We start from the raw sequence: 57671 nt of genomic DNA, 5'->3' as shown, positions 1-57671 counted from the left end.
CACCATCGATCCCATCGAGTGGCCCAGGACGACGGGCGCCTCGACATCGAGCGCGTCGCACACGTCGACGACCGCATCTGCGAGCCGGTCGACGGTGACGTGGTACCGCGAGAACGACGACCCGCCGAATCCCGGGAGGTCCACCGCCAGGATCCGATACCGCTGCGACAGGGCCGGAAAGAGGTGGACGAACCATTTCCAGCTCGCCGAGATGCCATGTAGGAGAACGATCGTCGGACCGTTCTCGTGGGGTACGTCGACACACCTCACCCGCGCCGTCCTGGTCGTGACGGTACGGACCGACGCGATCCAGTCGCCCGTCGACACGGCCCCGGTCAGGGTTTCGCCATAGCCGTCCCACACGTCGCCGGCCCGGGGTCCATCGCCGCGAATCATCCGATCACCGGCAACCGTTCTGCCGTGAGGGCTGTGAGTTCCACTGCCATCGCAGAGTGGACACGCTCTGCGTAGTCGGCGACCGACTCGCCGGGTTCGTGTCGCATCGGCGGGAGGATGGTCGTCGTCAACTTCGTCGGGAGCGGGAGGTAGGGCAGCAGCCCCACCAGGCCGGCGTTGATGCCCCACGGCAGTGACACCGTGAGGGCGAAGGTCTTCACCCGCAGAAGGCGGTCGAGTCGGGCGAGGCGGGCGAGTCGTCGGCCGGCGCCCAACACGAGGAGGGACTCGCCCGCACCGGCGGTGACGACCGGCACGATCGGTACGTCGGCGTCCATCGCGAGCCTCGCGAATCCCGTCCGGCCGACGAAGAGGACCTTGTTCCGATCGGTCCACGATTTGAACCCGTCGATGTCGCCGCCGGGGAACACCAGCGCGTGCTTGCCCGATCGCAGGGCGCGCAGTCCGGAGCCGTGGTTCGCGGGGACGGAACCGAGCCTCTCGAGGAGCGGCCCGACGCCGAGTGTCCACGCGATCTGATGGGTGAGGACCGCGACGTCGCGAGGATCGTCGAGCTGGTCGTAGGCCGACGCGAAGGCGAGCACGTTGAGGTCGAACACGCCGCCGAAGCCGTGGTTGGCGACGAACAGCACGGGTCCGTCGGGCATGGGCGCCCGCTGCTCGGCGGTGATCCGGTGGTAGAGCCGACCGACCGCGATCGTCGCGTCGAGCACCTTCCGCGCGCCCTCGTCCATCGCGAGCTGTCGTCTTCCTGCTCAGCTCAGGCCGTAGGAACGGGCCATGACCGACTCGATGACCCGGCGGGGGAGCAGGCGGCGCGCGGCGAAGACCAGAGGCGCTCGGCTGCCGACCGCGTAGAGGGGCTCCGGTCGCCGTGCGGTGGCGGCTCGCAGGATGGTCTGCGCGACGCGATCGGCGGAGATCCCCTGCGATTCCTTGGTGTCCAGGGCGGCCACGGTGGTCGTGAACGCCCGCCGGTACGGCGAGTCGTCGGCGATGTACTTGGTGCGACGATCGGACAGGCCCGTGTCGATCGAGCCGGGTTCGACGGTGGTGAGGTGAACCCCGAACGGCGCCAGCTCCAGTCGGGCGGCTGTCGCGAAACCCTTCAGGGCGGCCTTGCTCGCCACGTACGACGATCGGAACGCTAGCGGGAAGCTGGCGAGCATCGAGCCGACGAACACCACCCGCCCCTCCCCGCGCGCACGCATCGACGGGAGGAGCAGTTGGGTCAACTCGATGTGCCCGAGCACGTTCAGCCGGAAGAGCCGCTCGAGCGCGTCGGCGGGCAGCTCCTCCAGCGGGCCACACTGGCTCTCGCCGGCGTTGTTCACCAGGACGTCCACCTCGAGGTCGGACACTGCCGCCGCGAACGACCTGATCGATTCCGACGACGCGAGATCCAGGTCGCGGTACTCGACTCCGGGCAGAGGGTCCGCGACCGAACGGCTGTCGCGGCTGGTCCCGATGACCCTGAAGTCGGCGGCGGTCAGCGCTGCGGCTGTCGCCCTGCCGATCCCGGACGATGCGCCGGTGACAACTGCGGTTCGCACGGGGACCTCACTGATCGACGACATTGTCGGAGCGACCTCCCGCCCCTGGGCCATCACCTTAGCAGTCGTTGACTTCCGGTCAACCGAGTCGGGTCGGCTCAGCCGTGGAGGCGAACCGGATACGACGAGTACCCGTGCAACACACGGGTGTTGCGGCGGACCGGTTCTCCGGCTCGGACGATGTCGGGATACCGCTCGAAGAGGGTCTGCAGACCGACCTCGGTCTCGGCGCGCGCCAAGGCTGCCCCGAGGCAGAAGTGTCGACCCCCGGAGAAGGAGTGGTGCTTGTTCGCGTTCTCGCGCGTGACGTCGAAGCGGTCCGGGTCGGTGAACACGGCCGGGTCGCGGTTGGCTCCGGCCAGCACGAGCAGGATGAGCCGGTCGGCCGGTAGGGTCCTCCCGCCGACCTCGGTCGGTCGCACGGCCGACCGGGCCGTCATCTGTACCGGTGCTCGGAGGCGGAGCATCTCGTCGGCGGCATTGGCCCAGAGATCGCGCTGCGCGGTGAGGATCTCGAGCTGGTCCCGGTGTGTCGTCAACAGGTCGATGCCGCTGCCGAGGATGTTCACCGTGGTCTCGAACCCCGCGGCGAGGACGAGCCCGGCCGTCGCCAGCAGTTCTTCCTCGGTGAGTGCGACCCCCTCGTCGCGGGCGGCGATGAGCTGGCTCATGAGGTCGTCGCCGGGCGTGTCCCGCAGCCGCGCGAGGTGGTCGCGAAGCCATTCGACGAACTTGGTCAGCCCGTCCTCGACGCGGCGGTGTTCCGACCACGACAGGCCGAGATCCAGGCTGGGGGCGGCGAGTTCGCCGAAATGGAGGACCAGGTCGCGCTCGTCCTCCGGGACACCGAGGATGTCACCGATCACCGCCACCGGGAGTCGTGCGCAGTACCGGTCGATGATGTCGACGACGCCTGTCTCGCCGTCGAGGTCGTCGAGGAGCCGGTGCGCGGTCTGCTCGACGTTGTCCCGCATCGCGGTGACCGCCCGCGCGGTGAACACCGACGACACCAGCCTCCGATAGGTCGTGTGCGACGGGGGTTCCGTGGCCAGCAGCGACGGTGGCCGCAAAGGATGCAGGCCGTCCGACCGCGTCCGCCGCACGATGGCGTCGATGATCTTCGGCCCCTGCGGACCCGATCCGGTGGTACGGAAATCGTCGGAGCGCAACACGTCTCGCACCACGCCGTGATCGACGGTGACATCGGCCAACCTGCCCCGGGCAACCGGTCCGCGTGCGCGGATCTCGCGGTGTACCGGGCCCGGGTCGACACGGACCTGCGGGTCGCTGATCAGACGGGCCTGCAGGTCGCCCACCCGCGCACCGAGTGGCGCGACGGCTCGCACGAGACCGTGTGTGGCCATCCAGTGGGTACGTCTGCGAGCGGACTCCAGGGCAAACGACATCGGCTGCCTCCTCCGGGTGTGATCACCCTCTGACCCGGCTGTGGCTCCCCGCCGTCAGAGGCTGTCTGGTGGGCCACCGCGAGGGTAGCAGTATTTGACAGTGATTCAGTAGGGGTCGCGACGAGGACCGAGGGCGATGCGCGGGGAGGTCAGCGACGGGTGCCGTCCACGCGCCGCGCGACCTCCCGGCGAGCGAACTCGCGGTAGCTGGTCGGGGCACGATCGAGCAGCGCCGGGAGGTGCGTCAGGTCGCCGACGGGCAGGCCATGGGTGTCGTAGTACGTCATCATCTGCACGTAGTTCTCCCGCGCCTGCGGCGACCAGGACCGGATCCCGCGCGCGTTCGGGGCCTCCCTGATCCCCGTCAGCACGTGGATCGCGCGTCGCGGCGACAGCGTCGGGATCGCACGCGCCACCCCGCCGAGAACGGCGCCGGCGGCACCGACCTGGTTCACGACAGCGGTCGGAGGCAGGCGGAACGCGGTCACCGGGTGGCCGAGCGCGTCGGCGAACGCCGTCGCCATCTCGTCGCGGGTGATCGTCTCGGTCGACAGGTCGTAGGTCGTGCCGACGTGCTCGTCGGGTGCGGACAGCACGACCGCGGCGGCGTCGGCGACATCCTCGACGTCGACCACGCCCATGGGGCTGGTGGTCGAGACCGGGTAGGGCATCAGACCGCCCCGGATGAACTCCCAGAAGTCGAGATAGTTCTGCATGTAGTGCGACGGCCGCAGGATCGTCGTGGGGATGGACTGCGTCGCGAGCAGCTTCTCGACGGACTCCTTCTGCGTGTGGTGTGGCAGCTCGGTGATCTCCGGGTGGATGACCGAGTGGAAGACGAGGTGGGACAGTCCGTGTCGTGTGCCCAGCTCGATGATGTGCTCCGCGATCGGGCCCTCGTCGATGATCTGCGTCGGCGCCGCGTGATACATGCCGTCGGCGCCGCGGATGGCCTCGTCGAGGACCGCGATGTCGCGCATGTCGCCCACGCGGATCTCGGTCGCCCCGTCACGCCGTGCCAACGAGGCCTGCGCGTCGTTCTTGACGAGGGCGCGGACGGTGACACCACGGGCGCTGAGACCGCGGACGAGGGGGCGGCCGACTCCGCCGGCGGCGCTGGTGACGAGCACGGTGGTCATGAGAGATGCTCCTGGGAAGAGGTGGTTAGAGACGGGAGAACGGCGGCGGGTCAGGTGGACTCGCGCATCGACCGCGCGAGGATGGGCAGCAGCACCCGCTTGGGTGCGACACGGGCGCCGACGGTGGCCAGGGTGTTGCGTCGTCCCGAGACGACGTAGAGCGGAGGGAATCGCCGGTCGAGTGCCGACAGTGCCGTGTGCGCCACCTGGTCGGCGGTCTGCATGGCCCCGACGATGGCGGCGTTCTCGCCGATGACGTCGAAGAACTCGGTCTCGGTCGGTCCGGGTGCCAGGGCCATCACCCGCACGCCGTGTTCGCGGGCCTCGCACCACAGGGCCTGGGTGAAGCTGAGCACGAACGACTTCGCCGCCGCGTAGACCGCGAGGGTCGGCACCGGCTGGAACGCTGTGGTGCTCGACACGTTGAGGATGGTGCCGGAACGACGCGCGGCCATGTCCGGCAGGAACGCGTGACACACGTCGACCAGCGCGGCGATGTCGACCGCGATGACACGGTCGAGGTCGGCGGCGTCGGCGTCGAGGAACGACCCCTGGGTGGCGATCCCGGCGTTGTTGACCACCAGGTCGACGTCGCCCTCGACGCGTTCCCGCAACGTCGCGCCCGGGCGGTCGCCCGAGAGGTCCAGGGAGATGACCTCGCATGTGACCCCGTGTGCGGCCTCCAGCTCGGATGCCAACGCGCTCAACCGATCCTCGCGGCGGGCGACCAGCACCAGGTCGGAGCCGCGTTGGGCGAGTCGCCGCGCCAGGGCCGTGCCGATCCCGGCGCTCGCACCGGTGATGAGTGATCGCGACGGCGTGAAGGCCATGGGTCCTCCCTGTCCGGCGGTCGTGCGGGGTCGGTCGCCCTATAGTGCAAAACTCGCAGTCATTGTGCAAGCGATCGCGTATTACGGTGGCGCCGGTGCCGCCGGTCTCGTAGGTTGACGTCGTGGCTCGTCAGTCGAGGTTCACCGCCGCCCAACGGCACTCGGCGGTTCTCCGTGCCTTCGGCGGGGACGAGGACAGTGACGCGGTGGCAGCGGAACTGGGTGTCCACAGCGCGACGCTGTATCGCTGGGCCAGGGAGTCGCGTCACGACCCAGGCGGGTCGACGCGCGAGCGGTTGATCGGCGCTGCACAGGACATGTTGCGCGACAACATGTATGCGACGGTCACGGTCGAGGCGGTCGCCGCCCGCGCCGGCGTCGCGCAGCGCACCGCGTTCCACGCGTTCGCCGGTAAAGCGGAGTTGTTCCAGACGGCTGTCGACGACGCGGCCGCGCGACTGATCGACTCCATCGGCACCGCCGCGAACGACGTCGCGTGGCCTGCGACCCCGCTCGAGCAACTCGATGTGTTCCTCACGATCGCGGCCCGGAGCATCTACGAGACGCCCTCGTCGCACGTGCTGTTCCGCGATGTCGGTGTCCCGCGTGGCGAGGGGCCGGCGGAGAACTGGCACACCGCGTTCGTCGACGCCGTGGCCGCGCTCATCGCGGCCGGTGTCGAGGCCGGTCAGATCGTGGCCGGGGTCGATGTCCGTGCGTCGGCGCAGATCATCACCGGCGCGATGCGGGGCATCCACGCCGCGGTGTTCGACGGGTCTGACGCTGCTGTCGCTGTCGGGTCCGTCGGTCGACTCAGCGCGATGGTCGGCGATCGAACGCGCGCCTGAGTGGGACGGCTCCCCGCAATCGTTCTGCATGTACGCCGACCTGTGCCGCGGGCTCGCGATGTGGCGTGGGGCTCATCAGGTGGGCTCCGGGGAGGCGGACCACGTCGCGGGCGAGTCGTGAAGCGAGCCACTCTTGGTCCCGCAGAGTAGTGAGACTCGCACCGCTGGAACCGGTCTGGTGGCGTGCCTGACGCATACCGTTGTTGTCGACGTTCGAGCTGATACGCCCGTTGTCAGGTCGTCTCGCAGCGAAGGGGTGGAACCGATGGTCGCGATGTTCGTCGTGGGGTGCGGTGCGATCGCATTCATCCTGTTGTCCGGAGGCGGTGGACTGGACTTCGCGTCGCGATCCCGGCAGAACCGGTCGGTCTGAGTCACCTGCCGATCGGTTTCAGCTCACCAGCCAGAGCGCAGCGACGGCCGCGATGATCGACGGGGGACCGGCGACCAGTCCGAGGGCGGAGAACCCGACTGCGGAGACCTCGACGCCGTCGCGGCTCACGATGCGGCGCCACAGCAGGTTCGCCAGCGAACCGACGTAGGTCAGGTTCGAGCCGATGTTCACGCCGAGGAGCATCGCGAGCAGTGCGACGGTCGGTGCCCCCGACATGGCGGCGAGCAGCAACAGCGTCGCGGGGATGTTGTTGATGACGTTGGCGACGACCGCGCCGATGGCGGCGACGCCGAGCAGCGCCAGCAGGCCGCTGCCGGTCGGGATGATCCCGCCGAGCCACCGGCCGATCGAGCCGTCGGCGATCGCGGCGACGAGGACGCCGAGCGCGAACACGAACAGCAAGAACAGCGGGTTGATCGCGCGGACGACGCCGACGGGACCGGATGCCCTGCGCGCCACCGCGATGACGGTCAGGACGACCGCGCCCGCGGTCGCGAACCACACCGGCTCGACACCGACCTGAGACGACAGGACGAACCCGACGAGGGTGGCGCCGAGGACGCAGAGCGCGGCCACCGGCGTCGGACCGGGGTCCTGTGGGTCGTGGTCGGGGACGTCGGCGATCTCCGCGCGAAACCACCAGCGGTGCACCGCGTACTGCACCACGAGGGTCGCGAGCCAGGGCAGCGCCATGAGGACGGTGAACCGTCCGAAGCTCAGCCCGGTGGCCGAGAACGCCAGCAGGTTCGTGAGATTCGAGACCGGCATCAGTGACGACGCCGCGTTGGCGAGGCTGATCGTGGCGACCGACAGCGGGCGTGGACGAACACCCAGACCACGGGTGACGGCGATGAGGACCGGGGTCAGCAGGACGACGGTCGCGTCGAGGTTCAGGGCGGCGGTCGTGACCGCGGCGCCGACGAATCCGAGAGCGAACAGTCGTCGGCCGTTGCCGGCACCCGCCCTGCCGATCTGGCGGGACACCCAGTCGAAGACGCCCAGCACCTCACACGCATGCGAGAGGGCGAGCAGGGCGGCGAGCGTCGCGACCGTTGTCGCCAGCGTGCGGATCTCGTCGAACGCCTCGCCCAGGGTCACCGCGCCGACAGCGATGGCGACGGCTGCCGCGGGGACCGCGACGGTCGCCTCGGGAAGCCCCCGCGGTCGCCACACGGCGAACGCGAGCGCCAGCACCATGAGCGCCACCGCGCCCGCCTCGACCATCCCCGTCGTCCCCGGTGCCTCAGCCCAGGATCTTGCGCAGGGTGCGCAGGTTCCGGTTGGTCGTCGTCGCCTTGTACCCCGGCTTGCCGAGCTCCTTGCCGAACGCGCTGGTGAGCGTCTGCTTCTGCGGCACCGACCAGTAGACGACGCCGTCGCCCCGTTCGACGGACTCGATCTCGGCGTCGATCTCGACGGCGAGCAGGCCGTCGAGGACGTCGGGGTCGGCCACGAACACCACGTAGGCGTGGACGCCGTCGCGCTCGGTGAACGGGTAGGCGTCGGTCACCGCTGCGACGTGGTCGCGCCGGTGCACGAAGGCGAACGCGTCGTACCCGAACCGATCGGACAGGGCCGACTCGAGCTGCGACCGCAGTGCGGCGACGTCGTCGGAATCGCTGGTGAACCGGACGTTCCCGCTCGCGAGCACCGTGGAGACGTCAGCGTGTCCGAGTTCGGTCACCAGCGCGCGCAGGTCCGCCATCGGGATGCGGATCCCGCCCACGTTGATGCCGCGCAGGAGGGCGACGTACTCGGCCACCGGGCAAGGGTAGAGGGTGCGCCGTCGCACATGTCTACGATGACGGGGCGAACGAGTCGGCCGGGTGATCGCGGCGTCGGGGACGGCCGCCGGAGTGGCGGCGCGCCCGATGTCGAGGAAAGTCCGGACTCCACAGAGCAGGGCGGTTGCCAACAGCAACCCGGGGCGACCCGCGGGACAGTGCCACAGAGAACAGACCGCCGACCCGCGAGGGCCGGTGACGGTGAAACGGTGCGGTAAGAGCGCACCAGCGCCGTGGGTGACCACGGCGGCTCGGTAAACCCCGCCCGGAGCAAGGTCGAAGGTCGCACCCTCACCGGTGCGGCTGCGCAGGCGCATGGGGTTGCTCGCCCCGGCCTGCGGGTGGACCGCACGAGGCACCCGGCGACGGTGTGTCCAGATGGATGGTCACCCCCGACGCACGCGTCGGGACAGGATCCGGCTTACAGGCCGGCTCGTTCGCCCCTACAGGTCGTCGGCGTGACGTGCGTACTGGCGCAGCGCCTCGTCGTGGGCCGCCTGCTCCCGCGCGTCGAGCCGACCGAGGACGAACGCATCCGCGGGGTCGGTGACCGTGCGGGCCACCTCGGCGATCAGGTCGCGGCTCAGCGCCGCGTCGTTGGAGTCGCCGAGGGCCGACTGGATCTTCTTCGCCGCCGACGCCGTCTGCGCGTACTTCTTCGTCCCGAGTGCCGAGCCCGACTCCGCGACGTACCGCAGGCGCTTCGCCCGCTTGCGGACGGTGTGCATCTGCTCGACCCACTCCGGCGAGTCCGTGTCCATCCGGTCGGCCTTTCTCTGGGCTTTCCGGACCTTCCGTGCGCTGCCGCGCACGGCGTCCCGCAGTGCCTTCTTCGCGCCGACCTCGGCGTCCTCGCCGGCGGGCGGGCGCACCAGCAGGTCGTCGAGTGCGTCGAGCAGTGAGAAGTACCGCGCGCTGTTCAGCGCGGCGACCGCCGACCGCTGCCCGCGTGCCCGGCGCCGCATCTGCTCGCCGACGAGCCTGTCGTTCACGGCATCGGAGGCGTCCTCGTCGACGAGCAACTCCCGGTAGCGGTCGGCGGTGACCTCGGCGTCGCGCACGACACCGAGGATCGCGGCCAGCTCCTTCAGTTCGGCGTCGAGGCGGTCGACCTTCGGCCCGTCGATCACCCCGCGGAACGCGCGCAGCACACTGCGCAGACGGCGCGTCGCCACGCGCATCTGGTGGACGGCGTCCTCCTCGTCGGCGCGGACGCGCGGGTCGAACTCGACGAGCTGTTCGCGATGCCGGGCGAGTTCGGCGACGACGAGTTCGAGTGCGGTCCCCGTCGAACGGACGGTCGGCGCACCGCCGTGACCGGGGGTCGCGCCGATCGCGCGGGCGAGCTTGGAGGCGGCCGACGCGGTCCGGGCGCCGGCCTCACGGAGCAGGGCGTCGGCCTCGTCGAGGAGGTCGGTGTCGCCGTCGACGAGTTCGAACTCCCACTCCGCCCACGTGTGGCAGCTCCCGCCGGGCAGCAGCGACCGCGCCGTCACGACGTCGGCGCACAGCAGCGCGAGGACACGGTCGTCGGCGTCGCGCGCCTCGTGGATCGTCCGACGGGTCCCGATCGCCGCGACCGGGTCGAGCCGTCGCGCACGCACGTGCACCCGCACCGGGTCGAGCAGATCGCTCGGCACGGTGGTGTCGTGGTCGGCGCCCTCGGCCGGGGGAGCGAGCGGGGCGTGCAGTTCCCGACGTCCGCCGGCGTCACCCGGACGTTTGAGGTGCCACCCCTCGTCGTGCCCGCCCTCCCTGCGACGCAACGTGATCCGGTGGTCGGTGAGGTCGAGGTTCTCGGTGTCGTAGTAGGTCGCGTCGAGGTTCTCCTCGATCGGACCGGTCACGGTCTCGACCCCGGGCAGGCGGGTGAGGTCGGGGACGGGTCGGCCGGGGTCGACGTCGAACTTGAGCTCGATCTCGAGGTGCTCGGTGGCGCTCACGCCGAAGTCCCTTCCCGGGTGCCGGTGTCGCGGAGGCCGTCGGTGGCCTCGACGAGGTGGTGGACGATGCCCTTCTCGAACGAGGAATGCCCCGCGTCGTCGACGATGTGCAGCTGCGCCGACGGCCACGCGCGATGGAGATCCCACGCGCTGCGCACCGGGCAGACGACGTCGTAGCGGCCCTGGACGATCACCCCGGGGATGTGTGCGATGCGGTCGATGTCGCGGAGCAACTGGCCGTCGTCGAGGAAACCGCCGTGGGTGAAGTAGTGGTTCTCGATCCGCGCGAACGCGAGGTCGAAGCGCACGTCGATCTCGCCGTCGTCGGGGCGGGGGAGGAGATGCGACGTCGACTGTTCCCAGTTCGTCCACGCGGTCGCCGCGCCCTCCCTCGTCGCCTGGTCGTCGGAGGCGAGCAGACGCGCATAGGCGGCGACGAGGTCGCCGTCGCGCTCCGACTCCGGGATCGGCGCGAGGTACTGCTCCCACAGATCGGGGTAGAGGTTCGCCGCGCCGCCGTTGTAGTACCAGTCGATCTCGCTGCGCCGCAGCAGGAAGATGCCGCGCAACACCAGCTCCGTGACGCGCTCGGGGTGGGTCTGTGCGTAGGTCAGGCCGAGCGTCGACCCCCACGAGCCGCCGAAGACCTGCCATCGCTCGATGCCGAGGTGCGTGCGGATCCGCTCCATGTCCGCGACGAGACGGTCGGTGGTGTTGACCGACAGGTCGGCGCCGTCGGCGATGTGCGGCGTCGACCGGCCGCACCCCCGCTGGTCGAACAGCACGATGCGATAGGCGTCGGGGTCGAAGAAGCGACGCTGCTCCGGCGAGGTGCCGCCACCGGGACCGCCGTGCACGAACACCACGGGCTTGCCGTCGGGGGAGCCACTGCACTCGACGTGGATCCGTTGTCCCTCACCGACGTCGAGCATCTCGGTCGAGTAGGGCTCGATCGGGGGATAGAGCTCGCGCATGGGCACCATCATGCCAAGTGCCGCGCGCCGATCCCGACAGAACGCCCGCGGGCGCCCCGGCTGTCAGTAGCTGTGCTCGGGTCCCGGGAACGTGCCGCGACGGACCTCGTCGGCGTACTGCTCGGCGGCGCGGCGCAACTCGCTGCCGACGTCACCGAACCGCTTGACGAACTTGGCGGTCTTGCCGTGGGTCATGCCCGCCATGTCCTGCCACACCAGCACCTGCGCGTCGGTCTCGTTGCCAGCGCCGATGCCGACCGTCGGGATGGTCAGCTTGCGGGTGATCTGACCGGCCAGGTCGGCCGGGACCATCTCCATGACGACCGCGAACGCACCGGCCTCGGCGACGGCGATCGCGTCGGCGACGAGCTGCTCGGCCGCGTCGCCCCGGCCCTGCACGCGGAACCCGCCGAGGCCGTTGACGCTCTGCGGGGTGAACCCGATGTGGGCCATCACGGGGATGCCCGCGGCCGTCAGCGTCGCGATCTGGTCGGCGACGCGCTCACCGCCCTCGAGCTTCACCGCGTGGGCGCCCGCCTCCTTCAAGAAGCGGGTGGCCGACGCGAGCGCCATGGCCGGGCCGCCCTCGTAGCTGCCGAAGGTGAGGTCGGCGACGACGAGTGCGTGCGGGGCGCCGCGGACGACGCCTCGGACCAGCGGGATCATCTCGTCGGTGGTCACCGGCACCGTGGTGTCGTAGCCGTAGACCACGTTCGCGGCGGAGTCGCCGACGAGCAGCACCGGGATGCCGGCCTCGTCGAAGATGCGCGCGCTGGAGTAGTCGTAGGCGGTGAGCATCGACCAGCGCTCACCGTCGGCCTTCATCTGGGCCAGGTGGTGGATGCGGGTGATGCGGCGCTTCGGGGTGTCGGCGGAGGAGGAGCCGTACACGGGCGCGTCGGAGCTGTCGGACATCGTCGTCCCTTTCGTGCCTCGGGTCTCGCGTCGCGAGTACCCGGGTGGAAGCTGACCCGACAAGTGTGGCACCACGCCGATCGCACCCCTAGACCTGCGCATTGTGGACTGCCTCACACTGCGGGCCCGGCGTGGTCGCTCGCCGCGACGGACCGGTACCGCACACATGTCACGATGGCGGGGTGACGACCCGCTCGCGTGCCCGCGTCCCGCTCGTCCTCGCCGTCGTGGTCGTCGTGGGTGCCGGTCTCCTCGCGGCATGCAGCAGTTCTCACGTGGCGCGCCTCGGTCCCGACGCGGTCGGTTCCTCGACGACGTCGTCGGTGAGCGCGACGCGCCCATCCCCGACGTCCGGCCCGCTGGCGCGGTTCTACACGCAGCGCATCGCGTGGGGGAGTTGCGCCGAGATGGCCCCCGACGGCGACTACCCGCCCGACCGGAGCGACTGCGGCCGCGTGACCGTGCCGATCGACTACAACCGCCCCGATGGCGCGACGGCGTCGCTTGCCGTGTTCCGACTGCGCGCGGCAAAGCAGTCGACCGGGGTGCTCGTCACCAACCCGGGGGGACCGGGCGTGTCGGGCGTCGACTACATGGCCGGTACCGCAGCGCAGTTCGCCCGCGAACCGGTCGGGGACTCCCTCGACGTCGTCGGGTTCGACCCGCGCGGTGTCGGGCGGTCGACGCCGGCGGTGCGCTGCCGCACCGACGCGCAGCGTGACGAGGTCCGCGCCAAGGACTGGGTCGACACCTCGCCCGCCGGGATCGCCGCGACCGAGCAGCGCAACGCCGCCGTCGGGCAGGAGTGCCTGGCCGCGATGGGCCGTGACTTCCTCGCACACCTCGGCACCAGCGACGTCGTCGACGACATCGACGTGCTGCGCGGCGCGCTCGGTCAGCAGCAGGTCAACTATCTCGGCTACTCCTACGGCACCCTCATCGGCGCGCGCTACGCCGAGCGCCACCCGACGCGGGTGCGGGCGATGATCAACGATGGCGCGGTCGACCCGTCGACGGATCCCGTCGACGACATCGTCGCCCAGAACACCGGGTTCCAGCGGGCCTTCGACGACTTCGCCGCCGACTGCGTGACCCAGCGGGGCTGCGCGCTCGGTACCGATCCCGCGCGGGCGACGGAGCGCTACGTCACGCTGGTGCGCTCGCTGATCGGTCGCCCTGCGAGCACCCGCGACCCCCGCGGCCTCTCCTACGGCGACGCGATCACCGCGACCGGTCAGGCGCTGTACGCCCCGAGTCTGTGGAAGTACCTGCGGGACGGCCTCGCGGAGCTGACCGACGGACGCGGGGACACGATGCTCCGGCTCGCCGACCTGTACGAGGGTCGGGACCGCTCGGGCAGGTACGACACGACCGCCGACGCCTTCACCGCGATCCGGTGCGTCGACGGACCGGCCATCACCGACCGCGCCACCCTCGACCGCCTCGACACCGAGTTGCGCCGGACGGCCCCGTTCCGCGACGACGGCCGGGGGTCGGGCCGGGGCGCGGCCGACGAGTGCGCCTTCTGGCCCGTGCCGCCCACCTCGCAGCCGCACCGCATCAGCGCACCGGGTCTGGCGACCACCGTCGTCGTGTCGACGACCGACGACCCGGCCACGCCGTACGCGGCGGGGGTGTCGCTGGCGAGGCAGCTGAACGCCCGTCTCGTGACGTTCCGCGGGACGCAGCACACCGCGTCGTTCGAGGGCGACCAGTGCCTCGACGGGCCCCTCACCCGCTACCTTCTCGACCTCACCCCACCCGCCGAGGGACTGACCTGTTGATCGGATGACGGGATGGGTTCGCGATGCCGCCGGGGCTTCGGGATCTCACAACGGCGGATCCGACATCGGCGTGGCGTCGTAACACGGATTTAACAGCGCGCTCCTAGCCTCTGACGGTATGGATCGCCAAAAGGAGTTCGTCCTCCGCACGCTGGAGGAACGGGACATCCGCTTCGTCCGGCTCTGGTTCACCGACGTGCTCGGATACCTCAAGTCGGTGGCGATCGCGCCGGCCGAGCTCGAGGGTGCGTTCGCCGAGGGGATCGGCTTCGACGGCTCGTCGATCGAGGGGTTCTCGCGGGTGTCGGAGGCCGACACCATCGCCAAGCCCGACCCGTCCACGTTCCAGGTCCTGCCGTGGACGACGAGCCAGGGCAAGCACCACTCGGCCCGCATGTTCTGCGACATCGCCATGCCCGACGGCACACCGTCCTGGGCCGACTCCCGCCACGTGTTGCGCCGCCAGCTGAACAAGGCCGCCGACCAGGGCTTCACCTGCTACGTGCACCCCGAGATCGAGTTCTTCCTGATGAAGGACGCCCCGACGGACGGGACGCCGCCCACGCCGGCCGACGGTGGCGGCTACTTCGACCAGGTGGTCCACGGCAGCGCGCCGAACTTCCGTCGGCACGCCATCGACGCCCTGGAGTCCATGGGCATCTCCGTCGAGTTCTCCCACCACGAGGGCGCGCCCGGCCAGCAGGAGATCGACCTCCGCTACGCCGACGCGCTGTCGATGGCCGACAACGTCATGACCTTCCGGTACCTCGTCAAGGAGGTCGCGATCGGTGAGGGCGTGTGGGCGACGTTCATGCCCAAGCCCTTCTCGGATCACCCCGGCTCGGCCATGCACACCCACATGAGCTTGTTCGAGGGCGACACCAACGCGTTCCACAACCCCGACGACCCGATGCAGCTGTCGGACACCGGCAAGCAGTTCATCGCCGGCATCCTGACGCACGCCCCCGAGATCAGCGCGGTCACCAACCAGTGGGTCAACAGCTACAAGCGACTCATCCACGGCGGCGAGGCCCCGACGGCCGCGACGTGGGGCGGTGCGAACCGGTCGGCGCTCATCCGGCTGCCGCTCTACACGCCGAACAAGGCGTCGTCGCGTCGCATCGAGGTCCGCAGCCCCGACTCGGCCTGCAACCCGTACCTCACGTTCGCGGTGCTCCTCGCGGCCGGACTCAAGGGCATCGCCGAGAAGTACGAGCTGCCCGACGAGGCCGAGGACGACGTCTGGGCCCTCACGTCGGCCGAGCGCCGCACGATGGGCTACACCGAGCTGCCCGGCAGCCTCGCGGAGGCCCTGCACGCGATGGAGTCCTCCGAGTTGGTCGCCGAGGCCCTCGGCGAGCACGTCTTCGACTACTTCCTCCGCAACAAGTGGACGGAGTGGAGCGACTACCGCAGCCGGGTCACCCCGTTCGAGCTCGGTCGCTACCTGTCGCTGTAGCCCCGTCGGCGCTCCCGCTACCGTCTGTGGCGTGAGTTCTCCTGTGTCGCGGGCGGTCGTGCCGGGACCGGCGCGCCTCGGTCTGCTCGACGAGTCGGCGCCCGGTGCGCTCGCCGAGCTCGGATGGTCGACGACGGCCGACCTCGCGCTCCTGTGGTCGCTGTCGCGTGCGCCCGACCCCGACCTCGCGCTGCGCACGCTGATGCGGTTGCGCGACGCCGTCGACGACTGGCCGGACCTCGAGAAGGCCCTGCGCGAGGACACCACCGTGCGCGGACGGTTGTTCGCGGTGCTCGGTGCGTCCGAGGCGCTGGGCGACCATCTCGTCGCCGAGCCGTCCACCTGGCACCTGCTGCAGGGCTCCGGGCTGCCGGACGCCGAGGAGATGACGCGGTCGATGCTCGCCGCCGTCGACGCCGTGCCCGCCACCGGTGAGCACGTCGGCTCCGACAGTCGCGTGTTCCGTGCGCGGGTCACCGGTCCGCAGGCCGTCGTCGCGCTGCGGACCGCCTACCGCGACCTGCTCCTGCAGATGGCTGCGCGCGACGTGGCGCCCGCCGTCGAGGACGAGCCGGTCGTGTGGTTCCCCGAGGTCGGTCGCTACCTCGCCGATCTCGCCGACGCCGCACTCACCGCTGCCCTGGCCGTCGCCGTCGGCACCGTCTGCGGCGAGGACGACGTGTCCGTCCGGTTGGCCGTCATCGCGATGGGGAAATGCGGTGCCCGCGAACTGAACTACGTCAGCGACGTCGACGTGGTGTTCGTCGCCGAACCCGCCGACGGGACGTCGGCACGGATCGCCGGCGAGATGATGCGCGTCGGGTCGCTGGCCTTCTTCGAGGTCGACGCGGCCCTGCGGCCCGAGGGCAAGGCGGGTGCGCTCACCCGCACCCTCGCCTCGCACCTCGCCTACTACCAGCGGTGGGCGAAGACGTGGGAGTTCCAGGCTCTGCTCAAGGCGCGGCCGATGACCGGCGACATGGAACTCGGCTGGGAGTACCTGCACGCGGTCGCCCCGATGGTCTGGGAGGCCTGTGAGCGGGAGGACTTCGTGCACGAGGTCCAGGCGATGCGTCGCCGCGTCGAGAGCAACGTGCCGCCCGAACTGCGTTCGCGCGAACTGAAACTGGGTCGCGGCAGCATCCGCGACGTCGAGTTCGCGGTGCAGCTGCTGCAGCTCGTCCACGGACGCACGGACGAGTCGCTGCGCGTGGCCTCGACCGTCGACGCGCTCGCCGCCCTGAACGCCGGCGGTTACGTCGGCCGGGACGACGCCGCGAACCTGACGGCGTCGTACGAGTTCCTGCGGTTGCTCGAGCACCGACTGCAGCTGACGAAACTCAAACGTACACACCTGCTCCCGGAGTTCGACGACACCGAGGCGCTGCGTTTCCTCGCGCGCTCGGCCCACATCCGACCCGACGGGGACCTGGACGCCGCCGACTCGTTGCGGGCCGAGATCCGTCGTCAGTCGCAACGTGTGCGGCGCCTGCACGAGAAGTTGTTCTACCGCCCGCTGCTCGAGTCGGTCAGTCGCCTCGACGTCGACGGTCTGCGCCTGTCCGACGAGGCCGCCACCCGTCGTCTGGCCGCTCTGGGGTACGCGAAACCCGAGCACGCACTGAGCCATCTGCGCGCGCTGACCGGTGTCCGGGGCCGACGCGGCCGCATCCAGGAACTGTTGCTGCCGACGTTGCTGGAGTGGATCAGCAACACCCCCGACCCCGACGCCGGTCTGCTCAACTACCGGCGACTGTGCGACGAACTGGTCGACCAGGACTGGTTCCTGCGACTCCTCCGGGACGACGGCGTCGTCGCGGAACGTCTCATGCGGGTGCTCGGGACGTCGGCCTACATCTCCGACCTCGTCATCCGCTCGCCGGAGGTCATCCGGCTCTACGCCGACTCGGCGACCGGCCCGAAGCTCGTCGAGGTGGCGCTGCGTGACGTCGCGAACGGTCTCGTCGCCTCCGCGCGTCGACACAAGGACCCCAAACGGGCGATCGCCGCGGCGCGGTCGCTGCGGCGCGCCGAACTGGTGCGCGTGGCGTCCGCCGACATCCTCGGGATGCTCGACGTCCCCGCGGTCTGCGAGGCCCTGTCGAGCGTGTGGGCGGCAGTGCTCAACGCCGCACTGCAGGTGGTCATCGCCGACTCGCTGCCGGGGGACGAGGAGGCGCCCGCCCGGATCGCGGTGATCGGGATGGGCCGTCTCGGTGGCGGCGAGCTCGGGTACAGCTCCGACGCCGACGTCCTGTTCGTCTGCGACCCCGTCGAGGGCGTCGAGGAGTCCCGCGCCGTGCGGTGGGCGAACACGATCGCCGAGCGTGTGCGGACCGTCCTGAGCACTCCGAGCGCCGATCCGCCGTTGGAGATCGACACCGGCCTGCGGCCGGAGGGGCGCAACGGCCCGGTCGTCCGGACCCTGGCCGCGTACGCCGCCTACTACCGACAGTGGGCGCAGCCGTGGGAGATCCAGGCCCTGCTGCGGGCGCATCCGGTCGCCGGGGACCCGGACCTGGGCACCGCGTTCCTGCACATGGCCGACAAGACGCGCTATCCCGAGGGCGGGGTGTCACCGGACGCGGTCCGCGAGATCCGGCGCATCAAGGCGCGGATCGACGCCGAACGTCTGCCCCGCGGCGCCGACCCGCACACCCACACCAAGCTCGGACGCGGTGGCCTCGCCGACGTCGAGTGGACCGTGCAGCTCCTGCAGCTGCGCCACGGCCATCGGCTGCAGTCACTGCACAACACCTCGACGCTCCAGACGCTCGACGCGATCGGCTCCGCCGAGATCCTCAGCGAGACCGACGTGACCCTGCTCAAGGAGGCCTGGCTGACGGCGACCGCGGCGCGCAACGCGATCGTGCTCGTCCGCGGCAAGGCGATCGACCAGCTCCCGGCACCGGGTCAGCAGCTCCGCGCCGTCGCGTACGCGGCGGGCTGGCCGGAGGACCAGGCCGCGGAGTTCCTGGACAACTACCTGCGGGTGACGCGGCGCGCGAAGGCCGTCGTGCTCAAGGTATTCGGCGGATGAGAGCGCGGCCGGCGCGACGCGACCGGATGCCGACCGTCCTGCGAGTGCTGGCCGTCCTCCTGTGCTCGCTGCTTCTCGCCGCCGCGGTCACCGGGCTCTGGCTGCACTGGTATCCCGGCCGCGGCCGCTTCTCGACGGCTTTGACCGCGGGCGTCCCGATCACGGTGGTGGGGTCCGCGGTGGCGCTGGTCGTCGCGCTCGCAGCGCGTCGATGGATCCTCGCCGGCATCGGTGTGGTCGTCGTCGCGGCCGGGGTCTGGACACAGCTGCCGCTCTGGGTCGCCGACACCGCGCCGTCCGGGACACGGATCACGCTGGTGCAGAGCAACATCAAGCTCGGCGCGGGCGACGTCGACGCCGTCGCCGACATCGTGCGGGAGTCCGACGCCGACCTGGTGACGCTAAACGAGGTCACCCCGGCCGCGGCCGAGCGGATCGAGCGGTCGGCGCTGGCGACACTGATGCCCCACCGCTACGTCGAACCGGGGACGGGCGGCGTGGGAGCGGCGATCCTCAGCCGCTTCCCGCTGTCGGACACAGCCCTTCTCGACGGGTACGCGCTGAACTCGCTGCGGGCCACCGTCGCGCTGCCCGGTGTCGGTGACACCGTCGTCTACGGACTGCATCCCATCCCGCCCTACCCGTACGACTCGTCACGGTGGGTACGCGAGATGGGCATGGTCCGCGCCGAGTTGCACGGACAGCGCGGCGCGCGCGTGCTGGCCGGCGGCGACTTCAACGCGACGTGGGACCACCGGCAGTTCCGCGACCTCCTCCGCGACGGCTTCTCCGACGCGACCGAGACCGCCGGTGGCCGGTGGTTGCCGACCTATCCCGCCGACGAGTGGTTCGGTCCGCTCATCGGGATCGACCACGTGATCGCCCGCGGCCTGCGTGCCACCGACGTGCACACCGTGGACGTCGCCGGCTCCGACCATCGGGCGCTGGTCGCGACCCTCGCCGTCTCGTGAAGCATCGTCGCTGCTCATCGGCCGACGTCGTGCTGGCGGCCGCGGTGGGTGCCTCTACCGCGGCGGCCGGGCTGCGCCGCTACCGCGGAGCGGCGCAGCTGCCGGTCGCGGCAGCGAGTTTCGCGTCGTGGCTGGCGCTGGGCGGACCGCTCGCGGTCATGGCGGCGGGCCTCCGACGCCGGCGGGGTGCCGCTGCGGTCGGGGTCGCGGTCTCGGCCCTGGCCGGGTGGGATCGTCGGCATCTCGTCCCGGCGAGGGGTCGTGCGACCGCCGACGTCGGAAACCTCACGGTCATGCAGGCCAACCTCTGGCTCGGTCGGGCCGACGCCGCGACGGTCGTCGAGACCGCCCGTGTGCACGCAGTGGATCTCCTGTGCGTGCAGGAGATCACCGAGACCTGTCGAGACGCGTTGACGCGCGCAGGGATCGACGAACTGCTCCCGCACCGGGTCGTCGTCGCCGCCCCCGAGGGTGCGGGGACGGGGGTGTGGTCGCGCCACCCGCTCTCCGACGGTCGCGAGCTGTCGGGGTTCACGCTGGCTGCGGTCGCGGCCCGGATGGAGCTGCCGACGGGCGGATCGGTCACGGTGCTGTCGGTGCATCCGATGCCGCCCTACCCATACGCGCCCGAGCTGTGGCTCGGCGAGCTCCGTCGCATCAGAGACGAGGTCGACGGCGTGGACGGGCCGGTCGTCGTCGGTGGTGACCTGAACGCGACCCACGACCACGCCGCGTTCCGCGACCTGCTGGGCGACGACCTCGTCGACGCCGGTGCGGCGTCACGGTCGGGGCCGCTCCCGACCTATCCGGCGCACAAGACGTGGATTCCACCGCTCATCGGCATCGACCACGTGCTGCTGCGCGGCGTCCGTGCCGAGCGCGTGCGGACGATCCCGCTGCCGGGATCCGACCACCGCGGCCTGCTGGCCGCGGTGCGCCTGGACTGAGGTCAGTCCTCCTGCGCGCGAGCGAGTTCGGCGATCGCGTGGGACAGCGTCTCCACCGCCTCGGCGAGCAGCTTGTGGCCCCGATCGTCCTCGAGGTGCGTCTTCGCGATGCTCGCGAGGCCCGCGGCCTCGTCGGCCTTCTCCGCTGCCTGCTCGAAACCCACGGTCGTCCACCCTTCGTCGTCGCGCGCCAAACCTCGCATCCGACCGTATCCGCCCCGGCGGTCAGGTGACGAGAAAGCGCTCGATCCGGATGTCACCGATCGGGTACCCCGCATCCAGGAGCCAGTCGCCGAGCACCTCGACGTACTCGTTCCCACCGCACAGATAGAACAGCGGATGGTCCTCGACAGGCAGCACCGCGGTGAGGAACTCGTCCCGGGTGATCCGTCCGGCCCGACGCCCGGAGTCGGCCGGCGCCGAACGGCTGAAGAACCAGTCGACGCGGAGTCGGCCCGACGAGGTGAGGAGCGCGAACTCGTCGCGGTAGAAGGCGTGCTCGGGGGAGCGGGTCGAGTACAGCAGCCGCATCTCGACGTCGGGTCGCGTCGTCTCGCGAGCACGGATCATCGACATCAGCGGGGCGATGCCCGAACCGCCGGCGACGAGTTGCACCGGTCGGTCGGCGTCGGCCTCCGAGGGCGGCCAGACGAACTGCATGCCGACAGGACCGGCGACCTCGACCTGTTCGCCGATCTCCAGATCGTGCACGAGGAACGGCGAGACCTCACCGTCGTCGAGCTCCTCGACGCTGACCGCGACGGTCTCGCCCTCCCGGACGTCGGACAGCGAGTACGACCGCGACGTCGAGTACCCGTCGGGTGCGGTGAGCCGGATGTCGATGTGCTGACCGGGCCGCGGCGTCGGCAGACCGGGGATCTCCAGCCAGATCGACCGCGCGGTCGGGGATTCCATGACCGCACCCACCACGGTCCCCACGCGCCAGGTCGTCATCGGGCCACCGCGTCATCCATAGCGCTGCTCGAGCCAGGGGTCGCCGTACATGTGATAGCCGTTGCGTTCCCAGAACCCGGGCTCGTCGGCGTCCATCAGGTGGATCTCGCTGATCCACTTGGCGCTCTTCCAGAAGTACAGGTGCGGCACCACGAGTCGTGCCGGGCCCCCGTGTTCCGGTGCCAGCGGCTTCCCGTCGAAGGTGTGCGCGACCATCGCCTGCGCGCCGGAGAGGTCGGCGAGCGGCATGTTCGTGGTGTAGCCGTCGGAGCTGTGCGCCATCACGTGCGTGCCGATGCCCGAGGCGCCCGCCGCCTCGAGCAGGGTGTCGACCGCGACGCCCTTCCAGCGGGTGCCGAGCTTCGACCACCGTGTGACGCAGTGGATGTCGACCGTGAACTCGGTCTGCGGCAGGTCGAGGAACTCCCGCCACGTCCATCGACGACCCTGCCCGTCAGGCGTCGTCACCGACAGCGACCAGCGATCGGTGACGACCCGGGGAGTCGTGCCGATCTGCAGGACCGGGAAGTCGGTGGTGAGGTACTGGCCGGGCGGCAGCTGCGGCCCGTCCCGGCGCTTCCCGCGGAACTTGGCGTTGATGACGGCCATGGTGGGGGATTCTCGCAGGTGTGGAGGTGCGAAGACGACCCCGCCCGCCCTGCGGGACGCAGAGCGGGCGGAACCGGTGACGGCAACGTGTCGTCGGAGACGACTCAGCAGTCGTAGTAGAGGGAGAACTCGTACGGGTGCGGACGGATCTGCGTCGGCAGGATCTCGTTCTCCCGCTTGAGGTTGATCCAGGTCTCGATCAGGTCCTCGGTGAACACGCCACCCGCGGTGAGGTACTCGTGGTCCTCCTCGAGGCGGTCGATGACCGCGGAGAGCTGCGTCGGGGCCTGCGGGATGCCCTTGGCCTCCTCCGGCGGGAGCTCGTAGAGGTCCTTGTCGACGGGCTCGTGCGGCTCGATCTTGTTCTTGATGCCGTCGAGACCGGCCATCATCATGGCCGCGAACGCGAGGTACGGGTTGCCCGAGCTGTCCGGGCAGCGGAACTCGAGGCGCTTGGCCTTCGGGTTGTTGCCGGTGATCGGGATGCGGACACAGGCCGACCGGTTGCGCTGGCTGTAGACCAGGTTGATCGGGGCCTCGTAGCCCGGCACCAGGCGCTTGTAGGAGTTCACCGTCGGGTTGGTGAACGCCAGCAGCGACGGCGCGTGGTGCAGGATGCCGCCGATGTAGTGACGCGCCAGGTCCGACAGGCCCGCGTAGCCGGCCTCGTCGTGGAACAGCGGCTTGCCGTCCTTCCACAGCGACTGGTGGCAGTGCATGCCCGAGCCGTTGTCACCGAAGAGTGGCTTCGGCATGAAGGTGACCGACTTGCCCTGCTGCCACGCCGTGTTCTTGATGATGTACTTGAACAGCATCACGTCGTCGGCGGCATGCAGCAGCGTGTTGAACTTGTAGTTGATCTCGGCCTGACCGGCGGTGCCCACCTCGTGGTGGCCGCGCTCCAGGACGAAGCCCGCGCTCTGCAGGTTGGTGGCCATGTCGTCGCGCAGGTCGACGTAGTGGTCGTACGGCGCGACGGGGAAGTAGCCGCCCTTCGGACGGACCTTGTAGCCCAGGTTCGGGCTGCCGTCGGGGTCGCTGGGCGAGGCGGTGTTCCACCAACCCGACTCCGACTCGATCTCGTAGAAGGTGCCGTTCATCTCCGACCCGAAGGACACCGAGTCGAAGATGTAGAACTCGGCCTCGGCGCCGAAGAAGCAGGTGTCGGCGACGCCGGTCGAGGCGAGGTAGTCCTCGGCCTTGCGCGCGATGTTGCGCGGGTCGCGGCTGTAGGCCTCACGGGTGAAGGGGTCGTGCACGAAGAAGCTGATGTTCATCGTCTTGGCCTTGCGGAACGGGTCGATCCGCGCGGTGGCCGGGTCGGGCAGGAGCATCATGTCCGACTCGTCGATCGACTGGAAACCGCGGACGGACGAGCCGTCGAACGCCAGGCCGTCCTCGAACACGCTCTCGTCGAAGGCCGACGCGGGGATCGAGAAGTGCTGCATGACACCGGGCAGATCGCAGAACCGGATGTCGACGTACTCGACTCCCTCGGACTTGATGCCCTCGAGGAGTTCTTCCTTTGAGCTGTACACCTGTCGGTGGCTCCTTCACTACAGACGGGATGATGCGGCCCTCACACTATCGTCAGGCCGCTTCCCCTGCGCGTTCCCTATCATCGAGGTATGAGCAGACCTCTCGGTTCGTGGCTGTCGGGACCCCAGGCGGGCATGGATCCCGACACCGACACGGGTGCGTGGCGGGGCGAGAAGCTCGGTCTACCGCAGTCGGGTCCCGGGTCGCTCGCGTCGTCGTGGCCGCGCGTGCTCGCCCTTTTCGTCGACTGGGTCATGTGTTACGGCGTGTCGCTGCTGTTCGTCGGGTTCCTGGCGCAGCAGCTGTCCACCGTCGTGCTGGGGATCTGGTTCGTCGTCGGCATGCTGACGGTCACCCTGTTCTCGTTCAGCCCCGGCCAGTTCGTGGTGGGGATGCGTGTCGTGCGTGTCGACGGGGCCGCCCGCGTCGGCATCATCCGTGCGTTCTTCCGGCAGCTGCTCATCGTGTTCATCGTCCCGCCGCTCCTGAACGACCCCGACGGCCGCGGACTGCACGACCGCGCCACCGGGACGGCACTGGTGCGCACCCGCTGAGCCCGCGGAACCCGGAAACCCGCGTCGAGCCAGGAAACCCGCGTCGTGCATCGCGCGGGTCGGCGTGATCGACGCGGGTTCGCATCCCGGAACACCGGCGTCGGCCGGATGACGGCGTCAGGACCGACGGCCTGACGCCGTGTCGCATCAGCGCCGACGGGCGGTGCGGGCGACGTTGCGCATCTTGGCACCCGCCGGCATCGGGCCCTTCGGCACACCAGGCCCGGCCTGACGGCCACCGAGCGCGGCGAGACGACCCTCGAGGGCGTCGATGCGTTTGCCGTCGATGTTGTTCGGCAGCTTGTTCAGGTGGCGTTCGAGACGCTTCAGCGGGACCTGGCCCTCGTCGTTGCCGACGACGACGTCGTAGATCGGCGTGTCGCCGACGACGCGGGCGATCTTCTTCTTCTCCTGCGCCAGCAGCTGACGGACGCGGGCCGGGGCGCCTTCACCGACGAGGATGACGCCCGGCTTGCCGATCACGCGGTGCACGGCGTCGAGATGCGCTGTACCCGTGACCGCCTGCTTCACGCGCCAGCGGCCGCGCATGTTGTCCAACGCCCAGCCGGCGGCGCCCGCCTGCCCCTCGGCCTTGCGGAACACGCTGCTCTGCACACGGCGTCCGAAGATGATGAAGGCGATCAGCACACCGAGGACGATGCCCAGCGGCAGCAGGAACCAGACCAGGCCGACGATCAGGCCGACGACGACGAACACGGCGGTCGAGACCAGCAGCGCGCCGATCATCAGCGGCAGCAGCAGCTTGTCGTCCTTGCGCTGCATCTGGAACGCCTGCCAGAGCTGCGTGCGCCGCTCGCGCGACGCCTGCTTGCGGGCGGCCTTCGCCGCCGCCTTCGCCTCTTTCGACGCATCTGCCTTCGCCATGGCACCCAGGATAGGGGACCGGGCGCGGCCCTCCGACCGGACCGGAGACGACGTCAGCGGGCGAGGCGCTCCAGCACCGAGGTGGCCTCCTGGGCCGCGCCGGACTCGTCGGCCAGGTGGGCCATCGCGGCGGGCAGTTCGCGCCCGTGGCGGCGCATCGCCTGGGCGTACAGACGCCCGGCGCGGTACGACGAGCGCACGAGCGGACCAGCCATCACACCGGCGAAACCGAGTTCCTCGGCGTACTGCGAGTGCTCGACGAACTCCTCCGGCTTGACCCAGCGGTCCACAGGGTGATGCCGCGGCGAGGGGCGCAGGTACTGGGTGATCGTGACGATGTCGCAGCCCGCCTCGTGGAGGTCGGCCAGGGCCTCGCGGATCTCCTCGGGCGTCTCGCCCATGCCCAGGATCAAATTGCTCTTGGTGACCAGCCCGGCGTCGCGGGCGGCGGTCAGCACGGCGAGGCTGCGGTCGTAGCGGAACGCGGGGCGGATCCGCTTGAAGATGCGGGGGACCGTCTCGAGGTTGTGGGCCAACACCTCGGGACGGGAGTCGAAGACCTCGGCGAGCTGGTCGGCGTTCCCGGTGAAGTCGGGGATCAGGTTCTCGACGCCGGTGCCGGGATTGAGGGCGTGGATCTGACGGACCGTCTCGGCGTAGAGCCATGCGCCCCCGTCGGGCAGGTCGTCGCGCGCGACGCCGGTGATGGTGGAGTACCGCAGACCCATCGCCTGGACGCTCTCGGCGACGCGACGCGGCTCGTCACGATCGAGCTCTGCGGGCTTGCCCGTGTCGATCTGGCAGAAGTCGCACCGTCGGGTGCACTGCTCGCCGCCGATCAGGAACGTGGCCTCCCGGTCCTCCCAGCACTCGTAGATGTTGGGGCAGCCCGCCTCCTCGCACACCGTGTGCAGGCCCTCGCGCTTCACCAGGCCCTTCAGCTCGGTGTACTCGGGGCCCATCGTCGCGCGGGTGCGGATCCACTTCGGCTTGCGCTCGATCGGGGTCTGCGCGTTCCGCACCTCGAGACGCAGCAGCTTCCGACCGCCGGGCGCAGCGCCGGTGCTGTCCGGGGAAGCGGTGGCGGTGTCAGGCGAGTGCGATGTCACTGCGTCGATGCTACGCGCGGCCGGTCGTGCGCATCGGTCCGCGGTCGGGGGCCGTCGAGCGCGTCGGCGACCGCCGTCGCCACGGCGTCGCGGACGTCGTCGACGCCGACGTGGCGACCGAGTTCGGCGCTCAGCGAGGTGACGCCGGCGTCGGGGATGCCGCACGGGACGATCGAGGAGAACGCGCCGAGATCGGGATCGCAGTTGAGCGCGAACCCGTGCAGCGCCACCCCGCGCGCGACGCGGATGCCGATCGCGGCGACCTTGCGCTCCGGGCGGCCGGTCGCGAGGTCGGCGGCGACCCAGGCGCCGCTGCGGCCGTCGACCCGTCCGGCGTCCACGCCCCACGCGGCGCAGACTGTGATCATGGCCTCCTCGATGCGGCGCACGTAGTCGACGACGTCGAGCGGCTCGGCCAGCGCCACGATCGGGTAGCCGACGAGCTGACCGGGACCGTGCCAGGTGATCTTCCCGCCGCGGTCGACCTCGACCACGGGGGTGCCGTCCACGGGGCGGTCGCCGGGCTCGGTGCGCTTGCCGGCGGTGTAGACCGGCGGGTGCTCGAGCAGCAGCAGCACGTCATGGTCCAGCGTGCCGTCGGCGCGCTCGCCCGCCAGTCGGTGCTGGGCCTCGAACGCCTCGGCGTAGTCGACGACGCCCAGTGCGCGGACCTCGAGCGCGGAGGTGTCGCGGCGGGCGCCGCTCACCGGTCGCTCCCGTTCGCCCACCGCAGGCCGTCGTCGATCGTCGGGTGGGTGAACGTGAAACCGGTGTCCTGCAGCACCGTCGGCACCGCGCGTTGACCACCGAGCAGCATCTCCAGGGCCAGCTCACCGCCGGCCACCCGCAACACCGCGCGGGGAGCCCTGAAGAACGCGGGCCGGTGCACGGCGCGCCCGAAGGCGGCGGTGAACTCGGCGTTGGTGACCGGCTGCGGGGAGGTCAGGTTGACCGGGCCAGTCATGTCGCCTGTCAGCACGTGCTGCACGGCCCGGACGTGGTCGGGCAGCGTGATCCACGGGAACCACTGCTTCCCGTCGCCCAGCTTCGCGCCGAGACCGGCCTTGAACAGCGGTCGCAGCGGCCCGAGGAGACCGCCGGAGCGGGAGAACACCGGAGCGGTGCGCAGGTGCACCACGCGCGCCGACGTCGCCAGCGACGCCGTCCGTTCCCAGTCGGCGGAGAGATCGGCCAGGAAGCCGCTGCCGCGGGGACTGCTCTCGGTGCGCTCGTCGTCGCCGGTGAACCCGTAGAACCCGGTGGCGCTGGCACTGACGAAGATCGGGACCCGGTGTTCGACGACCGCGTCGGCGAGCACCTGGGTCGGGATGATCCGACTGTCGCGCAGCTCCTGCTTGAACTGGCCCGACCAGGGCCGACTCGCGATGCCGACGCCGCACAGGTTCACGACGGCGTCGACACCTGTCAGCGCGTCGTCGGTCAGTCCGAACGTCTCCGGCGCCCAACCGATCTCGTCGGCCGATCGCGGTTCACGCCGGACCAGCCGGGACACGTCGTGCCCACCGTCCCGCAACGCGGCCACGAGGGCCGTGCCGATGAGGCCGGACGAGCCGGCGACCACCACGCGCATCGGGACTAGAGCCCCAGCTCGGCCCCGAACGCCGCTTCCTCGAGCCGGTGCTTGACCGTGGTCAGGAACCGGCCGGCGTCCGCGCCGTCGATGAGTCGGTGGTCATAGGTCAAGGGCAGGAACGACATCGAGCGCACCGCGATCGACTCGGACCCGTCCTCGGCGGTGATCACCGTGGGACGCTTGACGATCGCACCGGTACCCAGCATCGCCGCCTGCGGCGGCACCAGGATCGGGGTGTCGAAGAGCGCGCCCTGGCTGCCGATGTTGGTGATTGTGAACGTGCCACCGGCCAACTCGTCGGGCTTGAGACCGTTGCTGCGGGCGCGGGACGCGATGTCGGCGATCGCACGCGCCAGGCCCGCGATCGACAGGTCATCGGCGTTGTGGATCACCGGGGAGAGCAGGCCCTGCTCGGTGTCGACGGCGATGCCGAGGTTCACCGACGAGTGGTAGGTGATCTCCTTGGCGTCCTCGTCGATGCTGGCGTTGACGTTCGGGTGCGCCTTGAGCGCCTCGACGGTCGCCTTGGCGATGATCGGCAGGTAGGTGAGGTTCACGCCCTCGGAGGACTTGAACGACTCCTTGGCGGCCCGCCGCAGCGCCACGACACGGGTCATGTCGACCTCGAAGACCTGCGTGAGCTGCGCGCTGGTCTGCAGCGACTCGCGGGTCTTCTTGGCCGTGATGAGGCGGATCCGGTTGACCTTCTGGGTCGTCCCGCGCAGCGCGGCGAGCTCGGGGCGAACACCCTTCGGCGCCGACGGGGTGCTCGGCGTCGACGGCGCGGACGCGGCCGGAGCGGACGACGCGGCCGGTGCCGACTCCTGGGCGGGCGCCTTCTTCTCCTCGGCGGCGGCCAGCACGTCCTGTTTGCGGATGCGGCCACCGACGCCGGTGCCCTTCACCGAGTCGAGGTCGACGCCGTTCTCCTGGGCCAGCTTGCGCACCAGGGGAGTGACGTACGGGGTCGACGACAGCGTGTCCGGCTGCGATCGCGACGAGTCACCGCCCGACGACTCCTGCTTCGGCGCGGCCTTCGGCTCCTCCGCCTTCGGTGCCTCCTGCTCCGGTGCGTCGGGCTCGGGCTGGGGCGAGGTGTCGGACTCCGATGCGACCGACTCCGTGCCGGCGTCGGAGCTGCCCGGATCGGTGTCGGCGTCGGCGGAGTCGGCGCCTGAGTCGTCGGAGGACGGGGTGGACCCGCCCGACGACGAGGGGCTGCCCGACCCGATCACGGCGAGCTTGCCGCCGACCTCGACGACGTCGTCCTCGTTCGCGACGATCTCGAGGAGGGTGCCCGACACGGGCGACGGGATCTCGGTGTCGACCTTGTCGGTGGAGACCTCGAGCAGCGGCTCGTCCGCGGCGACCTCGTCGCCGACGGACTTCAGCCAGTTGGTCACGGTGCCCTCGGTGACCGACTCGCCGAGCTCGGGCATCGTCACGTCGGTGCTGTCGCCGTCGCTCGACCCGGTGTCGGCGGACGGCTTCTTCGCGGGCTCGTCGGCCTCGTCGGACGGCTCGGGTTCGTCGGCGGGGGAATCGCCGGAGGTGTCCTCGGGTGCGGTGCCGCCGGCCTCGTCGTCTGAGGAGTCGTCGGCGGCGTCGTCGCTGCCGGCGTCGTCGCCGCCGGAGGGCGCCTCGCCCTCCTCGCCGATCTCGGCGAGGTCGCCACCGACCTCGACCACGTCGTCCTCCTGGGCGATGATCTTGGTCAGCACGCCGGAGGCCGGTGCCGGGATCTCGGTGTCGACCTTGTCGGTCGACACCTCGAGCAGCGGCTCGTCCTCGGTGACCGTGTCCCCCTCCTGCTTCAGCCAGCGGGTGACTGTTCCCTCGGTGACGCTCTCGCCGAGAGCGGGCATCTGGACGGAGAAGGCCATGTCTGTCGACTCCTCGACTCGAGATCCGGTGTGCGATCGTCGGTTCCGGTCGCCACGGGTGAGGCGACGCGGGCGTGCGGTCGGGCACGACATGGTGCGGCCGTGCCCTCGGGGAAAACCCTACCCGTAGGGACCTGTCCGACGGTGACCCCTGCCACGTCTGCGTCGGGGCCGTGGACGAGGTCACCGCGGCAGCGTCAGCCCTGCGCCGCGATGTCCTCGATGACGGCGATCATCGTGCGCACCGGCACACCCGTCCCGCCCTTCGGCGTGTGGCCCCACGGGCCGCCGGTGTTGAAGGCCGGCCCGGCGATGTCGACGTGGGCCCAGTCCAGCCCCGCCGGGACGAACTCCCGCAGGAAGATGCCCGCCGCGAGCATGCCGCCGTTGCGGTGGTTCGTGACGTTCGCCAGGTCGGCGACCCGCGACTTCAGGTCGGCCCGCAACTCTTCCGGGAACGGCATCGGCCAGCCGTGCTCGCCGACCCGACGCGAGATCGCCGCGACACGGTCGCGGAAGTCGTCGGTGCCCATCACGCCGGGCGTGCGCGCGCCGAGCGCGACCATCTGCGCGCCGGTGAGCGTGGCGGTGTCGATGAGGTAGTCCGGATCGTCCTCGAGGGCACGCACGATCGCGTCGGCCAGGATCAGCCGCCCCTCGGCGTCGGTGTTGAGCACCTCCACGGTGGTGCCGCCGTACTGGGTGAGGACGTCGCCGGGCCGCTGCGCGGTCGACGACGGCATGTTCTCGGCCATCGGCACGGTCGCGATCACGTCCACCCCGACGCGCAGGCGCGCGGCGAGCACGACTGTCGCGACGACCGCCGCCGCGCCACCCATGTCCGACGTCATGTTCTCCATGCCCGCCGCGGGCTTGATGGAGATGCCACCGGTGTCGAACGTGATGCCCTTGCCGACGAGGGCGACCGTGCGGGCGCCGTCCACGCCGCTGCGGTGGGCGAGCCGCACCAGGCGCGGCTGTCGGGACGAGCCCTTGCCGACGCCGATGATCCCGCCGTACCCGCCCGCACGCAGGGCCTCGTCGTCGAGGACCTCGACCTCCAGGCCCGCCTCGCGACCGAGGTCGGCGGCGCGGCGCGCGAACTCGTCCGGGTAGAGGTGGCTCGGCGGGGTGTTCACGAAGTCGCGGGCGATCGTCACTGCCTCCGCGACGTGGCGGGCGTGCTCGACGACGGCGTCTGCGTCGTCGACACCGTCGGCGACGAGCGAGACCGCACCGAGCGGGTGCGTGGACGACCGTGACTTCTCCGACCGGAAGTCCTCGAAGCGGTAGGCCCCGAGGAAGAAGCCCTCGGCCGCGGCGGACAGGTCGAGCGTGGACAGGGTGGTGACCGCGCTCGCGACACCGTCGAGTCCGCGCGCCGCCGTGCCGGCGGCCTGGCGGACGGCGTCACCGGTGACGTCACCGTCGCCGCCGAGTCCCACCGTGACCACGCTGGTGGTGTCGACACCCTGCGGCGCGGGTACGCGGTGCGTCTGCCCGACCGCACCGGTCGCGCCGACCGCGGCGGCGGCCGTCGCGATCGCGGTGGCGACCTCCTCCGACAGCCCCGTCCCCGCGACGCGCGGGGACCCGCCGTCGTCGGACGCGGTGTGCAGCCCGACGACGAGCACGTCGGCGGCGAGATCCTGCGCCACACGGAGATCGGGGCCGAGACGGCGGGCGTCGGAAGAGGTGGTCACGGTGCGCCTTTCGGGTCGAACGGTTTGCGACCGCCCAGCCTACGGGCGTGACGCGACGGCGCGACCCGCGTGGTGCGACGGCTCCCTCTATGGTGTCGGGCATGTCCGATGCGCCGATCCCGGGTCCGATCACCGACGTCCACACCGCCCTCGGGGCGACGTTCGCGGAGTTCGGCGGGTGGTCGATGCCGGTCTCGTACTCGGGCACGGTCGCCGAGCACACGGCCGTCCGCGAGACCGTCGGACTGTTCGACGTGAGCCACCTCGGCAAGGCCTCGGTCGTCGGCCCCGGCGCCGCGGCGTTCGTGAACCGCTGTCTCACCAACGATCTCGACCGCATCGGGGCCGGCAAGGCGCAGTACACCCTGTGCGCCGACGCGTCGGGCGGGGTCGTCGACGACCTCATCGCGTACCGGGTGAGCGACGACGAGATCTTCCTCGTCCTCAACGCGGCGAACACCGCGGCGGTGGTCGCAGCCCTGCAGGCCGTGGCACCCGACGACATCACCGTCACCGACCGTCACCGGGAGTTCGGCGTCCTCGCGGTGCAGGGCCCGCGGTCGGCGCAGGTCCTTGAGGCGGTCGGTCTGCCCGCCGACATGGACTACATGGCCTTCGCCGACGCCGACCTCGCGGCGGACGGACGCACCTGCCGGGTGCGTGTCTGCCGGACCGGCTACACCGGCGAGCACGGCTACGAACTGCTGCCGACGTGGGACGACACCGCCGCGGTCTTCGACGCGATCCTCGCCGCGGTCACCGACGCCCAGGGCCTGCCCGCCGGTCTCGGCGCCCGCGACACCCTGCGCACCGAGATGGGGTACCCGCTGCACGGCCACGAGCTGTCGCTCGACATCAGCCCCGTCCAGGCGCGCTGTGGCTGGGCGGTCGGGTGGAAGAAGCCCGAGTTCTTCGGTCGGGAGGCGCTCCTCGCGGAGAAGGAGGCCGGACCCGCACGGCGACTGCGCGGCCTGCGTGCGACCGGCCGTGGCGTCCCGCGCGCCGACTGTCGCGTCACCACCCCGTCGGGCACCGACATCGGGCTCTGCACGTCGGGCACGTTCTCCCCGAGCCTCAAGCAGGGCATCGCGCTCGCGCTCGTCGACACCGCCGCCGACGTCGCCGACGGTGACACCGTCCTCGTCGACGTGCGCGGTCGCGGCCTCGAGTGCGAGGTCGTCGCGCCGCCGTTCGTGGACGTGCGCACCCGCTGACCTCGTCCCCGGTCCCGCGCCCGTGTGGGGCGGGTGGGGCGAGCGGTGCGGGGTCTACGATCGCCCCATGACCATGCAGTTCACCCGTGCCGAGCACCCGCAGCCGACCCCGGCCTCGCGACGTGCGGAGATCCTGCAGGCCCCGGGGTTCGGCAATTTCTTCACCGACCACATGGTCCTGATCGACTACGACGCCGACCGTGGCTGGCACGCGCCGCGCGTCGAGCCGTACGGACCGATCGCGCTGGACCCCTCGGCGATGGTGCTGCACTACGCGCAGGAGATCTTCGAGGGTCTGAAGGCCTACCGGCAGCCGAACGGGACCATCGCCTCGTTCCGGCCCGACGCGAACGCCCGCCGCCTCAACTCGTCGGCGCGACGTCTGGCCATGCCGGAGCTGCCCGAGGAGGACTTCCTCGAGTCGCTGCGGGCACTGCTCGCCGCCGACCACGAGTGGGTGCCCGCCGCGGGTGGCGAGGACTCGCTCTACCTGCGACCGTTCATGTTCGCGACCGATCCCGCGCTCGGTGTGCGGCCGTCGAACACCTACATGTATGTGGTCATCGCCTCGCCGGCCGGCGCGTACTTCCCGGGTGGCCTCAAGCCGGTCAGCGTGTGGCTGTCGTCGGAGTACGTGCGCGCGGCCCCGGGCGGGATCGGCGACGCGAAGACGGGCGGCAACTACGCCGCGTCGCTGCTCGCGCAGGCACAGGCCGCCGAGCACGGGTGCGAGCAGGTGGTCTGGCTTGACGCGATCGAGCGCCGGTTCATCGAGGAGATGGGCGGCATGAACCTCTTCTTCGTCTTCGGTTCCGGCGCCGACGCCCGCCTCGTCACCCCCGAGCTCACCGGTTCGCTGCTGCCCGGTGTCACCCGCGACTCGCTGCTGTCGCTGTCGGTGGACGCGGGCATCGCCGTCGAGGAGCGCAAGGTGTCGGTCGAGGAACTGCGCAAGGGCGTCGCGTCCGGTGACATCACCGAGGTGTTCGCCTGCGGCACCGCCGCCGTGATCACACCGATCGGACGCGTCGCGAGCGACTCCGACGACTACGCCATCGGTGACGGTCAGCCCGGCCAGGTCACGACCGCGCTGCGCGACACCCTCACCGGGATCCAACGCGGCACGTTCGCCGACACCCATGGCTGGATGACCCCGCTGCACGGCGCCTGACACCTCCGCCGGGCCGAACCCACTCGTCGAGTGGGCGGTCGTGGACGTCGAGTGGGCGGCTACAGCGCCAGACCGACGAGTGCCGCCACCGTCGTGAGTTCGACGGTGGCGCCGAGGACGTCGCCGCCGACGCCGCCGAGTCGTCTCGTGCAGTGGCGGGTCCACACAGACACGCCCAGCAGGACGACGACGGTGACGATCGGCCCCCGCCACCACCGGTCGGGATCGCCGGTCGCCGACGCGACGACGGCGAGGGCGACCCAGACGATCGCCGACAGTCCCTGTGTCGCACCGACGATCGCGCCGAACCCGTCGCCGGTGGCCGGGAAGGACCGCCGGCAGGCGACCACCACCGCGACGCGACCCAGGGCCACCGACACGACGATCGCGCCCCATCGACCGTCCGTGGCGAGCGATCCGAACAGCATCGCCTGCAGGGCCAGGACGACGACCAGCGTCGCCGCGCCGAACGGCCCGACCGGGCCGCTCCGCATGATCTCCCGCGCGGCCTCCGGTGGCCGCATGCTGCCGAGCCCGTCGGCGGTGTCGGCCAGACCGTCGACGTGCATGCCCCGGGTCACCAGGGCCAGGAAGCCCACCGCGAGCAGCCCGATCGCGGTGGTGGGCAGGGTGGTCTGTGCCAGTCCGATCGCGATCCCGGCCGTGGCGGCGCCCACCACCACACCGACCACCGGCGCCGCGGCGATCGCCGAACCACCGGCGGCCCGGTCGATCGTGAACCGCGGCTGGGGCACCGGCAGCACCGTGAGCCAGGAGAACGCCAGTGCGACCGCGCGTACCGGCGACGGACGCCGCGGGGACCGCTCGGCGGCGGTCACCGTCAGACCGGCTCGGTCGCGTCGACCTCGTCGCGGGTCGAGACGCCTGCGTCGTCGAACGTGGCCATCGACGCGAGCGTCGCGACCGCGGCCTGCACGACGGGCAGGGCGGTGAGCGCGCCGCTGCCCTCGCCGAGACGCATGCCGAACTCCACGACGGGGTCCAGGTCGAGTTGGCGCAGGGCGATCGTGTGGGCCGGCTCCGCCGAGCGGTGACCCGCGAGCCACCACCGCACCGCGCCCGGGGCGAGGTCCTCGGCGACCAACGCCGCCGCGGTGACCACGACGCCGTCGAGGATGACCGGTGTGCGCCGCAGCGCGGCCTGCGCGAGGAACCCCGCCATCGCCGCGATGTCGGCGCCGGCGACCGCCGCGAGCAGGTCGACCGGTGAGCGCGACACCTTCCGGGCCCGGCGCATGCCGTCGCGGATGGCGGCGGTCTTGCGGATCCAGCCGTGGTCGTCGATGCCCGTGCCGCGGCCGACGACCACCACCGGCTCGGTGCCGGTGAGCGTGCCGACGAGCACGGCGGCCGGTGTCGTGTTGCCGATGCCGAGATCGCCGGCGATCAGCAGGTCGACGCCCGAGTCGACGAGGTCGTCGGCGATCGCCCGCCCGGCTGCGAGGGCTGTGCGCACCTCGTCGGCGCTGAGAGCGTCCTCCACCCGGAGGTCGCCGCTGCCGCGACGGACCTTGTGGGCGCAGTGGGCGGGATCGGTGTCGGCGTCGACCGCGATGTCCTCGACGACGACCCGGGCGTCGACGCGCTGCGCGAGCACCGACACCGCAGCACCGCCGGCTGCGATGTTCGCGACCATCTGCGCGGTCACCTCGGGCGGGTAGGCCGAGACGCCGGCACGTGCGACACCGTGGTCGCCCGCGAACACGACGACCACCGGGTCGGCGAACGGAGCGGGCGGGCAGACGCCCTGACAGGACGCCGCCCAGATCGACAGGTCCTCGAGCCGCCCCAGCGACCCCGCAGGCTTGGTCAGTGACCGCTGTCGGGTGCGGGCCTCCTCGGCGACGACGGCGTCGGGGGAGGCCACCACGTCGAATTCGTCGGGAGCCCCGCGGTGGGCACCGACGGACGGCGTGAGCGGTGGGGCCGGGGGTGCGGGCGGGGTCTCCGCCGCGGTCGGAGCGTTGGCCGGGGCCGGGGCCGGGGCCGGGGGCACGGCGGGTGTCGGCTCGGGACGGGACGAAGCGACACCACCGGCACCGGCACCGACCGGCGCGTCGAGTTCGAGCACTCGACCGGCGACGACGAGCAGCACCCGGTCGCAGACGGCAGCCACCGCGGTGTTCACACGCCCCAGCTCGTCCTGGAACCGACGGCCGGAGGGGACGGGGGCCACCAGCGACAACCCGACCTCCGGCGACACCAGAACCAGGTCACCCCGGTGGGCCGCGACGGCGGCGGCGAGGTCGGCGACACGATCGGTCAGGTCGACGTCGGGGTCCTCCCAGCCGCCGAGACGGTCGAGGTGCGACGACACCCAGTTGCCCAGGTCGTCGACGAGCGTGGGGGAGTCGGCGTCGTCGCGGAGCACGGTCGCGACGTCGTCGTCCTCGACGACCGACCACCCGGCCGGACGGCGGCGGCGATGCGCGTCGATGCGCGCGGCGAAGTCGGGGTCGCCCGTGGGCGGCAGACTCGCGGTGGCGACGTAGCGGACGGCGTGGCCGGACTCGCGGATCAGGTCCTCGGCCAGCGCGGACTTGCCCGAGCGGATACCGCCCAGAACCAGCGTGCGCACGCCCCTAGACCGCGTCGCCGGGCTTCACCTGCGGGCGGGGCGCGCGCATGAAGCGCATCTGCATCGACCGGCTGAAGGAGTACCAGCCGAGGCCGAACCCGCCGTCGGTGGAGTCCGGGAACCGTTCCCGCACACGCTTGTTCACCAGGCGCCCGAGGATGACGCCGTCGATGACCAGGAAGACGGCGAACACGAGCATGAGCAGGGTGGCGTACACCGCGATGGCCGGGAGGAACATGACGACGATCAGCAGCACGGCGAACGGCATGAAGAGACCGGCGAAGTTGCGGCGGGAGTCGACGACGTCGCGTGCGTACCTGCGCACCGGACCCTTGTCACGGGGCATCAGGTAGCGCTCGTCGCCGTCCATCATCTTCTGGCGCTGCTCGATGCGGGCGTTCTTGCGGGCCTCGCTGTCCTGCTTGCGCTCGGCGCGGCTCCTGGTCGCCTTCAGCTCCTTGCGGCGGGCGCGGGCCTCCGCGCGGGTCTGCGGCGCCGGGGTCACCGGTCCGCGACGCCGTGCCTCCGCCTCGCGACGCTTCGGGGTCGGTCGGCCCTTGCCCTGCGTGGTGCGCGTCGCGGTGGCGGTGGTGCCGTCGGCGGTCGCGTCGGCCGCCGCACGAGCGGACGACGAGGTCGCCTCACCGGTCTCGGCGGGTGTCTCGTTCTTCCAGGGCAACTTCACGCCCGCCAGGATATTCGACCGCGCGCCCGGCATGGGCCCGGCGTCATGTCTCGCACCCCACCCGGGGACGGAACGGTTCCTATACTTCGCCCATGCGGGTCCTCGTCGCGCCCGACTCGTTCGGCGACACCCTGACCGCGGTCCAGGCGGCCGACGCCGTCGCGCGGGGATGGCTGCGTGCCCGTCCGGGCGACGAGGTGGTCTGCGCCCCGCAGTCCGACGGGGGCCCCGGGTTCGTCGACGTGCTGGCCACGCGGACGGGCAGGGTCGTGGTGACCACCGTGCGGGGTCCGCTCGGCAGCCCGGTCGACGCCCGATGGCTGCTCGACGACTCCGGTCCGACGTCCACCGCGTACGTCGAGTGCGCACAGGCCTGCGGGCTGCACCTCGTCGGCACCCCGACCCCACACACCGCGATCACCGCCTCGACCTGGGGTGTCGGCGAACTCGTCGCGGCCGCGCTCGCCGCCGGCGCCCGACGCGTCGTCGTCGGACTCGGTGGGTCGTCGAGCACCGACGGCGGCGCGGGGATGGTCGCGGCACTGGCGGGACACCCCGCCCCGGCGGCCGACGAGGACCCCGCGGGCGCGGCCGACGACGCCGACCGCGAACGGTGGATCGCCCTCGCGCGGGACATGCTGGCCGACGTCGAGGTGGTGGTCGCCTCCGACGTCGAGAGCCCCCTGCTCGGCCCGGCCGGGGCCGCCGCGGTGTTCGGCCCGCAGAAGGGTGCCGACCCGGCGACCGTCACGACGCTCGAGGACCGGCTCCGCGACTGGGACGACGCGCTCGCCCGGGCGACCGGACGGTCGTGGGGCGACGAGCCGGGTGCCGGTGCCGCCGGCGGTCTCGGTGTAGGACTGCTCGCGCTGGGGGGTCGGCGGGTGTCGGGCGCGCAGGTCGTGGCCGACGCGATCGGTCTCGACGGGCTGGTGTCCCGGGCGGACGTGGTCGTCACCGGCGAGGGGAGGGTCGACGCGCAGACCCTGGCCGGCAAGGTCGTCGCCGCCGTCGCCCGGCTGGCGGTGCGGCACTCCGTCCCCGTGGCGGTGGTGGCCGGCCAGGTGCAGCTCGACGCGGACGCGCTCGCGGCGGCCGGGATCGTGGGCGCGCGTGCCATCGTCGACGTCGCGGACTCGGTCCAGCACGCGATGGACCAGGCCGGACCGCTGCTGTCCGACCTCGTCGAACCGATGGCCCGCGACTGGTCCTGATCAGCGCGTGACGCCGTGCACACGCCGGCGGTGCGTCGGCCCCGCGATGGGCGGGAACAGCGCCCGCAGGAGTACCGTTGACGTCTCAGGCACCTGATCGACGCGACACCGCCGAAGAAGCACGCACGTCGACACGACGAGAGATCGTCGGACCGCGAACGATCGCGGTACCGCGAGAACACGAGGAGAACGCATGACCGTCGACAACCAGGTCACCGCCGACACCGAGACCACCGCCCCCGCGACCGGCGTCATCCTGACCGACGCCGCCGCAGGCAAGGCCAAGGCCCTGCTCGACCAGGAGGGTCGCGACGACCTCGCGCTGCGCATCGCCGTGCAGCCGGGTGGCTGCGCGGGCCTGCGTTACCAGCTCTTCTTCGACGACCGCTCGCTCGACGGTGACCTCACCGCCGACTTCGGCGGCGTCAAGCTCGCGGTCGACCGCATGAGCGCGCCGTACGTGCAGGGCGCCTCGATCGACTTCGTCGACACGATCGAGAAGCAGGGCTTCACCATCGACAACCCGAACGCGACCGGCAGCTGCGCCTGCGGGGACTCGTTCAACTGACATGACACCGGCCCGTCTGTGACGGGTCCCAGTGGCGACGACCGTGGCCCCCACCGTGACGGTGGGGGCCGCGGTCGTTGCAGTAGCGTGAGCGGTCGACCGATCCCGACGAAAGGGTTCCCCCACCGTGGCCATCGCCATCTGCGGCTCGATCGCGACCGACCATCTGATGCGGTTCAAGGGCAAGTTCAGCGAGCAGCTCCTCGCCGAACACCTGCACCACATCTCGCTCAGCTTCCTGGTCGAGGACCTCGTCGTCCGACGGGGTGGCGTGGGCGGCAACATCTCCTACGGCCTGGGCGTGCTCGGTGCCTCACCGATGCTCGTCGGCGCGGTCGGCGCCGACTTCGACGACTACCGGGAGTGGCTCACTTCCAACGGCGTCGACTGCCGCGGAGTGCGCACATCGACGTCGAAGCACACCGCCCGGTTCATGTGCACGACCGACGACGACATGGCCCAGCTGGCCAGCTTCTACGTGGGTGCCATGGCCGACGCGCGCCAGATCTCGCTGTCGGACCTCGCCGACGAGTACGGACAGCCCGACCTGGTCCTGATCGGGGCCGACGACCCGGTCGCCATGACCCAGCACAGCCAGTCGTGCCGTGACCTGGGCATCCCGTTCGCGGCCGATCCGTCGCAGCAGCTCGCGCTCCTCGACGGTGACCAGATCCGCACCCTCATCGACGGCGCGGAGTACCTGCTCACCAACGAGTACGAGTGGGGCCTGCTGCAGAAGAAGACCGGTCTCGGCCCCGACGAGATCGCCGGGATGGTGACCACGCGGGTCACCACGCTCGGCGGCGACGGCGCCGACATCGTCGGCAAGGACGGAAAGACCGTCCACGTCGACGTCGTGCCGGCCACCGAGAAGGTCGACCCGACGGGCGTCGGCGACGGCTTCCGCGCCGGGTTCCTCTTCGCGCAGCAGAAGGGCCTGTCGTTCGAGCGCAGCGCCCAGCTCGGCGCCCTCATCGCGACATCGGTGCTCGAGACCGTCGCGCCGCAGGACTGGACGTGGAACCGGGAGACCGCGCTCGCCCGCCTCGAGGAGACTTACGGCGCCGACGCCGCGCAGGAGATCGGCGCGATCGTCCCCTGACCCGCCCCGCCCCGTGCGGTGACTACAGCCGCACGGGGTAGGTGTGGTCGGCGATGTCGGGGACGATCGACCCCTCGACGAAGATGCCGTGCCACACCAGGAACACCAGCACGGTCCACAGACGGCGGCTGTTGTCGACGGTGCCCGCGCGGTGCTCGTCGAGCATGCGGCCGACGGCCGCGAGGTCGATGATGTGTCCGGCGCCCGACGCCGCGATCGTCTCGCGCGCCCAGTCGTGGAGTTCGGTCCCGGCCAGCCAGTGGCGCAGCGGGACGGGGAAACCCAACTTCTTGCGGTGCAGCACGTGCGCCGGGACGATCTGCTCCAGCGCCCGCCGCAGCGCGTACTTCGTCGTGCCGTGCGCGATCTTCTCGTCGGTGGGCAGCCGCCGGGCGACGTCGAACACCTCGGGGTCGAGGAACGGCACGCGCAGCTCGAGGGAGTTGGCCATCGTCATCTTGTCGGCCTTGACGAGGATGTCGCCGCGCAGCCAGGTGAACAGGTCGATGTGCTGCATCCGTGCGACCGGGTCCCACCCCTGTGTGGTCGCGTAGATGTCGGCGGTGACGTCGGTGTGCGTCCACTCCGGGCGATAGGTCTTCAGCACCGCGCGCAGTCGGGCGTCGTCGAAGCTGCGGGCGTTGCCGTAGTAGCGCTGCTCGAGCGTCATCGACCCGCGGTGCAGCAGACTCTTGCCGCGTGTGCCCTCGGGGATGCGCTCGGACAGCCGCCCCGCGGCGCGACGGAGACCGCCCGGCAGCCGGTCGAACGGCGCGAGAGACAGCGGCTCCTTGTAGATGGTGTACCCGCCAAACAGTTCGTCGGCGCCCTCACCGGAGAGGACCACCTTGACGTGCTTGCGGGCCTCCTTGGCCACGAAGTAGAGCGGGACGAGCGCCGGGTCGGCGACGGGATCGTCGAGGTACCAGACGATCTCGGGGATCGACGCGGCGAACTCGGCCGGGCTGACGACCTTCACGACGTGGCGCGCGCCGATCGCCTCGGCCGACTCCGCGGCGACGTCGATCTCGGAGTAGCCCTCACGCTCGAAGCCCGTGGTGAACGTGATCAGGTCCGGGTTGTGCCGGATCGCCAGCGCGGCGATGGCCGTCGAGTCGATGCCGCCGGACAGGAACGACCCGACGGTCACGTCGGCGCGCATGTGCTTCGCGACGGAGTCCGACAGCACGTCGGCGATCTCGTCGTACCAGCCCTGCGGGCCCGCGGCGGGTGTCGGGCCGGCGACGAACTGCGGCGTGAAGTAGCGGTGGATGCTCGGCGAACCGCCCGGGGTCACCGTCGCGTGGCAGCCCGATTCGAGGCGGGTGATGCCGCGGTGCAACGTCTCGGGCTCGGGGACGTACTGCAGGACCGTGTAGTGCTCGACGGCGCGCAGGTCGAGGTCGGTGCCGACGCCGATCGTCTCGAGGAGGCCCAGGGCGCTCTTCTTCTCGCTGGCGAACACCGTCCCCCCGGGGCCGGTCGCGAGGAACAGCGGTTTGATGCCGAAGCGGTCGCGGGCGAGGAACAGGCTGCGGGTCTCGGTGTCCCAGATGGCGAAGGCGAACATGCCGCGCAGCCGGGCGACGCTGTCGGGGCCCCAGTGGTGGAACGCGGCGACGACGGCCTCACCGTCGCCCTCGGTGTGGAACACCGCGCCCTCGTCCCGCTGCAGCTGCTCGCGCAGCTCGAGGTAGTTGTAGACCTCGCCGTTGTAGACCAGGGCGTAACGCTCGGGGGACTCCGGCGGACCCCATCGCAACGGCTGGTGCGAGTGCTCGATGTCGATGATCGACAGCCGGTTGAACCCGACCGCGAGGTCGGCGTCGTTCCAGACCCCAGGGTCGTCGGGACCCCGGTGCCGCATGCAGTGGACGGCGTCGGGGAGGTGCGCCGCGGCGGCCTCACCCGTCCCGTCGGCGGTCAGCAGTCCCACGAGCCCGCACATGCGCCGGTCCTCCGATCGGTTCGATGTCGGCGCTCGTCCGACCGCCGCCGGTCGTCGAGTATGCCCCACGGCGGTGGGGGCTCTCGACTGCCGCGGGGCGCGTCAAACCCCGATCACGAAACGCGGCCCCGGTTGGTCTACGCTGCGTAGTACATGGGTGTCTGCCCCCGGCGACGGGTGGCGTCTGCCCACGGCAGTGGTGGTTTCACATGCGGAAGGCGTGGATGGTGACTCACGGAGATCGGTCCCGGCAGGCGAACGCCTCGGGCCGCCGCCGGTTCAAGCAGATCGGGGCCGTCGTCGCGCTGGGGCTGACCGCCCTGCTGATGTCGGGGTGCTCCGCCCAGGAGGCGATGCGGTTCGGGTGGCCGGAGGGCATCACCCCCGAGGCCGAGAGCATGCGGCACCTGTGGACGTGGTCGGTGATCGCGGCTCTGGTGATGGGCATCATCGTGTGGGCGCTGACGTTCTGGACGATCACGTTCCACCGTCGCAAGCGGAACTCGCCGGCGACCGCGGAGGACGAGTTCCCGCGTCAGACGGCCTACAACGTGCCGCTCGAGCTCACGTACACGGCCATCCCGTTCGTGATCATCGCGGTGCTCTTCTACTTCACGATCATCGTGCAGAACGGTGTCGAGACGAAGAAGTCCGACCCGAAGGTCGTCGTCGACATCACGGCGTTCCAGTGGAACTGGAAGTTCGGCTACCGCACGGTGCAGATGGCCGACGGCACGACCTACAACGGCTTCCTGCGGGACGGCAGCCCGTACGAGCTCCAGCAGAAGGAGCTCAACAAGGAGGGCGAGGAGATCCCCGGCCCCGCCAACGGTCGTGACGACGACATCCGCAACTACCTGAAGTTCGACCGCATCGAGACCGTCGGTACGTCCGAGGAGATCCCGGTGTTGGTCCTCCCGGTCGGGGAGCGGATCGAGTTCGAACAGGCCTCGGCCGACGTCATCCACTCGTTCTGGGTGCCCGAGTTCCTGTTCAAGCGCGACGTGTTCCCGTTCCCGAAGCAGAACCACACCGACAACCGGTGGCAGGTCAGCTCGATCGACAAGACCGGCGCCTTCGTCGGACGGTGCGCGGAGATGTGCGGCACGTATCACTCGATGATGAACTTCGAGGTGCGCGCGGTGTCGAAGGAGAACTTCGACCGGTACATCGCGTACCGCGCCGCGAACCCGAACGCCACCAACGCGCAGGCACTGCAGAGCATCTGCGAGACACCGGTCTCGGTCACGACGCGTCCGTTCGACACCCGTCGGTCGACGAACGGCAGCGCTGAGGCAGTCGCCACCGGTGGGACCTCGTCGAACACGACCATCCCCGGCTGCACGGTAGGAGCGCAATCGTGAAGATCGAAGCCCGGCTCTTCGAGGTCCTGACCGTGTTCTTCTTCGGTGCCTCGATCATCTACGGCGTGGCCTCGGGCCTGTCGAGCAAGAACGTCGAATGGGTCGGCGTGACCGGCATGGTGATGACCGGTGGTCTGACCCTGATCATCGGCACCTACTTCCGGTTCGTCGCCCGCCGCGTCGACATCCGTCCGGAGGACTACGAGGAGGCCGAGATCGAGGACGGCGCCGGCGAACTGGGCTTCTTCAGCCCGGGCAGCTGGTGGCCGATCGCGATGGCCGCGAGCGCCGCGCTGATCGGTGTCGCGATGGCCACGGGCAACTTCTGGCTCGTCGCCGTCGGTGCCGTCGCGATCATCTCGACGGTCGGCGGACTGGTGATGGAGTACCACGTCGGACCCGAGAAGCACTGAGCGCAGACGCTTCACGAGGGGCAGGTGCCACAGCACCTGCCCTTCGTCGTCTCCCCAGCACGGAGCTCGACGAGATGCTGCGGCGCCGTCTCCGGACACTTCTGGACGACGCCTTCGAGGGTGACTTCTCCGGCGACGACTGGGACCACGCCCTCGGTGGCGTCCACGTTCTCGCGGAGCTCGACGACGTCCTCGTCGGACACGCGGCTGTCGTCCCGCGCCGGCTGTGGGTCGACGGCGTCGAGCTGTCCTGCGGATACGTCGAGGCCGTCGCTGTTGCCGCCTCTGCGCGTCGTCGGGGTGTCGGGGCGGCCTTGATGCGCGAGATCGACGGGTTGCTCGTCCCGTACGACTGCGGGGCTCTCGCAGCTACGGACGTCGGCGCGCCCCTCTACGCCGGGATGGGGTGGACGCGGTGGTCGGGGGAGTTGTCGGTGCGGGACGCCGACGGGGCTGTGCGCTCCACCCCGGACGATCGCGGAGCGGTGATGGTGAACGGTGACGGGCGTCTCGTGGGACGCGCGGACGACGACGCCGCCGTCCTCGTCGTCGACGATCGCCCCGGCGACCCCTGGTGACCCCGCCACCGCCCTTCGTCGGGCGGTAGGGACCGTTCGTTGGGCGGCAGGAGCCGTTCGTTGGGCGGCTGGGACCGTTCGTTGGGCAGCAGGAACCGCGTCCCGCCTTCACACGTCCGCGTCACACGCGATGTCGCGTTGCCAGTCCGCGGCCCCGGTGGCACACCGATCGTGGTGGATGCCCACGAGACCAGGTCCGAGTGCCTACCGACCGGTTCCTGATGCCCAACGGGTGGTTCCGACCGCCCAACGGGTGGTTCCGGGTGCCCAGCGGGTGGTTCCGACCGCCCAACGGGTGGTTCCGAGTGCCCAACAACGGGTTCCGGGTGCCCAACGAACGGCGGGTGAAGGTGGGTCGGGGGCCGGGTGGGGTAGGGGAGTGGCGGAGTCTTTTCTGCCACAACCGGAGACGACGAAGGCGGCGGATCCGTGTGGATCCGCCGCCTCCGGTGTCGTCGTGTGACCTCAGGTCACTCGAGCATGCGCCCGCCCTTCGACTGCAGGTTCGAGAGCGCCTCGTGCTCGGCACGATGGTTCTCGTGCTCGATCTCGCGGTTGAGCTTCTGCTCCTCCGGCGGATCGGCCACCATCAGCGAACCGGTACCCGGCGCGCCCGCGGACCCGAGCTTGTTCATCCGCTTGGGCAGTGCCGCACCCTCGTAGGGGAGCGGGATCGGGTGACCGTGGCTGTCGACCGGGCCGAGCGGCTGGTGCACCTCGATGTACTCACCACGCGGCATCCGCTTGATGATGCCGGTCTCGATGCCGTGCTCGAGCACCGCGCGGTCACTGCGCTGCAGGGCCAGCGCCCAGCGGTACGCGATGTAGTACGCCAGCGGCGGCACCACGATCAGACCGATGCGGCCCATCCACGTCGTCGCGTTCAGCGAGATGTGGAACTTCAGCGCGATGATGTCGTTCATGCACGACAGGGTCAGCACCACGTAGAACGACAGCGCCATCGCACCGATCGCGGTACGCACCGGGACGTCACGCGGACGCTGGAGCAGGTTGTGGTGCGCGTCGTCGCCCGTCAGCTTCTTCTCGATCCACGGGTAGGCGACCATCACGGTGATGATGAGCCCGATGATGAGGACCACCCAGAAGATCGCCGGGATCGTGTACTTGTTCCCGAAGTAGATCTCCCACGCCGGCATGAGTCGCGCCATGCCGTCGGTCCACATCATGTAGATGTCCGGCTGCGAACCCGCCGACACGTGCGCGGGGTTGTACGGACCCAGCACCCAGATCGGGTTGATCTGCAGCACACCGGCCATGATCGCGAGGATGCCGAAGGTGACGGCGAAGAACGCGCCCGACTTCACCGCGAACACCGGGAGGATGCGCACGCCGACGACGTTCTTCTCGGTGCGTCCCGGGCCGGGGAACTGCGTGTGCTTCTGGTACCAGACCAGGGCGAGGTGTGCGCCGATCAGCGCCAGGATGATGCCCGGGAAGAGCAGCACGTGGAGGATGTACAGGCGCGGGATGATGATCTCGCCGGGGAAGTCGCCACCGAACAGGGCCCAGTGGATCCAGGTGCCGACCACCGGGATGCCCATCACGATGCCGGACATCGCGGCGCGGACGCCGGTGCCGGAGAGCAGGTCGTCCGGGAGCGAGTAGCCGAAGAAGCCCTCGAACATGGCCAGCAGCAGCAGGACACAGCCGATGACCCAGTTCGCCTCACGCGGGCGACGGAACGCACCGGTGAAGAAGATGCGCGCCATGTGGACGATGATCGCGGCCGCGAACAGCAGCGCCGCCCAGTGGTGGATCTGACGGACGAACAGTCCGCCGCGCACGTCGAACGAGATGTCGAGTGCGGTCGCGTACGCCCGGCTCATCTCGACGCCGTTCAGCGGCTGGTAGGACCCGTGGTACGTCACCTCGGCCATCGACGGGTCGAAGAACAGCGTGAGGTACACGCCCGAGATGAGCAGGATCACGAAGCTGTACAGCGCGATCTCGCCGAGCAGGAACGACCAGTGCGTCGGGAAGACCTTGTTGATCTGCCGACGCAGGCCCGCTGCGACGTGGTAGCGCGAATCGACCTCGTTTGCCTGGTATGCCGCGCGGTCTGCGATGGCACTCATGGCCTGTCCTTTCCTTGGCCGCGTTCCCAGAAAGCCGGTCCGACAGGCTCGATGTAATCGCCCGCCGCAACCATGTACCCCTGATTGTTCACCGTGATCGGGAGTTGTGCCAGCGCCCGGGCTGCGGGACCGAACACAGGCTTGCCGTACTCCAGCGCGTTGAACTGGCTCTGGTGGCACGGGCAGAGGATCCGGTTGGTCTGCTGCTCGTAGAGCGACGTCGGGCAGCCCAGGTGCGAGCAGACCTTCGTGTACGCGAAGTAGTCGCCGTAGTTGAAGCTCTCCTGGCCCTTGCGCTTGATCGCCTTCGCGGTGTCGGTGGGGCGCAGGCGGATCAGCATGACCGGGTTGCGGACGGCCTTGAGGCCCTGGTTCAGCTTCTCCCGCGACTCCTCGGTCTCACCGAAACCGTCGGACAGTCGCCACGGGAACACCGTCTCCATCGCGCCGGCGTCGAGGTCCTCGGGGCGCACCAGGACGACCTGCGACGGGTCGCCGGTGTCGCGGCGGAGGAAGACCGTCTCGTTGGGCGTCTTCGGGTCGTTGTAGATCGGCGACCAACCGGTGTGCCAGAGGTCGGAGTCCTTGCCCTTGGCCCACGGGTTCTTCACGATGCCGCCGAACAGGGCGACCACACCGGTGAACGCGAAGGCGCCGAGGCCGAACGCCGCCGAGCCGATGATCATCTTGCGACGACCGATCGTCGACGTGGTGCCCGCGTTCGACAGCAGGGCGGTGGTGGTCGCCCGGTCGACGTCGTTGGAACCGCCGTCGTGGCGGTCCTGCACCGAGATCTCCTCGGGGATGAACTTCTTCGTGTACTGCACCAGGCCGATGCCGACCGCGAGGATCGACAGCCCGAACGTGATGCCCAGCAGCGGCGTGTTCAGCGTGTACAGCAGGTAGTTCTTGCCCTCGGGGAGGACGAACTGCCAGTGGTTGAACGCGAAGATCACGAAGCACGCCAGCGCCGAGACGCCGGCCAGGGCGAACCAGAAGGCCACCGACCGCTCGGCGCGCTTCTCCGCCTTCGTCCCCGGGGTGGGGAAGCGCTCACGGCGATGGATGATCTCGACGCCGTCGAGGTTCGTGCCGAGCTTGACGAGCTCGTCGTTGCTCATCTGGTCGAGCTGGTCCTTGGTGAACGTCGGGGGGTGGTTGGTGCCCTCCGGGTTCTCCGGTGTCGTCGTCTCGCTGCTCATGACCGGGATCCAATCCACATCGCGGCCGCGACCACGGCGATCACGCCGATGACCCACATGGCCATGCCCTCGGACACGGGGCCGAAGCCGCCGAGCGCGTAACCACCCTGCGGGTTGGTCGTGGTGGCGTACTTGATGTAGCCGATGATGTCCTTCTTCTCGTCCGGCGTGAGCTGACGATCGGAGAACTTCGGCATGTTCTGCGGGCCGCTGAGCATCGCGGTGTAGATCTGCTGCTCGTTGGCCGGGTCGAGGGTCGGGGCGTACTTGCCCGACGAGAGCGCGCCGCCACGACCGGTGAAGTTGTGGCAGGACGCACAGTTCAGGCGGAAGAGCTCGCTGCCCAGGCCGATGTCGTTGCCGCGCAACGACCCCTGCGCCTTGACGGGATAGCCGTTCTCCATCTTGACGGTGCCGTCGGGGTTCTTCTCGTAGACGACCGTCGGGCCGCCACCGATCGACTGGATGTAGGCACCGAGCTGATCGACCTGGGACTCGGTGAACTTCGGTGGCTTGCGGGCCGCCTGGGCCTCACCACGCACGGCCGGCATGCGGCCCGAGGACACCTGGAAGTAGACCGATGCGTCACCGACGCCCACGAGCGAGGGACCGCGGTCCTGGACGCCGTCGAGGTTCCGGCCGTGGCAGGTGATGCAGGCGGTCTCGTAGAGCTTCTTGCCGTCCTGGATGAGGGCGGCGTTCGTCTGCACGTCGGCCGTGGCGACCTGGGGGGTCGGCGTGATGGCCGTCGCGAGCCCACCGGCGACGACGAGTCCCGCGAGCAGCAACAGAGCGCCGCTGGCGCGGCGGCGGAGCTTGCGGCGTGCCTTCGCGCGTTTGGCGTCGGTCGCCCGCGTCCGCGACGGGGTCGTCCCGTCGGTCTGCTCGGGCGGGGGAGAAGAACTCATCTCTGCTCTCTCTGGTCGTGACGAATGGAGCGGGTGACGTGGGCCGGGGCTGACCGGCCCGGTGTCACCGGATGAAGTAGATGGTGGCGAACAGGCCGATCCAGACGATGTCGACGAAGTGCCAGTAGTAGGACACGACGATCGCCGCGGTCGCCTGGGCCGGGGTGAACTTGCTCAGCCGGGTGCGGATCAGCAGGAAGATGAAGGCGACCAGGCCGCCGATGACGTGCAGGCCGTGGAAGCCGGTCGCCATGTAGAAGACCGAGCCGTATGCGCTGGACGAGAGGGTGGTGCCCTCCTCCACGAGGTGGAAGTACTCGTAGCCCTGACCGGCGACGAAGAACGCGCCCATGAAGAACGTGAGGATGTACCACCGACGCAGGCCGAACACGTCGCCGCGCTCGGCGGCGAAGACGCCCATCTGGCAGGTCACCGAGGACAACACCAGGACGGTGGTGACCGGGATGGCCAGGAAGAGGTTCAGCTTCGTGGGCTCCGGCGGCCAGTTGCCCCCCGAGTTGGCGCGGGCCACGAAGTACATCGCGAACAGGCCCGCGAAGAACATCAGCTCGCTGGACAGCCAGACGATCGTGCCGACACTGACCATGTTGGGGCGGTTCAGCGAGTGCACCCTCGAGGTGATGGCCGTGCCCTGGGTCCCTGCAACGCTAGTCACAGACTGAAGTATGACGGTTCGTAGTATCCCGTGACCACCTGGGTCACCGAAAATGTCACCGATGTGTCAGGAGCGCTGGTCATGACCCGAGACCTCAACGGCAGGGCGGTTCGCAGCGGGGTGATCCGGCGGGCCGTGGACCGCCTGACCGGGCGGGGTGCGGCGGCGACGGAGACCGAGGTCGACGATCCCGCACTCGTGCTGGTCGCGCAGAGTTTCGACGACGCCGCGGCGAGTTCGTCGGTGCTGGCGGACTCGTCGTGGCGGGAGGCCGACCAGGCCGTCGTGACACATCTCATCGCGGTGCCGGCGGGCCGTGAGGACGAGGTCGAACAGACCGCGGCACAGGACGAGTACCGGCGTGTCGAGCCGCGGGACCTCCCCGACGCGGCCCACGACGCCGTCCCCGACGGTGCGGTGGTGGTCGCGCTGGCCCGTCCGCAACTGCTCGACGCGCTGCACCTGTCGCAGGAACGCTCCCGGATGGCCGGGCTCGGTGCGCGGCACGAGGGGACCGTCCTGGGCTGGCAGGTACGCCAACGACCGCCGCGGTGACCCCCGCCTAGGCTGACGAGCCATGAGCACCGCGCAGACCGCCCCCACGAGCTGGCCTGCCGTCCTCGGCACGCTCGCGCAGCGACAGGACCTGTCGCCGGCCGACGCGCGGTGGGCGATGAACGAGATCATGTCCGACGCGGCGACGTCGGCGCAGATCGCCGCGTTCGGCATCGCGGTGAAGATCAAGGGCCCCGCGCCGGAGGAACTGACCGCGTTCGCGGCCGAGATGCTGGCCCACTCCGTGCAGGTACCCGTCGACGGGCTCGCCGTCGACATCGTCGGCACCGGCGGTGACCGTGCCCACACCGTGAACATCTCCACAATGGCGTCGGTGGTCGTCGCCGCGACGGGCATCCCCGTCGTCAAGCACGGCAACCGCGCCCAGACCTCGCGCAGCGGAGGGGCGGACGTGCTCGAGAGCCTGGGTGTCGACATCACGCTCGACGCGGCCGGCGTCGCGCGCTGCGTCGCCGAGGTCGGCATCGGGTTCTGTTTCGCCCCGGTGTTCCACCCCGCACTGCGCTACGCGTCGGCGCCGCGCAAGGAACTGGGCATCCCGACGGTGTTCAACGTGCTGGGGCCGTTGACGAACCCGGCACGACCGGGGGCCGGGTTGGTCGGCTGCGCCTTCGAGGACCTCGCACCGGTGGTCGCGCAGGCGTTCGCCGACCGGGGGGACAGCGTCATCGTCGCCCGCGGCGACGACGGACTCGACGAGCTGACCACCACGACGACGTCGACGGCGTGGGTCGCCGCGGGCGGCGAGGTCGTCGAACTGCACCTCGACCCCCGACGTCTGGGCATCGAGCTCTGCGACCCGAGCGCGCTGCGGGGCGGTGACGTGGACGTGAACGCCGCGGTCGCGCGGTCGGTGTTCGGCGGCGACCACGGCCCCGTGCGCGACGCCGTGCTGCTCAACGCGGCCGGTGCCGCGGTCGCGCACGATCTCGCCGCCGCACGGTCCTCCCTGGACGACGGCGACCCGCTGGCCGACCTGGAGGAGAAGCTGCGGGCCGCGATCACCCGCGCCGCGACGGCGGTCGACGACGGCTCGGCGGCGGCGCTGCTCGAGCGGTGGGCGGCCTTCCGGGCCTGAGCGGCGGCGCGGTCGGCGTCACTCGCCGATGGCGAACCCCGCGTCGACGTCGGCGCTGGAGTAGGCCTTGAACGCGATGTGGGTGGCGGTGTGGCGCACCCCGGGCAGCTTGTTGATGGTCCCGGTGACCACGGATGCGACCCGCTCGTGGTCGCGCACGGAGACGATCGCGATCAGGTCGACGTCACCGGCGCACGAGTAGACCTCGCGCACCCCGTCGACGTCGGCGACGGCCTGAGCCGTCTCGTCGATGGCGTGGACGTCGGCAGAGATGAGGACGATGGCCGTGATCACCCGGTCAACTCTAGGCGGCGGGGTCCCGGCGTCGGGGTGGTCGCGGCCCGGGGGTGCGTCGCGTCACGGGCGGCGTCGTCCGCACCGCGCAGCTCCCGTGCCCGGTCACGGGCGACCGCGACGGTGTCCCGCCACCCAGACCAGCGTGCCGCCGAGCGGATGGGCAGCGCGAGACCCGCTGTCCCGCAGACGATCCGGACACCCGGCTCGGTCAGCCAGCGGTACACGAGCGCGACCTCCTCCGACGGCGCGCCGCCCAACGGGCCGACGTCGGGGACGACCGTCTCCGCCGACGCGCAGAGCGCCTCGGCGACGGGCACGGGCGGGACACCGACGGTGGCGACCCCGGCCGCGGCGAGCCGGCCGTGACGGACCACCGCGAGCTGCCATCCGCCGCTGCCGTCGGGGCGCGCGGCGACGATCTCGGCGACGGCACACAGCGCCGCGAGGCGCTGGCAGCGCTCCAACGACGTGAGCGTCAGGGCGAGACGGTCCCGGACGCGCGCGGCGGTCTCGAACATCTCGACGCCCGCGAGGTGGTCGATCCGGGTGAGCACGCTGCGCAGGGGTCCGTCGTCGCGGCCGGTGATGAGATCCCGGGCCCGCTCGACGGCCGGGCGGTAGCCGTCGACGTCGGACGAGGTCCCCGCGGCCTGGCACCCCCCGACCGGGATGCGCCCGTCGGCGGTGGTGGCGCAGTCGTGCCTGCGCGAGGCGGCGATGCGGTGCCGGCAGGTCCGCAGACCGCAGCACCCCGCGATGAGACCGGCCACCTCGCGTGCGTCGGCCCGCGACCGGATCGGCCCGACGGCGACGGCCCGGGGCGTCCGGGTGACGGCGAGACGCGGGAACGGTTCGTCGGTGAGGGTGACCCACCAGCCGACGTGCGGTGCCTTCGAGCGCCGGTTGTAGGCGGGTCGGTGGGCGGACAGCAGGCGCAGTTCGCGGACCCCGGCCTCGAGCCGGTGCGCGCACTCGACGTGGTCGACGCGGGTGGCCAGGGCGATCATCTCGCGCATCCGCGTGCGTGTCTCCGCCCCGGTGAAGTACTGGCCGGCACGTCGGCGCAGGTCGGTGGCGGTACCGACGTAGAGGACCTCCTCGGACGGACCACGGAAGAGGTAGACCCCCGGTCGGGTCGGCAGTCCCGCGACCATCGACCGTTTCGCGCGGTGGGCCGCCGGGATGCCGGGGAGGAAGTCGACGAGCTCGCGGTACGTGCCGACGCCCAGGTTCCCGACGCGTTCGAACAGCGCGTGCATGACCTCGACCGTGGCCCGTGCGTCGTCGAGCGCGCGGTGGGTCGGTGTGGTCGACACCGCGAACAGTCGCGCGAGTGCCGAGAGCTTCACCGTGGGCGCCTCGTCCTTCGTCAGCACCCGACGGGCCAGCTTGACCGTGCACAGGACGCGTCGGGCCGAGAAGGTGTGGCCCGTCGCCACGGCCGCGGCGCGGAGGAAGCCGGTGTCGAACCGTGCGTTGTGCGCCACGATCACCGCGTCGCGCGCGAACTCGAGGAACGCCGGGAGCACCTCCTCGATGGGTGGGGCGGCGTAGGCCATCGCCTCGGTGATGCCGGTGAGTCGCACGATGTGCGGGGGGATGGCGCAGCCCGGGTCGACGAGCGTCGCGAACTCGCCCAGCACCTCACCGCCCCGCACCTTCACCGCACCGATCTCGGTGATGCGGTCGCGTCCGGGGCTCCCGCCGGTCGTCTCGAGGTCGACGATCACGAACGTCTCGGCGATGAGCGGCACCTCGGCGTCGAGTGTGAGCTGCACCGGAGCCGCGGCCGCGGCAGGTGCCGACGACGGACTCATGTGGTCTGCGTGACGCATGAGGCGAACATTAGTTCGACCGTCGGACAACGGCCGCACGGCGCGGGTCTGTCGGTGGCCGTGTCTAGCCTCCCCGACGAGCGACGTCGGACCGCCTCCCGCACCCGACGCCCGAGTTCCCGAGACTGAGACGGAGATCACAATGCGGATCGACTGTGCCACCTGCCCCGGCCGTGGCCGGGCCTGTGACGGCTGCATCATGAGTGTCCTGATCCCGGTGCGCGGCACGGTGATCAGCGACGACGACCTCGACGCCGGGGTCGACCCGACCATCGGCGAGGTCGACGACATCCGGGCCGCGATCGAGGTCCTGGTGGAGGCCGGCCTCGCCCCGCCGTCGGCTCGACGCTCGCGGATCGTGACCGAGAAGCGCTCGCGCGTAACGGATCTCGCGTCGCGTCGGGCAGGCTGACGCCGCGCCGTCGACCTGTCCACAGGGGCGTGTGTCGCGGTGGACAGATCGACGTACGGTTTCGTAACCTTTCCGAGACCTCGCGGGCAGCCCGTCTCACACCGAGTCGGACCGCCGGGTCACCGCTCAATCGCCCCGCGGGGCGAACCGGGGAACCACCATTGACGGACGCGAGTCCGACTCGGGGTGAATCGCGGTGTCCATCAGCCATGGCGGGCACGGCGTAGGGCCATTCTTCCGGCCCGAATCCGACAGCTAACCCGGTCGGCGGTCGAGGAAGAACCGAGGAGAACGCGTACGTGGCGAAGCACCGCGCACAGAGCACGAACACCGGTCTGAAGACCGCGCGAGGCGCCGTCCTCGCCGGCACGATCACCCTGGGCGCCGTGGCGACCGGAGCCGGTCCCGCCCTTGCCGCACCGATCACGGTGCCGGGCATCGGGACCTTCGAGATCCCCGGGGTGACCGAGAACCAGATCCCACCGCAGTTCAAGGCGAAGCCGAAGGGCCCGGAGACCACCCCGAACCTGCGCACCGCCGCCGCCATCGGTCAGCGTGCCGCGTCGGCCGCGGTCACCCGCATCGGGTCGCCGTACGTCTACGGCGCCGCGGGGCCCAGCGCGTTCGACTGCTCCGGCCTCGTCTACTGGTCCTACAAGCAGGCCGGCAAGACCATCCCCCGGGACAGCTACGGCCAGCTCGGCGGCGGCACCCCGGTCGCGGAGAAGGACCTCGAGCCCGGCGACGTCATCATCATGAACGGCGGGTCGCACGCGGGCATCTACATCGGCAACGGCACGATCGTGCACTCGCTGACCGAGGGTGTCCCGGTGTCGAAGGCCAGCCTCAAGAGCGTCGACTTCTACGCCGCCCGGCGCTACTGACGACGCCGGGGTGACCGGTCCGCGGTTCTCGGTGAACCGCGGCCACAGGTGCGGTGGTGACCGTATCCTCGCTGCGGGCGGCGGGGGAGCGGTCGCAGGTCCTCGGTTCACTCGCCGGGGAACGGACGGATTCGAAGGTGAAGCAGTACTCGTGATGGTCGGAGAGCGTGTCGTGCGCGGCGTCGTCTCGTGCATCGCGACCCTCGTCGTCGGTGTGATCGTCCTGTGCTCCGCCGCGCCCTCGGGCGCCGACCCGGTCACCCGCAACCCCGACCAGCTCCTGGCCCGCTACACGTCGCTGGGTCGTGACGCCGAGAAGGCGTCCGAGGCGATGCACAACGCGCAGATCGACCTCGACCGTCGTCAGGCGGAGGTCCGTGCCGCCGATGCGGCCGTGGCCGCGGCCGACAAGCAACTCGCGGCGCTGTCGGGCCGTCTCGACGCCCTGCAGTCGCGTGTCGACACGCTGGTGCGGGCCTCGTACCGCGGAGCCCGCGTCAACCGCCTCTACGCCGTGCTCGTCTCCGACTCGCCCCAGTCGTTGCTCGACCAGATGTCGGGGCTGGAGATGCTGTCGCGACAGACCGCGGCCGACGTGCGGGCCTACCGGGCGGCCTCGGCCGACGCGGAGAAGGCCAAGGCGTCCGCGCAGCAGGCCCGCGACACCGCGGCGAAGGCCGTCGCCGCCGTCGACGCCACCCGGGCGGGACTGCAGGCCAAGCAGACCGACCTGCAGCTCAACATCGCCCAGGTCAAGGCCGTCTACGAGTCGCTGACGGGCAAGCAGCTCGCGGCACTGCGTGGTCCCGACATCACGTTCGACCCGGCGCTCATCCCGAAGGGCACCGCCCCCTGGGTCGTCGCGGTCCAGGCCGCGCTCACCCGGATCGGCGATCCCTACGTGTGGGGCGCCACCGGCCCGGCACAGTTCGACTGCTCGGGTCTCATGGTGTGGGCCTACAAGCAGGCCGGCGAGACGCTCCCGCGGTCGAGCGAGGCCCAGCTCGCCGGCGGCACACCGGTCGACCGCAAGGACCTGCGGCCCGGCGACCTGATCATCTACTACGACGACGCCAGCCACGTCGGCATGTACGTCGGCGACGGCTACGTGGTGCACGCCTCGACGTTCGGGGTCCCGGTGAAGGTGGTCCCGATCGACGACGCGGGGCCCTACAAGGCCGCCCGGCGCTACTGAGGTGCGCCACCCGATCGGAACCGGCGTCCGAGCCCGCGTCGTCGCCGCGGTCGCCGTCGCCGTGGTCTGCGCGATCGGGGCGACGGCCTGCAGTTCGGACACCCCAGGACCCACCGCGGCGTCGTCCTCGTCGGAGAACGTCTACGAGTCCGACCGTGAGCAGGGTGTCCTAGCGACGCTCGGCGCGCTGGCGCGCGCGGAACGCTCCGGTGACGTGTCGGCGGCGACCGGTCTCGTCGACCCGGCCGCCACACCCGACTTCCGGGCCTCGATCGCGCGCACGGCTCGGGCCTTCGCCGCCGTCGGGATCGGCACCCTCGACTACCGCGTCCAGCGCGACACCGGGGACGGCGACGCTTCCGGGGAGCTCGGTGACAGCGGCCAACTCGGGGAACTGACCGTCCCCGCCGCGCTGCAGCAGCGCCTCGACGCGCAGGGCAGCTCCGACTCGTGGGTGGTCCCCGTCGCCCTGCGCTACCAGTTCGCCGGCGTCGACCAGGCGCCGACCACCGTGCTGCGACCCATGGTGATGGCCCGGTACGACGACCGGTGGACCGTGGTCGGCGACGCCGGGCCCCTGCTCGGCACGGGCACCGTACGTCCCCAGTTCTGGGACTTCCCCGACGTGCGCGCGCAGCGCGTGTCGACCGGTGGCGGCACGTCCGTGGTCCTCGACTACCCCGGCAGCCGCGGCCTCGGGGACCGCATCCGCGCGGCACTGCCGGGTGCCGTCGGTGCGGTGACCGCCTTCTGGGGCGGGCAGTGGCCGCGGCGCGCGGTCGTGATCGCGACCGACTCGACGTCGGCGTTCGCCGGACTGGCCCGCGCGCAGGGCGACACCGCGTCCGCCGCGGCCGCCACGGTGTCGGGGGACGACACCGGCTCGAGCGCCCTCGGCCAACGGGTCGTGTTCACCCCCAACGCCGTCCAGGACCTGCCCGGGCCGGCTCTCGACGTGGTGCTGCGACACGAGCTCACCCACGTCGCGGCGCGACCGCGGACCGCCGACAGCGCACCGAAGTGGCTCACCGAGGGCGTCGCCGAGTACGTCGGCCGCCGGGGCACCTATCGGGTGTTCGCCGACGCCGCACCCGACCTCGCCGACCGTGTGCGCGCCGGACAGCTGCCGAGCGCGCTGCCCGACGACGCGGCCTTCGACGTGTCGGGACCCGACGCGCGCGTCGCGTACCAGACCGCGTGGTCGTTCGCGGCCTTCGCCGCCGAGGCGTACTCGCCGCAACGCCTGCGGGCGCTCTACCTCCGTCTCGCGGGCGGGCCGAGCACGACCCAGGCGCAGTCCGACGCGATGTCGGCGACCCTCGGGGCGCCCGGCGACGCCGTGCTGGACCGGTGGCGGACATGGCTGACCGCGGCCGTCGCGCGATGACCGGTCCCCTCGACGGACCCCGCCCCGGGCGGGCGTAGTGCCCCGCACCCTGCTGGTCACCAACGACTACCCCCCGCGTCCGGGCGGGATCCAGAGCTACCTGCAGAGTCTGGTCGACCGGCTCCCGTCGGACGAGGTGGTCGTGTACGCGCCGCGGTGGCGTGGCGACGCAGCCTTCGACGCCCGTGCGCCCTACGCCGTGCATCGGCACCCCACGGGGTTGATGCTGCCCACGCCGGCCGTGGCGCGCCGCGCCGCCGACCTCGTCGCCCGGCACGAGATCGACACCGTGTGGTTCGGTGCGGCCGCGCCCCTCGCCGTGCTGGCGCCGGTGGTCCGGCGGGCCGGTGCGCGCCGGGTCGTCGCCAGCACCCACGGACACGAGGTGGGGTGGTCGATGCTGCCGGTGGCGCGACAGACGTTGCGGCACATCGGGACACACGCCGACGTGGTCACCTTCGTCAGTCGGTACACCCGCGGTCGTTTCGCCTCGGCGTTCGGCGCGGGCGCCGCTCTGGAGCACGTCCCGCCGGGGGTCGACACCCAGCGATTCGCCCCCGACGCCGCCGCCCGGACGCGCATCCGTGACCGCCACGACCTCGGCGAGGATCCCGTGGTGCTGTGCCTGTCGCGGTTGGTGCCCCGCAAGGGGCAGGACGTGCTCATCGAGTGCTTCCCCGAGGTGCTGCGCCATGAACCCGACGCCCGACTGGTGATCGTCGGCGGCGGGCCGCACCGGGACGCCCTCGAGCGCCGCCGCGCCGTGTCGCCCGCCCGCGACCGCATCCTGCTCACCGGCTCGGTCGACGCCGGGGACGTCCCCGCCTACCACGCCGCCGCCGACGTGTTCGCCATGCCGGCCCGCACCCGGGGTGGCGGGCTGGACGTCGAGGGGCTCGGCATCGTCTACCTCGAGGCGTCCGCCAGCGGCGTCCCCGTCGTGGCCGGCGACTCCGGCGGGGCCCCCGAGACCGTCGTCGACGGGCGCACCGGTCACGTCGTCGACGGTCGGGACGCGTCCGCGGTCGCGACCGC

The 57671-nt window shown here is 70.9% G+C and carries 53 protein-coding genes, 1 other RNA gene and 1 riboswitch (2 of these 55 only partly in view); of the genes, 23 read left to right on the top strand and 31 right to left on the bottom strand.

The genetic code is table 11. From position 1 onward, the window contains the following. The 6 genes from LX12_RS19065 to LX12_RS19040 all read right to left on the bottom strand — a co-directional run. Positions 1-396, bottom strand: partial view of an alpha/beta fold hydrolase gene (locus tag LX12_RS19065; protein WP_253656169.1) — the 5' portion only. 570 nt of this gene lie to the left of the window's left edge; 396 of the gene's 966 nt are visible here — the first part of the coding sequence; it begins with the start codon at positions 394-396; its stop codon lies beyond the left edge, outside the window. Then, the gene (locus LX12_RS19060) at positions 393-1151 is read right to left on the bottom strand and encodes a 1-acyl-sn-glycerol-3-phosphate acyltransferase (protein ID WP_253656168.1); all 759 of its coding nucleotides are present in this window, start codon (positions 1149-1151) and stop codon (positions 393-395) included. The genes LX12_RS19065 and LX12_RS19060 overlap by 4 nt, the downstream gene beginning before the upstream one ends. A 21-nt stretch (positions 1152-1172) precedes the next feature. Continuing rightward, complete coding sequence (locus LX12_RS19055) at positions 1173-1970, bottom strand: SDR family oxidoreductase (RefSeq protein WP_253656167.1); 798 nt, start codon at positions 1968-1970, stop codon at positions 1173-1175. Positions 1971-2068: 98 nt separating this feature from the next. Next, positions 2069-3334, bottom strand: coding sequence for a cytochrome P450 (locus LX12_RS19050; protein WP_253656166.1), 1266 nt, complete (start codon positions 3332-3334; stop codon positions 2069-2071). A gap of 191 nt (positions 3335-3525) precedes the next feature. Further along, on the bottom strand, positions 3526-4515 hold the full coding sequence (locus tag LX12_RS19045; RefSeq protein WP_253656165.1) for an SDR family oxidoreductase: 990 nt from the start codon (positions 4513-4515) through the stop codon (positions 3526-3528). 50 nt (positions 4516-4565) lie between these two features. Beyond that, positions 4566-5345: an SDR family NAD(P)-dependent oxidoreductase gene (locus LX12_RS19040; protein WP_253656164.1), complete on the bottom strand. Its 780-nt coding sequence runs from the start codon at positions 5343-5345 to the stop codon at positions 4566-4568. Between the two features lie 122 nt (positions 5346-5467). Here LX12_RS19040 and LX12_RS19035 point away from each other — a divergent pair, with 122 nt between their 5' ends. Next, complete coding sequence (locus LX12_RS19035) at positions 5468-6193, top strand: TetR family transcriptional regulator (RefSeq protein ID WP_253656163.1); 726 nt, start codon at positions 5468-5470, stop codon at positions 6191-6193. 391 nt (positions 6194-6584) lie between these two features. Here the strand turns inward: LX12_RS19035 and LX12_RS19030 are convergent, their stop codons facing one another. Both LX12_RS19030 and LX12_RS19025 read right to left on the bottom strand, forming a co-directional pair. Next, positions 6585-7811 carry an SLC13 family permease gene (locus tag LX12_RS19030; protein ID WP_253656162.1) on the bottom strand — a complete coding sequence of 409 codons (1227 nt, stop codon included), beginning with the start codon at positions 7809-7811 and terminating at the stop codon, positions 6585-6587. A gap of 19 nt (positions 7812-7830) precedes the next feature. Beyond that, positions 7831-8349, bottom strand: coding sequence for a DUF1697 domain-containing protein (locus LX12_RS19025; RefSeq protein WP_253656161.1), 519 nt, complete (start codon positions 8347-8349; stop codon positions 7831-7833). 52 nt (positions 8350-8401) lie between these two features. Here LX12_RS19025 and rnpB point away from each other — a divergent pair. Then, positions 8402-8811, top strand: an RNA gene (gene rnpB, locus LX12_RS19020) — RNase P RNA component class A. 3 nt (positions 8812-8814) lie between these two features. Here rnpB and LX12_RS19015 read toward each other — a convergent pair. The 3 genes from LX12_RS19015 to panB form a co-directional block, all read right to left on the bottom strand. Next, positions 8815-10314, bottom strand: a complete 1500-nt coding sequence (locus LX12_RS19015; protein WP_253656160.1) for a CYTH and CHAD domain-containing protein — start codon at positions 10312-10314, stop codon at positions 8815-8817. Continuing rightward, positions 10311-11288 (bottom strand): prolyl aminopeptidase, encoded by a 978-nt coding sequence (gene pip, locus LX12_RS19010; RefSeq protein ID WP_253656159.1) that lies wholly within the window; start codon positions 11286-11288, stop codon positions 10311-10313. The genes LX12_RS19015 and pip overlap by 4 nt, the downstream gene beginning before the upstream one ends. Before the next feature lie 63 nt (positions 11289-11351). Continuing rightward, entirely contained in the window at positions 11352-12203 is an 852-nt protein-coding gene (panB, locus tag LX12_RS19005; protein WP_253656158.1) for a 3-methyl-2-oxobutanoate hydroxymethyltransferase, read from the bottom strand. A 182-nt stretch (positions 12204-12385) separates the two neighbouring features. On the opposite strand from panB, the gene LX12_RS19000 reads away from it, so the two are divergent. The 5 genes from LX12_RS19000 (at position 12386) to LX12_RS18980 (ending at position 20404) form a co-directional block, all read left to right on the top strand. Then, positions 12386-13987, top strand: coding sequence for an alpha/beta hydrolase (locus LX12_RS19000; protein WP_253656157.1), 1602 nt, complete (start codon positions 12386-12388; stop codon positions 13985-13987). Between the two features lie 118 nt (positions 13988-14105). Next, the gene (glnA, locus tag LX12_RS18995; protein ID WP_253656156.1) at positions 14106-15446 is read left to right on the top strand and encodes a type I glutamate--ammonia ligase; all 1341 of its coding nucleotides are present in this window, start codon (positions 14106-14108) and stop codon (positions 15444-15446) included. 31 nt (positions 15447-15477) lie between these two features. Then, a complete protein-coding gene (locus tag LX12_RS18990) occupies positions 15478-18486 on the top strand; it encodes a bifunctional [glutamine synthetase] adenylyltransferase/[glutamine synthetase]-adenylyl-L-tyrosine phosphorylase (RefSeq protein WP_253656155.1) in 3009 nt (1002 codons plus the stop codon). Beyond that, on the top strand, positions 18483-19457 hold the full coding sequence (locus tag LX12_RS18985) for an endonuclease/exonuclease/phosphatase family protein (protein WP_253656154.1): 975 nt from the start codon (positions 18483-18485) through the stop codon (positions 19455-19457). Before LX12_RS18990 ends, LX12_RS18985 begins: the two co-directional genes overlap by 4 nt. After that, a complete protein-coding gene (locus tag LX12_RS18980; protein WP_253656153.1) occupies positions 19454-20404 on the top strand; it encodes an endonuclease/exonuclease/phosphatase family protein in 951 nt (316 codons plus the stop codon). The genes LX12_RS18985 and LX12_RS18980 overlap by 4 nt, the downstream gene beginning before the upstream one ends. A 2-nt stretch (positions 20405-20406) precedes the next feature. Here LX12_RS18980 and LX12_RS18975 read toward each other — a convergent pair whose 3' ends face one another. From LX12_RS18975 to glnA (LX12_RS18960), 4 genes are all read right to left on the bottom strand, one after another. Beyond that, the gene (locus LX12_RS18975) at positions 20407-20568 is read right to left on the bottom strand and encodes a hypothetical protein (protein WP_253656152.1); all 162 of its coding nucleotides are present in this window, start codon (positions 20566-20568) and stop codon (positions 20407-20409) included. A 61-nt stretch (positions 20569-20629) separates the two neighbouring features. After that, entirely contained in the window at positions 20630-21358 is a 729-nt protein-coding gene (locus LX12_RS18970) for an FAD-binding oxidoreductase (protein ID WP_253656151.1), read from the bottom strand. A gap of 12 nt (positions 21359-21370) precedes the next feature. Continuing rightward, on the bottom strand, positions 21371-21967 hold the full coding sequence (locus LX12_RS18965; protein WP_253656150.1) for a sulfite oxidase-like oxidoreductase: 597 nt from the start codon (positions 21965-21967) through the stop codon (positions 21371-21373). A 104-nt stretch (positions 21968-22071) separates the two neighbouring features. Next, positions 22072-23505 carry a type I glutamate--ammonia ligase gene (gene glnA / locus LX12_RS18960; protein WP_253656149.1) on the bottom strand — a complete coding sequence of 478 codons (1434 nt, stop codon included), beginning with the start codon at positions 23503-23505 and terminating at the stop codon, positions 22072-22074. A gap of 90 nt (positions 23506-23595) precedes the next feature. On the opposite strand from glnA (LX12_RS18960), the gene LX12_RS18955 reads away from it, so the two are divergent. Further along, a complete protein-coding gene (locus LX12_RS18955) occupies positions 23596-24060 on the top strand; it encodes an RDD family protein (protein ID WP_253656148.1) in 465 nt (154 codons plus the stop codon). 147 nt (positions 24061-24207) lie between these two features. Here the strand turns inward: LX12_RS18955 and LX12_RS18950 are convergent, their stop codons facing one another. From LX12_RS18950 to LX12_RS18925, 6 genes are all read right to left on the bottom strand, one after another. Then, entirely contained in the window at positions 24208-24945 is a 738-nt protein-coding gene (locus tag LX12_RS18950; protein ID WP_253656147.1) for a DUF4191 domain-containing protein, read from the bottom strand. 53 nt (positions 24946-24998) lie between these two features. Further along, entirely contained in the window at positions 24999-26054 is a 1056-nt protein-coding gene (gene lipA, locus LX12_RS18945) for a lipoyl synthase (protein WP_253656146.1), read from the bottom strand. Further along, positions 26051-26761, bottom strand: coding sequence for a lipoyl(octanoyl) transferase LipB (lipB, locus tag LX12_RS18940; RefSeq protein ID WP_253656145.1), 711 nt, complete (start codon positions 26759-26761; stop codon positions 26051-26053). The genes lipA and lipB overlap by 4 nt, the downstream gene beginning before the upstream one ends. After that, complete coding sequence (locus LX12_RS18935) at positions 26758-27645, bottom strand: TIGR01777 family oxidoreductase (protein WP_253656144.1); 888 nt, start codon at positions 27643-27645, stop codon at positions 26758-26760. Before LX12_RS18935 ends, lipB begins: the two co-directional genes overlap by 4 nt. A 5-nt stretch (positions 27646-27650) precedes the next feature. Continuing rightward, positions 27651-29531 carry a 2-oxoglutarate dehydrogenase, E2 component, dihydrolipoamide succinyltransferase gene (sucB, locus tag LX12_RS18930; protein WP_253656143.1) on the bottom strand — a complete coding sequence of 627 codons (1881 nt, stop codon included), beginning with the start codon at positions 29529-29531 and terminating at the stop codon, positions 27651-27653. 197 nt (positions 29532-29728) lie between these two features. Then, positions 29729-31234 carry a leucyl aminopeptidase gene (locus LX12_RS18925; RefSeq protein WP_253656142.1) on the bottom strand — a complete coding sequence of 502 codons (1506 nt, stop codon included), beginning with the start codon at positions 31232-31234 and terminating at the stop codon, positions 29729-29731. 101 nt (positions 31235-31335) lie between these two features. On the opposite strand from LX12_RS18925, the gene gcvT reads away from it, so the two are divergent. Together gcvT and LX12_RS18915 are read left to right on the top strand one after the other, a co-directional pair. Next, complete coding sequence (gene gcvT / locus LX12_RS18920) at positions 31336-32448, top strand: glycine cleavage system aminomethyltransferase GcvT (protein WP_253656141.1); 1113 nt, start codon at positions 31336-31338, stop codon at positions 32446-32448. Between the two features lie 67 nt (positions 32449-32515). Beyond that, the gene (locus LX12_RS18915; protein WP_253656140.1) at positions 32516-33619 is read left to right on the top strand and encodes a branched-chain amino acid aminotransferase; all 1104 of its coding nucleotides are present in this window, start codon (positions 32516-32518) and stop codon (positions 33617-33619) included. A gap of 59 nt (positions 33620-33678) precedes the next feature. Here the strand turns inward: LX12_RS18915 and LX12_RS18910 are convergent, their stop codons facing one another. From LX12_RS18910 to LX12_RS18900, 3 genes are read right to left on the bottom strand one after another with little or no spacing between them, the layout of a single operon-like run. Beyond that, on the bottom strand, positions 33679-34458 hold the full coding sequence (locus LX12_RS18910) for an adenosylcobinamide-GDP ribazoletransferase (RefSeq protein ID WP_253656139.1): 780 nt from the start codon (positions 34456-34458) through the stop codon (positions 33679-33681). A gap of 2 nt (positions 34459-34460) precedes the next feature. Further along, the gene (gene cobT / locus LX12_RS18905) at positions 34461-36218 is read right to left on the bottom strand and encodes a nicotinate-nucleotide--dimethylbenzimidazole phosphoribosyltransferase (protein WP_253656138.1); all 1758 of its coding nucleotides are present in this window, start codon (positions 36216-36218) and stop codon (positions 34461-34463) included. 4 nt (positions 36219-36222) lie between these two features. Then, on the bottom strand, positions 36223-36903 hold the full coding sequence (locus tag LX12_RS18900; protein ID WP_253656137.1) for a DUF3043 domain-containing protein: 681 nt from the start codon (positions 36901-36903) through the stop codon (positions 36223-36225). 92 nt (positions 36904-36995) lie between these two features. Here LX12_RS18900 and LX12_RS18895 point away from each other — a divergent pair, with 92 nt between their 5' ends. From LX12_RS18895 to LX12_RS18885, 3 genes are all read left to right on the top strand, one after another. Continuing rightward, the gene (locus LX12_RS18895; protein WP_253656136.1) at positions 36996-38117 is read left to right on the top strand and encodes a glycerate kinase; all 1122 of its coding nucleotides are present in this window, start codon (positions 36996-36998) and stop codon (positions 38115-38117) included. A 193-nt stretch (positions 38118-38310) separates the two neighbouring features. Further along, positions 38311-38685: a HesB/IscA family protein gene (locus tag LX12_RS18890; RefSeq protein WP_253656135.1), complete on the top strand. Its 375-nt coding sequence runs from the start codon at positions 38311-38313 to the stop codon at positions 38683-38685. 127 nt (positions 38686-38812) lie between these two features. Next, positions 38813-39787, top strand: coding sequence for a carbohydrate kinase family protein (locus LX12_RS18885; RefSeq protein ID WP_253656134.1), 975 nt, complete (start codon positions 38813-38815; stop codon positions 39785-39787). Positions 39788-39809: 22 nt separating this feature from the next. On the opposite strand, the gene asnB is transcribed toward LX12_RS18885, so the two are convergent. Continuing rightward, positions 39810-41735, bottom strand: coding sequence for an asparagine synthase (glutamine-hydrolyzing) (gene asnB, locus LX12_RS18880; RefSeq protein WP_253656133.1), 1926 nt, complete (start codon positions 41733-41735; stop codon positions 39810-39812). A 224-nt stretch (positions 41736-41959) separates the two neighbouring features. Between asnB and ctaC the strand changes: the two genes are divergently transcribed. The 3 genes from ctaC to LX12_RS18865 all read left to right on the top strand — a co-directional run bounded on the left by ctaC (position 41960) and on the right by LX12_RS18865 (position 44090). Further along, positions 41960-43099, top strand: coding sequence for an aa3-type cytochrome oxidase subunit II (gene ctaC, locus LX12_RS18875; RefSeq protein WP_253656132.1), 1140 nt, complete (start codon positions 41960-41962; stop codon positions 43097-43099). Next, the gene (locus LX12_RS18870; protein ID WP_253656131.1) at positions 43096-43512 is read left to right on the top strand and encodes a cytochrome c oxidase subunit 4; all 417 of its coding nucleotides are present in this window, start codon (positions 43096-43098) and stop codon (positions 43510-43512) included. The genes ctaC and LX12_RS18870 overlap by 4 nt, the downstream gene beginning before the upstream one ends. A 74-nt stretch (positions 43513-43586) precedes the next feature. Beyond that, positions 43587-44090: a GNAT family N-acetyltransferase gene (locus LX12_RS18865; protein WP_253656130.1), complete on the top strand. Its 504-nt coding sequence runs from the start codon at positions 43587-43589 to the stop codon at positions 44088-44090. 470 nt (positions 44091-44560) lie between these two features. On the opposite strand, the gene qcrB is transcribed toward LX12_RS18865, so the two are convergent. The 4 genes from qcrB to ctaE all read right to left on the bottom strand — a co-directional run bounded on the left by qcrB (position 44561) and on the right by ctaE (position 48972). Further along, on the bottom strand, positions 44561-46186 hold the full coding sequence (qcrB, locus tag LX12_RS18860; RefSeq protein ID WP_253656129.1) for a cytochrome bc1 complex cytochrome b subunit: 1626 nt from the start codon (positions 46184-46186) through the stop codon (positions 44561-44563). After that, entirely contained in the window at positions 46183-47388 is a 1206-nt protein-coding gene (gene qcrA / locus LX12_RS18855) for a cytochrome bc1 complex Rieske iron-sulfur subunit (RefSeq protein WP_253656128.1), read from the bottom strand. Before qcrA ends, qcrB begins: the two co-directional genes overlap by 4 nt. Then, positions 47385-48296 carry a cytochrome bc1 complex diheme cytochrome c subunit gene (gene qcrC / locus LX12_RS18850; protein ID WP_253656127.1) on the bottom strand — a complete coding sequence of 304 codons (912 nt, stop codon included), beginning with the start codon at positions 48294-48296 and terminating at the stop codon, positions 47385-47387. The genes qcrA and qcrC overlap by 4 nt, the downstream gene beginning before the upstream one ends. A 64-nt stretch (positions 48297-48360) precedes the next feature. Continuing rightward, positions 48361-48972 (bottom strand): aa3-type cytochrome oxidase subunit III, encoded by a 612-nt coding sequence (ctaE, locus tag LX12_RS18845; RefSeq protein ID WP_253656126.1) that lies wholly within the window; start codon positions 48970-48972, stop codon positions 48361-48363. Positions 48973-49053: 81 nt separating this feature from the next. Here ctaE and LX12_RS18840 point away from each other — a divergent pair, with 81 nt between their 5' ends. Together LX12_RS18840 and trpD are read left to right on the top strand one after the other, a co-directional pair. After that, a complete protein-coding gene (locus LX12_RS18840) occupies positions 49054-49527 on the top strand; it encodes a hypothetical protein (protein ID WP_253656125.1) in 474 nt (157 codons plus the stop codon). A gap of 22 nt (positions 49528-49549) precedes the next feature. Beyond that, positions 49550-50626 (top strand): anthranilate phosphoribosyltransferase, encoded by a 1077-nt coding sequence (trpD, locus tag LX12_RS18835; RefSeq protein WP_253656124.1) that lies wholly within the window; start codon positions 49550-49552, stop codon positions 50624-50626. Positions 50627-50644: 18 nt separating this feature from the next. On the opposite strand, the gene LX12_RS18830 is transcribed toward trpD, so the two are convergent. Next, positions 50645-50920 (bottom strand): Lrp/AsnC family transcriptional regulator, encoded by a 276-nt coding sequence (locus LX12_RS18830; RefSeq protein WP_253656123.1) that lies wholly within the window; start codon positions 50918-50920, stop codon positions 50645-50647. Then, positions 50917-52740: a DEDD exonuclease domain-containing protein gene (locus LX12_RS18825; protein WP_253656348.1), complete on the bottom strand. Its 1824-nt coding sequence runs from the start codon at positions 52738-52740 to the stop codon at positions 50917-50919. The genes LX12_RS18830 and LX12_RS18825 overlap by 4 nt, the downstream gene beginning before the upstream one ends. Before the next feature lie 217 nt (positions 52741-52957). Between LX12_RS18825 and LX12_RS18820 the strand changes: the two genes are divergently transcribed. The 5 genes from LX12_RS18820 to LX12_RS18800 all read left to right on the top strand — a co-directional run. After that, positions 52958-53170, top strand: coding sequence for a hypothetical protein (locus LX12_RS18820; protein WP_253656122.1), 213 nt, complete (start codon positions 52958-52960; stop codon positions 53168-53170). Positions 53171-53283: 113 nt separating this feature from the next. Continuing rightward, positions 53284-53455: riboswitch (cyclic di-AMP (ydaO/yuaA leader) on the top strand. Positions 53456-53469: 14 nt separating this feature from the next. Further along, the gene (locus LX12_RS18815; protein ID WP_253656121.1) at positions 53470-54054 is read left to right on the top strand and encodes a C40 family peptidase; all 585 of its coding nucleotides are present in this window, start codon (positions 53470-53472) and stop codon (positions 54052-54054) included. A 154-nt stretch (positions 54055-54208) separates the two neighbouring features. Then, a complete protein-coding gene (locus LX12_RS18810) occupies positions 54209-55249 on the top strand; it encodes a C40 family peptidase (protein WP_253656120.1) in 1041 nt (346 codons plus the stop codon). A 1-nt stretch (position 55250) separates the two neighbouring features. Continuing rightward, positions 55251-56636 (top strand): hypothetical protein, encoded by a 1386-nt coding sequence (locus LX12_RS18805; protein ID WP_253656119.1) that lies wholly within the window; start codon positions 55251-55253, stop codon positions 56634-56636. 37 nt (positions 56637-56673) lie between these two features. Continuing rightward, positions 56674-57671: the 5' portion of a glycosyltransferase family 4 protein gene (locus tag LX12_RS18800; RefSeq protein WP_253656118.1), read on the top strand. 136 nt of this gene lie beyond the right edge of the window; only the first 998 of its 1134 coding nucleotides appear in the window; the start codon lies at positions 56674-56676; the stop codon falls past the right edge of the window.

This window comes from Williamsia serinedens, from assembly GCF_024171725.1.
Classification (GTDB): Bacteria; Actinomycetota; Actinomycetes; order Mycobacteriales; family Mycobacteriaceae; genus Williamsia_A; species Williamsia_A serinedens.
This window is presented reverse-complemented; position numbering and strand designations above follow the sequence as displayed.

What these genes read in the sequence shown, in the direction of transcription:
- LX12_RS19060 (WP_253656168.1), bottom strand. Translation starts at nt 1,151, where the DNA reads ATGGACGAGGGCGCGCGGAAGGTGCTCGACGCGACGATCGCGGTCGGT.
- LX12_RS19050 (WP_253656166.1), bottom strand. Translation starts at nt 3,334, where the DNA reads ATGGCCACACACGGTCTCGTGCGAGCCGTCGCGCCACTCGGTGCGCGG.
- LX12_RS19045 (WP_253656165.1), bottom strand. Translation starts at nt 4,515, where the DNA reads ATGACCACCGTGCTCGTCACCAGCGCCGCCGGCGGAGTCGGCCGCCCC.
- LX12_RS19040 (WP_253656164.1), bottom strand. Translation starts at nt 5,345, where the DNA reads ATGGCCTTCACGCCGTCGCGATCACTCATCACCGGTGCGAGCGCCGGG.
- LX12_RS19030 (WP_253656162.1), bottom strand. Translation starts at nt 7,811, where the DNA reads ATGGTCGAGGCGGGCGCGGTGGCGCTCATGGTGCTGGCGCTCGCGTTC.
- pip (WP_253656159.1), bottom strand. Translation starts at nt 11,288, where the DNA reads ATGCGCGAGCTCTATCCCCCGATCGAGCCCTACTCGACCGAGATGCTC.
- panB (WP_253656158.1), bottom strand. Translation starts at nt 12,203, where the DNA reads ATGTCCGACAGCTCCGACGCGCCCGTGTACGGCTCCTCCTCCGCCGAC.
- glnA (WP_253656156.1), top strand. Translation starts at nt 14,106, where the DNA reads ATGGATCGCCAAAAGGAGTTCGTCCTCCGCACGCTGGAGGAACGGGAC.
- LX12_RS18985 (WP_253656154.1), top strand. Translation starts at nt 18,483, where the DNA reads ATGAGAGCGCGGCCGGCGCGACGCGACCGGATGCCGACCGTCCTGCGA.
- LX12_RS18970 (WP_253656151.1), bottom strand. Translation starts at nt 21,358, where the DNA reads ATGACGACCTGGCGCGTGGGGACCGTGGTGGGTGCGGTCATGGAATCC.
- LX12_RS18965 (WP_253656150.1), bottom strand. Translation starts at nt 21,967, where the DNA reads ATGGCCGTCATCAACGCCAAGTTCCGCGGGAAGCGCCGGGACGGGCCG.
- LX12_RS18955 (WP_253656148.1), top strand. Translation starts at nt 23,596, where the DNA reads ATGAGCAGACCTCTCGGTTCGTGGCTGTCGGGACCCCAGGCGGGCATG.
- LX12_RS18950 (WP_253656147.1), bottom strand. Translation starts at nt 24,945, where the DNA reads ATGGCGAAGGCAGATGCGTCGAAAGAGGCGAAGGCGGCGGCGAAGGCC.
- LX12_RS18935 (WP_253656144.1), bottom strand. Translation starts at nt 27,645, where the DNA reads ATGCGCGTGGTGGTCGCCGGCTCGTCCGGCCTCATCGGCACGGCCCTC.
- sucB (WP_253656143.1), bottom strand. Translation starts at nt 29,531, where the DNA reads ATGGCCTTCTCCGTCCAGATGCCCGCTCTCGGCGAGAGCGTCACCGAG.
- gcvT (WP_253656141.1), top strand. Translation starts at nt 31,336, where the DNA reads ATGTCCGATGCGCCGATCCCGGGTCCGATCACCGACGTCCACACCGCC.
- LX12_RS18915 (WP_253656140.1), top strand. Translation starts at nt 32,516, where the DNA reads ATGACCATGCAGTTCACCCGTGCCGAGCACCCGCAGCCGACCCCGGCC.
- LX12_RS18895 (WP_253656136.1), top strand. Translation starts at nt 36,996, where the DNA reads ATGCGGGTCCTCGTCGCGCCCGACTCGTTCGGCGACACCCTGACCGCG.
- LX12_RS18890 (WP_253656135.1), top strand. Translation starts at nt 38,311, where the DNA reads ATGACCGTCGACAACCAGGTCACCGCCGACACCGAGACCACCGCCCCC.
- asnB (WP_253656133.1), bottom strand. Translation starts at nt 41,735, where the DNA reads ATGTGCGGGCTCGTGGGACTGCTGACCGCCGACGGGACGGGTGAGGCC.
- ctaC (WP_253656132.1), top strand. Translation starts at nt 41,960, where the DNA reads ATGGTGACTCACGGAGATCGGTCCCGGCAGGCGAACGCCTCGGGCCGC.
- LX12_RS18865 (WP_253656130.1), top strand. Translation starts at nt 43,587, where the DNA reads ATGCTGCGGCGCCGTCTCCGGACACTTCTGGACGACGCCTTCGAGGGT.
- qcrB (WP_253656129.1), bottom strand. Translation starts at nt 46,186, where the DNA reads ATGAGTGCCATCGCAGACCGCGCGGCATACCAGGCAAACGAGGTCGAT.
- qcrA (WP_253656128.1), bottom strand. Translation starts at nt 47,388, where the DNA reads ATGAGCAGCGAGACGACGACACCGGAGAACCCGGAGGGCACCAACCAC.
- qcrC (WP_253656127.1), bottom strand. Translation starts at nt 48,296, where the DNA reads ATGAGTTCTTCTCCCCCGCCCGAGCAGACCGACGGGACGACCCCGTCG.
- LX12_RS18840 (WP_253656125.1), top strand. Translation starts at nt 49,054, where the DNA reads ATGACCCGAGACCTCAACGGCAGGGCGGTTCGCAGCGGGGTGATCCGG.
- trpD (WP_253656124.1), top strand. Translation starts at nt 49,550, where the DNA reads ATGAGCACCGCGCAGACCGCCCCCACGAGCTGGCCTGCCGTCCTCGGC.
- LX12_RS18825 (WP_253656348.1), bottom strand. Translation starts at nt 52,740, where the DNA reads ATGAGTCCGTCGTCGGCACCTGCCGCGGCCGCGGCTCCGGTGCAGCTC.
- LX12_RS18820 (WP_253656122.1), top strand. Translation starts at nt 52,958, where the DNA reads ATGAGTGTCCTGATCCCGGTGCGCGGCACGGTGATCAGCGACGACGAC.
- LX12_RS18810 (WP_253656120.1), top strand. Translation starts at nt 54,209, where the DNA reads ATGGTCGGAGAGCGTGTCGTGCGCGGCGTCGTCTCGTGCATCGCGACC.